Source organism: Pseudomonas sp. GV085 (assembly GCF_003050925.1).
Classification (GTDB): domain Bacteria; phylum Pseudomonadota; class Gammaproteobacteria; order Pseudomonadales; family Pseudomonadaceae; genus Aquipseudomonas.
This window is the reverse complement of sequence record NZ_QAOV01000010.1, coordinates 1-56,281: the sequence shown is the minus strand read 5'-3', so window position 1 is coordinate 56,281 and position 56,281 is coordinate 1. Positions and strand designations below refer to the sequence as shown.

The window sequence follows — 56,281 nt, the reverse complement described above, 5'->3', positions numbered from 1 at the left end:
CGGTGATCATCGACGAGATCCACGCCATGGCCGCCAGCAAACGCGGCAGTCATCTGACCCTGAGCCTCGAACGCCTGCAAGCACTCTGCCCTGAGCCGTTGCTGCGCATCGGTCTGTCGGCCACGCAAAAGCCCGTCGAAGCCGTCTCGCGCTTCCTGGTGGGTCGCGACCGCCCGTGCGAGATCGTCGACATCGGCCACGCCCGCCCCCGCGACCTGGACATCGAAGTGCCGCCCGTGCCGCTATCGGCGGTGATGGCCAACGATGTCTGGGAACTGGTCTACGACCGCCTCGCCGCCCTCGCCCGGGAACACCGGACCACGCTGATTTTCGTCAACACCCGGCGCCTGGCCGAACGCCTGAGCCGTCATCTGAGCGAACGCCTGGGCAAGGACGCCGTGGCCGCCCACCACGGCAGCCTGGCCAAGGAATTTCGCCTGGACGCCGAGCAGCGACTCAAGCGCGGCGACCTGCAGGTGCTGATCGCCACGGCGTCGCTGGAACTGGGGATCGATATCGGCGACGTCGACCTGGTGTGCCAGATCGCCTCGCCGCGTTCGATTGCCGGGTTTCTGCAACGGGTCGGCCGTTCCGGGCACCAGGTCGGCGGCACGTCCAAGGGCCGTTTGTTCGCCACCACCCGCGACGACCTGATCGAATGCGCCGCGCTGCTCGACTGCGTGCGCCGGGGCGAACTCGATACCTTGATGATCCCGCAGGCGCCGCTGGACGTGCTGGCGCAGCAGATCATCGCCGAGGTCAGTTGCCAGGAGTGGCCGGAGCAAGCGCTGCTGGAGATGCTGCGCCGTGCCTCGCCCTACGCCGCACTCGACGACAAACACTACCAGGCGCTGCTGCACATGCTCGCCGAGGGCTACAACGGGCGTCAGGGCATCCGCAGCGCCTACCTGCACCGCGACGCCGTGAGCCGCACCCTGCGCGGTCGCCGTGGCGCAAAACTGACAGCGGTGACCAGTGGCGGGACGATTCCGGACAACGCCGACTACAGCGTGCTGCTGGAGCCTCAAGGGCTGAACATCGGCAGCGTCAACGAAGACTTCGCGGTGGAAAGCATCGCCGGGGATGTCTTCCAGTTGGGCAATACGTCCTATCGGATCCTGCGCGTGGAAACCGGCAAAGTCCGGGTCGAGGATGCCCAGGGCCAACCGCCGACCATTCCGTTCTGGCTCGGGGAAGCGCCGGGGCGCAGCGCCGAACTGTCCGCGGCGGTTGCGCGCTTGCAGGCACAACTCGACGACCTGCTGGAGGCTGCGCCAGGCAACTTGCAGCCAGCGCTCGACTGGCTGACTGACACCTTGGGCCTGAACCTCGCCAGCGCCGGACAACTGGTGGACTACCTGGCCCGAGCGCGACAAACGCTGGGCGCCCTGCCATCGCAAGACACGCTGTTGATGGAGCGTTTTTTCGACGAGTCCGGCGGCACCCAACTGGTCATTCACACGCCGTTCGGCAGCCGTATCAACCGCGCCTGGGGTCTGGCCCTGCGCAAGCGTTTCTGTCGCACCTTCAACTTCGAATTGCAGGCCGCCGCCAGCGAAGACGCCATCGTGCTGTCGCTGTCCACCAGCCACAGTTTTGAACTGGACGATGTCTGGCGCTACCTGCACAGCAACAGCGCCGAGCATATCCTGATTCAAGCGGTGCTCGACGCGCCGCTGTTCGGTGTGCGCTGGCGCTGGAATGCCGGGGTGGCCCTGGCGCTGCCGCGCTACAGCGGCGGGCGCAAAGTCCCGCCGCAGATCCAGCGGATGAAAAGCGAAGACCTGATCGCCAGCGTGTTTCCCGATCAGATCGCCTGCGTGGAAAACCTCGCCGGCGAACGGGAGATTCCCGACCATCCGCTGGTGGAACAGACCCTCGACGATTGCCTGCACGACGCCATGGACACTGAAGGCTGGCTGGCCCTGTTGCGGCGTATGGAACGCGGCGACATTCGCCTGATCAGCCGCGATTTGCCGACGCCCTCGCCGCTGGCGGCGGAGATTCTCAGCGCCCGGCCCTATACCTTTCTCGACGATGCGCCACTGGAGGAACGTAGAACCCAGGCCGTGCTCAATCGCCGCTGGAGCGATCCGCAATCCACCGACGACCTCGGTGCGCTGGACGCCGAGGCGATTGCCGCCGTGCACGACGAAGCCTGGCCGGCGCCCTCCGGCGTCGATGAAATGCACGAAGCGTTGATGAGCCTGGCGGGCATCACCGATGCCGAGGCCGGTGCCAATCCGCAGTGGCTCGATTGGCTCACGACCCTGGCCGACAGTGGACGCGCGAGCCACTTGCAGATCAACGCCGGCCAATCGTTGTGGCTGGCGCTCGAGCGCCTGACCTGCCTGCGGACGATTTATCCACAGGCCGAATTGACGCCACCGCTACAAGCGCTGCCGGACTTCGACGAGGTTTGGGACCCCAATGACGCCATCCTCGAACTGATCCGCGCGCGACTCAGTGCCTTCGGACCTCTTGCGCTCGATCGCATTGCCGGACCGCTCGGCTTGCCCGCTACGCAAGTGAATCAAGCCCTGGCGCAGCTGGAGCGCGAAGGCTACGTGCTGCGCGGTCGCTTCACCCCGGGCACCACTGAGGAAGAATGGTGCGAGCGGCATTTGCTGGCGCGGATTCACCGCTATACGGTCAAGCGCCTGCGCCGGGAAATCGAACCGGTGGCGTTGCAGGATTTCATGCGGTTCCTGTTCGACTGGCAGCATGTGTCGGCCGCGAGCCAGGGCCAGGGCGCGGCGGTTTTGCCAGCCGTCGTCGCGCAATTCGAAGGCTACCCCGCCGCCGCTTCAGCCTGGGACAGAGACATCCTGCCGGCGCGGATCAAGGACTACTCGGCGACCTGGCTGGATGAGTTGTGCCGCAGCGGCAGACTGGTGTGGACGCGCCTGACCGCGTACAACAAAAGCGCCAGCACCGCGCTGCGCAGTACGCCGATTGTGTTGCTGCCGCGTAACCGGGTCGGCCTCTGGAGCGGCTTGACCGAACAGACGCCGGTCAGCGAACTGTCGCCGAAAACGCAAAAGGTCCACGCCGCCCTCAGCCAGCATGGCGCGCTGTTTTTCGACGAGCTGATCCATGAGGCCCATCTGCTGCGCTCGGAGCTGGAAATCGCCCTGCAGGAACTGGTGGGTGCGGGGTTGGTGAATGCCGACAGCTTCGCCGGATTGCGCGCACTGATCACCCCGGTCAGCAAGCGCCAGCCGCGCAACAGTCGGCGCGGGCGCGGGGCATTTATCGGTGGTATGGACGACGCCGGGCGCTGGGCTCTGTTGCGACGCGCACCTGCCGCGCCCGTGGTGGAAAACCAGCGTCCCGCGCCAACGCCAGCCGAAACCCTTGAACACATCGCCATGACCTTGCTACGCCGCTACGGCGTGGTGTTCTGGCGCTTACTGGAACGTGAGGCGGACTGGCTGCCGAGCTGGCGCGAACTGCTGCGCACTTTCCATCGCCTGGAGGCGCGGGGCGAGATTCGTGGCGGGCGGTTTGTCAGCGGCCTGGCGGGTGAGCAATTCGCCCTGCCCGAAGCGATTCCATTGCTGCGCGAGGTCCGGCGTCGGCCCCATGACGGCAGCCTGGTCGCAGTGTGCGGGGTCGATCCGTTGAACCTCGCCGGCACGCTGTTGCCCGGTGTAAAAGTCCCGGCGCTGGTGAGCAATCGGCTGGTGTATCGCGATGGATTGCCGGTTGCTGCCGAGATTGCTGGCAAGCAACAGTTTTGGGGGGAGCTGGATCAGCAGATGGGCGCTCAAATACATAAAAAACTGATTCAACACAGTTATCTGTAGGAGCTGGCTTGCCAGCGAAGAGGCCGTCAGGTTCAACATCGATGTTGCCTGACCATGCGTCTTCGCTGGCAAGCCAGCTCCTACAGGGGTGTTGCTATTGGGAGCGAGGCTGATCCGGCATCAACACCGCAGCATGCTCGGGCTCGATCTCCGGTGGCGCTTCGACCGGATGCCTCGGCACCAGCGCCTGCTGTGGATAAGTCTGCGCGAAATGCACCCACGGGCAGTTATCCACAAGCTTTTTCAATCGCTGATTGAAAGCCCGGCTCACCGCATACTGACCACCGGACACCGTGCGGAATTGCGCGGTCAGCACCACACCGTTGAGGTCCATCCTGTCGACGCCAAACACATCCAGCGGCCCTTGCAGGTTGTAGCGCAGGAACGGGTCGTTGCTGATGGAGTGCCCGGCTTCGCGGATCAATTCGATGGCCTTGTCGACATCGGTGTCGTAGGTCAATTGCACGGAAAAAAACGCATAGGCGAATTGCCGCGACTGGTTGGTCACGGCCTTGATCTGCCCGAACGGCACCGAGTGCACGAAGCCCTTGCCGTCGCGCAGGCGCAAGGTGCGGATGGTCAGGCCTTCGACCGTGCCGGCATGCCCGGAATCAAGCACCACCCAGTCGCCGATGGACAGGGTGTCTTCGATAATGATGAACAGCCCGGTAATCACGTCCTGCACCAGTTGCTGGGAACCGAAACCGATCGCCAGGCCGATCACCCCGGCACCGGCCAGGAAAGGCGCGACGTTGATTCCCAGGTTGGCCATGGTGGTGATCGCGCAAATCACCACCAGGATGATTTTGATCGCGTTGCGCAGCAGCGGCAGGATGGTTTTCACCCGCGTACTAGGCTGACGCGCCGAGCGTTTGTTGGTCGGTGGTTTCAGGGCCTCCTGAATCGCCGTGTCGAGCACCACCCAGACCATCCAGGTCACCAGCAGGATCAGGCCGATGTGGCTCAGGGAATCGCTGATCGCCCGGCCCACGGCATTGCTCACCGCGAATTCGAACAGCGACACACCCCAGATCCGCCCGAGGATATCGATGAACACGATGGCCATGCCAATGCGCAGCAAGGCATGGGACAAGTTGAGAAAACGCTCCTTGTAGGCCCCGCTGCGGCGCAGCTCCGCTTCGCTACGCGCCTTGAACAGATGGTGCAGCGTGGTGCTGAGGAACACCGTGGCAATCAGCAACACCGTAGTGAACAAGGCGCTGCGCAGCACTCTCTGGTTGTCGGCCCCGGCGCCGATCAGGTTGATGATCGAAACCAGTACCATCAACAGAATCGGCCAATACCAGAGCCCGGAAAATATCCGCAAGGTTTCACGCAACGCCGGCTGGCCGAGGCGCTGGGCCAGCGGCAGGATGCGGATCACATGGGCGACCGGGCGGCGCATGCGGATCACCAGCAAGCCGAAGGACATCGACGCTGCCAACCCGGTGAACACGGCGATGCTGCTGGTGAGATTGCTGCCCAGTTGATAGGCGATCTGCGGGCTGGTCAGGGCATCGCTCAAGGCCACCAGAAAACCGATACCGAATAACGGCCGGGGACTCTTCTCGCGAATGATCTGCACCGCCCGCCGTTTGTGGCCGGCATTGAACACTACCACCAACGACAGCACCAATGACGCGGAAAATATCCCCGCGCTAGCGGCATAAGCCAGACACAGCGCCAGCACCCGACCCGCCGATACCGGCAAAAACTGGCTGGCATAAATCGTCAGGGGCAGGCTGACCACCGCTGGAAGGGTATAGGGCAATAAATAACCGAGCAGGGCCTGGCCACGCTCGCGGCTGAGCAGCAGGCGATGCTCGCACAGGCGTTTGGCCAACAATCGCCCGAGCAGCCAAAGACAGGCAAACACGGCTGCCCACACGCAGGTCAACAGCAGAAAATCGCCGGCGACGCTCCAGGGCGAACGGACCGAGGGCTCATTGACCAACTGATCCACTTCATCGGCCGCGAGGTCGACACGCAGGCGCCAGACGTCGACGAGGTTTTGGTCCAGATCAAGCTTGGTCTGGACCTCGTCGATGCTTGAGCTGATGGCCCCCAGTAACCCGCCTTGCACCAGCGGTTCGGGGTGCGCCAGCGGTGTCGCGGTGGTCGGCAGCCCCGGTATCGCGGCGGCTTCCAGTTGTTCGCTGCCCAGCAACAGCAACGCGCCCAGCAGTATCGCGGTCTTGAGCCTGATCAAAGCACCCACTCCTTTGGCTGTGTCTGTAAGGAACTGATCGAGAAATGCCGGGCAAGTTCGGACATTGCCCGCAGAAAGCAGGACAGCGATGTTGCAGTAATTGCAGGTGCTCAAACAACCGCGCCTGTTGCTGATGTATGCCATGACAGCCGTCGGCTACGGCGGTTCGTTCATCGCCTTTACCTTTCTTGCGCCGATTCTTCAGGACCTCTCCGGCTTCAGCGCCAGCACCGCGAGCTGTGCCGAGGGGGCTTGTCGGAACGCCGCACCGCCCCGTTTGAGTGCGTAGCACTCACAAAATCTTTGGTACATCAGCGATTTTGGGGCCGCTTCGCGGCCCAACGGGGGCAAGCCCCCTCACCACAGGCTCGCTCCCACATTAAATCTGTTGTGGTGTGATAACTGTGTACCGCCCGTAGCCCCATCGAAACTTTCGCCGCCGCCCCAGAGTCATCCAAAGACAGTAGCCGTCAGGCGGGAGGCGACATGACAGCGAATCACACCGATATTCCCGCACACTCAAACGCAACCGACATGCGGGTACAAGGTTCGTCCGTCATTTGTCGTTTTACGGTACTGACGGTCAACACCCACAAGGGGTTCACTGCGCTCAACCGGCGTTTCATCCTGCCGGAACTGCGTGAAGCGGTGCGCAGTGTGTCTGCCGATGTGGTGTTTTTGCAGGAAGTCCACGGCACCCATGAACAGCACCCCAAGCGTTACACCAATTGGCCGGCGATGCCGCAATACGAATTCCTCGCCGATACCCTGTGGCCGCAGTTCGCCTATGGACGCAATGCGGTGTATCCGACGGGTGATCACGGCAATGCGCTGTTGTCGAAGTTCCAGATCATCCGCCACGACAACCTCGACGTGTCCATCAGCGGCCACGAGAACCGCGGGCTCTTGCACTGTGTGTTGCGCATGCCCGGAGACGGTCAGGAGGTACATGCAATTTGCGTGCACCTGGGGCTGCGCGAAACCCATCGTACCGCGCAACTGAAGCTGCTCACCCAAAGCCTGGACGCCCTGCCCGGCAATGCCCCGGTGATTGTCGCCGGGGACTTCAACGACTGGCGCCAGCGCGCCGATGCGTTTCTCAAGCCCAGCGGTCTGCATGAAGTCTTCGCCGCGCAGCATGGCAAACCGGCGCGCAGTTTCCCCGCGCGCTTGCCGGCATTGCGCCTGGACCGCATCTACGTGCGCAACCTCAAGGCCAGCCATCCGCAAGTGCTGTCCACCCGGCCCTGGTCGCACCTTTCCGACCACGCCCCGCTGTCGGTGGAGATCGAGCTATGAGCAGCCGGCCGATGGAAAAAACCACGCTGGAACACATCCCCGCTCCGCCCACCCACGAGCCGACAGCGGTCGATGTCGAATACGGCTGGCAAGGCAGCAATCGGGTCGAGTTGCTGGAAAATGGCGAGGCGTACTTTCCCCGGGTGTTTGCAGCCCTGCGCCGGGCGCAAAGTGAGATCCTGCTGGAAACCTTCATTCTGTTCGAGGACAAGGTCGGCAATGAGCTGCAGCAGATCCTGATCGAAGCCGCTCAACGTGGCGTGCGCACCATCGTCAGCCTCGACGGTTTTGGCTGCGGCGAGCTGAGTACCGGGTTCCTCACCGCGCTGACTGCGGCCGGCGTACACCTGCAAATATTCGACCCGGCACCGAAACGCCTGGGCATCCGCACCAACTGGTTCCGGCGCCTGCACCGCAAGATCGTGGTGGTGGATGGCAGCCTCGCGTTCGTCGGCGGGATCAACTTTTCCGCCGATCATCTGGCCGACTTCGGCCCCGGGGCCAAACAGGATTATTCCGTAGAGGTGCAAGGCCCGGCCGTGGCCGACATCCATCACTTCGCCCTGCTGCAATGCGGTCGCCCGATGCACGCCAAATACTGGTGGCAACGCCGACGGCAGCGGCGCTCGGAACTGGCCTTCAGCGATCACGATGGCCAGGTACGGCTGGTGTACCGCGACAACGGAGAACACCCGACCGACATCGAAGAGGTTTACCGCCAGGCGTTGCGCCAGGCACAGCGCCGAGCGGTGATCGCCAACGCCTACTTCTTTCCCGGTTTTCGCTTGCTGCGCGAGATCCGCAACGCGGCCCGCCGAGGCGTGGATGTGCGGCTGATCCTGCAGGGCCAGCCAGACATGCGGGTGGCCAGGCTCGCCGCGCGTATGACCTATGACTACCTGCTCAAGTCCGGCGTGAAGATCTTCGAATATTGCGACCGCCCGCTGCACGGCAAAGTCGCCCTGGTGGACGAAGACTGGAGCACCGTCGGCTCCAGCAACCTCGACCCATTGAGTCTGTCGTTGAATCTGGAAGCCAACGTGCTGATCCGCGACCAGGCCTTCAATCGTCATCTGTTCGATCGCCTGCAAGACCTCAGCGATAACCATTGCAAAGCCATGCCTCCCGACGTCGCGCCACGAGGGCGTGTCTGGCACATGACCATCGGTTTTCTGGTGTTTCACTTCCTGCGGCATTTTCCGGCGTGGGCCGGTTGGTTGCCGGCGCATAAACCTCGCCTGAAACCCTTCCCCCCGCCAACCGGGAGTGCTGACCATGAACCGCGCTGAGACCCATTCGGCCTCTCCCGGCAAAAGCTCCGGCAAGTTCCATTGGCGTCGCTGGAAACGACCGCTGACGATGCTGTTTTTCCTGATGCTGATCGTGCTGTTCACGACGCTCGCCCAGCGCATCGAGTGGAACGAAGTGTTCGATAACCTGGCCGATTTCAAGGTGCGCACGCTGATCATTGCCTCGGGGCTGACCCTGGTGAGTTTTCTGGTGTACGCCTGCTTCGACCTGATTGGTCGCACCTACATCCGCCAGAACCTGACGTGGAAACAGATCCTGCCCGTGGGAATCATCAGCTACGCCTTCAACCTGAGCCTGAGCGCCTGGGTCGGTGGCATCGCCATGCGTTACCGGTTGTATTCGCGGCTCGGGGTGAGCAAGGGCAACATCGCGAAAATTCTCGGCCTGAGCCTGGCGACCAACTGGTTCGGCTACATGATAATTGCCGGCGCGGTGTTCAGCAGCGGGCTGGTGCACATGCCACCGGGCTGGACACTCAGCAGTAGCGCGCTGCAAGGCGTGGGAGTTTTGTTGTTGTTGCTGAGCACCGGATACCTGGCGGCGTGTCGGTTTTCCAAACATCGGGAGTGGGCGACTCGCGGCGTGGAAATTGATCTGCCGTCGCTGCGCATGGCGGTGCTGCAACTGGTCCTGGGGGCATTGAACTGGTCGCTGATGGCGGCAGTGATTTTCACCTTGTTGCCAGGCAAACTGGACTATCCACTGGTGCTGGGCGTGCTGTTGATCAGCGCCATCGCCGGAGTCATCACCCACATCCCGGCCGGGCTTGGCGTACTCGAGGCGGTGTTCGTGGCACTGCTGCAACATGAGGTTTCGCGGGGCAGTCTGGTAGCGGGACTGCTAGCCTATCGGGCGATTTATTTCATTTTGCCGCTGTTGATTAGCGTGGTGATGTATTTGCTGGTGGAGGCCAAGGCCAAGGCGTTGCGGGTCGAGAAAAAAACCAAGTGATGGGGTGGTTGCGAGGCCGCCATCGCGAGCAGGCTCGCTCCCACAGGGTCTGTTGGTGGATGCAGATTCCATGTACACCCTCGATCCATGTGGGAGCGAGCCTGCTCGCGATGGCGGCCTTGGACGCGCCACAAATCTCAAGATGATTGAATAATGCTCAACCGCTCCCCCACCACCATCTCGGTAATCCAGTCCACCAGGATCGAGGTGTAGGCCTGCTGGGAAATCGGGTCACTCAAGGCATGGTCGGCTCCATCGATGATGCGGTGAGTCAGTGAGTGCGTCTGCTGGCAGGCTGCCCGATAGCTCATGATCGTCGCGTGGGGCACGTATTCGTCGGTCTCGGACTGCACCAGCAGGACATCCCCAGTGAATTGCGAACAGGCATGCAAGGCGCGGTTACTGTCGGCACGTATCAGGCTAGCTCGGTAATCACGCAGATCCAGCTTGTCCAATTCGCGTTTCGGCGCGTGCCATTGCTCATCGCGATACAACGCCGGTACCCGTAGCGCCAGCCAGCGAACCGGCCTGAGCGAGGTCAGAATCGAAGCCAGATACCCCCCGTAACTGGTGCCGACCACGGCAATTGCCGACGTATCGAGAGCCGGGTGCGCGAGCAATCGGTCATAGGCTGCCAGCAGGTCGCGCAGGTTGTCTTCGCGGGTCACCCGGGACAATGGAATGCCGGTGCCGCCGGTGTGTCCGCGCAGGTCGAACGTCAGGCAGACACAGCCCAACGCGGCGATGCCCTTGGCGCGTTCCAGATCCCGCTCCTGACTGCCGCCCCAACCGTGCACGAAGAGCACGCCGGGGACTTTCGATTTGGGGCTCAGAAAAGTCCCGCTCATCTGTTCGTTGTCGATGTCGATCTGAATGGATTCGCTTCTAGCCGTCATAGGATTTAACCGTCACGTACTTAAGGAGAAAGTCACTGGTCTGCGCCGGCCCGCGGTACACCTCGATAGCGTCTGCCGGCAACGGCTGATCGCTGTAGGTTTCCACCGAAGACACACGAATGGCGCACATCCCCGGATCGCTGACGAAACTCTGCAAGGCCGCTACCTCGGCGCTGCTGGCACCGCCCATGCGCCAGGACTGTTCCAGCACGCCACTGCGCTGTTTGCCGTCGCTATCGATGCCCTGAGCGATGTCGTAGTTGCGCCGTGACGCATAGAAACGCGGATAGGCTTCATCCGCGGCGCTGTCGAACACCTGCGCTTGCTTGATAGCCACCCGCACATCATCGGCCAGGTCCAGCTTCAGCAAATCGACGTAGCTGCCCTGCACCACCAACAGGTTCGAGCCGCCATACACCTCTTCGCCCCTTGCGTCCTTGGTCAAGTATTGTTCACCACAGTAACTCAGCACCTTGTCGCCGATGAAACTCTGACCAACGCTGTGGGTGATCACTTGATCCAGGTCCTGCTCCAAGACCACGCCTTGCGTGAACAGCGTCTTGGCTTCGGGCCGGGCAAGGATTTCGTCGAACCGGTCGAGGCTGTCGATCACTTCCTGACCCCGCCCGGCGCAGGCGTGAATCGGCTTGAGGCGGATCGGGCCGGTATAGAGCAGATGCTTCGCCGCTGGCCGTGCATCCTCCAGCGAGAACACGCTGAGACCGTCGAGCACGACACTGCGCACCCGTTCGGAAAACAACGGCGCCCAGCCTGGCGGTGCATGGGCATGGTGGTTGAGTAATCCATGACTGATGGCTTTGGTGCATATGAAGTCGTGGTCGACATAACCGCCCCACAAATCCTCCGGCCCCTTGACCCCCAGTTGCCGGGCAGCCGCAGCGCCCACCAGGGTCTGGGTCGGCAACAGGTAGAGGTCCCGCCCGTCGTGTAATTGCGGGTGGTAACTGCCGCCGTACTTGAGCCCCAAAATCTGCGCCAGCCAGCGGGCCAGCGCACGGTTGGTTTCAACTTCATGCGGTGGCGCATCGGCGAGCACCGAATGGGCGACCACCAGTTTCTTGCGGGTTGTTGGGGTCATGCATCCCCCTTCAATCGACGCTTGATGAATGTAGCTGAAGGGGTGCAGAGATCAGGCCAAGGCGCAGTGCAGGGAAACGTTTTTCAAATCAGCCTGTTACGCAGAAAGTGATGGCATGGGGCCTGTTTTATTCTGCACGACGCCCTTTGATTTTCCGGCATTTTGCACGACGCCCTGTGGGAGCGAGCCTGCTCCTACAGGTTATTGGCAGTACAGCGACTACCGCACAGCAGCACCCGGCGTCACCCCAAATCTCGACCGATAATCACTCGGCGCCAACCCGGTGATTTTCCTGAACGTCGCGCGAAACGCCCCGGGGTCCTGGTAACCCACGGTCCAGGCGATATGGTCGATGGTGCCGTTGGTGAACTCGAGCATTTCCCGGGCCTTGCCGACTCGCAGATGCTGGCAGTATTCGGTAGGTTTGAGCCCGGTAGCCGCGCGGAATCTTCGCAGGAAGGTGCGCTCCTCCAGGCCGGCCTTTTCGGCCATCGCCGCCAGCGATACATCGGTCGCCCCGGTACTTTGCAGCCAGTGTTGCACCTTGAGGATCGCCGCATCGCCATGGCTGAGAATCGGCGCAAAATTACTGCCGCACTCGCTGGCGCTGTCGCTGTGCTCCACCACCAGAAAACGTGCGGTATTGGTGGCAATGCTCGGTCCCAGCAACCGGTTGACCAGGCGCAAACCGAGTTCGGACCAGGCCATAAGCCCGGCGGTAGTAATCAGATCGCCGTCATCGACAATCGGTGTGTCGGCCTTGAGCCTGATCGCCGGGTAACGTTCGGCAAAGGTTTTGGCCGAGGTCCAGTGGGTGGTGGCGCTGCGACCGTCGAGCAGACCGCTTTCAGCCAACAGGATAGAGCCCACGCAAACCCCGCCCAGTGTCGCGCCGCTGGCATGTTGCTCGCGCAACCAGCGGATCAATCCCTGTGGCGCCTGGCCTTCGGAAAAACCGGCGATCGATGGCGGAATCAACACGGCCACCAGGGTACGCTCCGGGCCGGGATGGCTGTCGAAGACCCGAACTGGCGGCTGATCACCCTCGACTTGCCAATGGCTGACCCGCAGCAGCGGCAACTGCGCAGACTGATGCTTGGTGGCGATCCGGTTGGCCACCTCGAACAGGTCGGTCAAGCCATGCACCGCCGCCTTCTGCGCGCCGGGATAGATCAACACACCGAGCTCGGCGATTGCCCTTTCTGCATCCATTGTCAGTTTTCCCCCTCTTATTGTCGGTGCGGCCAATCCCCGGACCGCCTGCCAGCGCCAATACTTCATTCCACACCAACACACACTTCGAGGAATCAGTCATGGCCAAGCAAGCGCTCATCGTAGTCGATATCCAGAACGACTACTTCCCCCAAGGCAAGTGGCCGCTGGTCGGTGCCGACGCCGCCGCAGACAACGCCGTACGCCTGATCAAGGCCTTCCGCGACGCCGGTGATTCGGTGGTGCACATCCGCCACGAATTCACCTCCGAAGAGGCACCGTTTTTCACCCCGAACTCCGAAGGCGCCAAGCTGCACCCCAAAGTGCTCAACCGTGCCGACGAACCGGTGGTGCTCAAGCACTTCGTCAATTCATTCCGCGAAACCGAGCTGAAATCGATCCTCGACGAGCAAGGCATCAAGGAACTGGTGGTCGTGGGCAGCATGAGCCACATGTGCGTCGACGGCATCACCCGTGCGGCGGCGGACTTTGGCTATAAGGTGACCGTGATCCACGACGCCTGCGCCACCCGCGACCTGGAGTTCAATGGCGTAGCGGTTCCGGCGGCGCAGGTTCATGCGGCGTTCATGGCAGCCCTGGCGTTTGCGTATGCCAGCGTGGTGTCGACCAACGATTTCCTGATCGGAAGCCAGAAGGTGTAAACCTTATTCAGGACGAGACAGCAAAAATGAAAGAAGCCCATGGCCTCACATGCCATGGGCTTTTTATTGCCAGTGAGTCTGGACGATCTGCATCGAACGCAATACCGCCAGAACCCTGGAAAGGCACGCCAAAGCCAACAATGACGCTACTCCCAACGCATACGCGGGGGATGTTGCTTTCACCCATGCCACTTTCTGGATAACTCACTGGAAGCCTGAACAATGAACAGAATGAATATCAGCACTGACAGCCTGTCGAAAAAAACGTCCCTCGGACTCACCACCATGGCGATCGGGACCTACGGCATTTACTTCGCCCTCGCCGTTATCTACTTCTGGTTCGGCGGAATGAAATTTACCCACTATGAAGCAGAGGGGCTGGTGCCACTGGTGAGCAATAGCCCCTTGCTGGGATGGGTCTATGACCTTTTCAGTGTCGATCTGTTTTCCAGTTTGCTCGGTGTCCTGGAGATTTCCATCGGCGTTCTGATTGCGGGCCGCCTGCTGTCTCCAAAGCTTTCATTGATCGGAGGCTTCTTGTCTGCCGGGCTGTTTTTCACCACCTTGAGCTTTATGTTCTCGACACCCGGCGTGATTGAGCCCGGCCTTGGTTTCCCGGCCATTACGGTCGCGCCTGGCCAGTTCCTGCTTAAGGACATCGGCTTGCTTGCCGCCTCCCTGTTCGTGGCGGGCCATTCGCTGACCAGACTGGAAACCCCTTGAGCTGACGACTTCATCCGCCGATGGCCTGAATCAGCTCGATGCATTCAGGTCATCGTCATCATCAGCAAGTACGCGGCCCTCAACGGCCAGGGATTTCATCCAACCCCGTGGACTGCAGCCGGTCTTGCGGCGAAACGCACGGGCAAGCGCCGACGGACTTTCATAACCCACCTCATCGGCGATCAGCGTAATCGGCCGCCCTTCCCGCAGGCGCTTCTGCGCCAGACTGATGCGCCAGCTCAAAAGATAATCCAACGGTGTTTGCCCCAGGACCGCGCGAAAATGCACCGCATAAGCGGCACGGGACATGTTCGACTCATTCGCCAACTCGGCCACTGACCAGGCCCGCTGAGGTTGGTTTTGCATCTGTATCAGCGAGCGCGACAGCCGCACATCGGCCAACCCGGCCATCATGCCGGTGCTCAACTGTTGGTGGTCGAGCAAATGCCGGAACAGCAGAATGATCAACAGCTCAAACAAACGATCAAGCACCGCCTCCCTGCCACAATGCCCGGAGCCAGCTTCATCGAACATCCATCTCAGGGTGTCGGCCAGCAACGGCAGCTCATCCAGAGGCAATACCAGAAGATCGGGGAGCGAAGCAGATATCGGATTACTGGCGCCACCATCGAACAGCATCGACGCACATAACAGCTGAGCACCTTCAGTGTCACTGGCGATGAGCTGATGTCGGCTGGGGCGCGGCAGGAAAATCAGGCTGGGGCGAGAGAGCAACAACTCACTCCTCCCTGGGCCTTTCAACGTGACAGAGCCGGCCTGCAACAGGTGAATATGACCGCGCTGGTCGGCGCCATCGTAGGACGCCACGCCGCAAAGCATGCCGCTGTAAAACAGGTTCGCGCGCACGCCGAACTGTGACAACAACGTAGACAGACGATCCATAGGGCAACTCTGCACAAGGTCTGGACCAGTCGCAGAGTATCACCGCGCGCTGGCGGCTGGACGGTCCTCGATCCCAGCGAGGAATGCCCTGGTAAAAATGCAAAAAGCCCGGCATCCATAAGGAGGCCGGGCTTTTTTCAGGTTCTATTCTTTGATGAAAGAATCAGAACGGGATATCGTCATCAAAGCTGTCGAAATCCGGAGCCGGCTGAGGAGCAGCCTGCTGTGGAGCTGGGCGCGACTGCTGCGGTGCCGACTGCTGTGGACGCGGTGCCTGCTGGCGCGGAGCGGATTGCTGGTAGTTGTTACCGCCGCCCTGCCCCTGCTGATCGCCCTGTGGACGGCCGCCCAGCAGTTGCATGGTGCCTTGCATGTCGACCACGATTTCGGTGGTGTAACGCTTGATACCGTCTTTTTCCCACTCGCGGGTCTGCAGCTTGCCTTCGATGTACACCTGCGAACCTTTACGCAGGTATTCGCCAGCGATTTCCGCAACTTTGCCGAACATCGACACACGGTGCCATTCGGTTTTTTCGACTTTCTGACCGGTTTGCTTGTCGGTCCACTGTTCGCTGGTCGCCAGACTCAAGTTGGTCACGGCGTTACCATTCGGCAGGTAACGAACTTCAGGATCCTGGCCGCAAGTGCCGACCAATATGACTTTGTTAACCCCACGGGCCATTACGTTCTCCTAGGCTACGCACGCTGCCCCGTCCGGGTTGTTCACCAGGCTTTCAAGGGTGGTGCGATCCAATAGTTCGGTGTCCAATTTGATGTAAATGGCCGCTTCATCAGCGACTATCACTGCATCTGTTACCCCTACGACCGCCTTCAAGCGCTCGACCAGACCCGCTTCGCGGATCGCCTCGGGCGACAACGGCAAGCGCAGGCTTGTCACGTAGGGAGGTTCTCGCATGGTAACAGCAAAGGCCAGCCAGAGGGCAGCCAGACCGGCGCATCCGAGGAACACAACCGACAGACCGCCATGCTGGAACAGCCAGCCGCCAAGAATGCCACCCAATGCCGACCCGAGGAACTGGCTGGTGGAATAAACCCCCATCGCCGTGCCCTTGCCGCCCGCCGGTGAAACCTTGCTGATCAGCGATGGCAACGAAGCTTCCAGCAGATTGAACGCGGTGAAGAACACCACCGTACCGATCACCAGAGCCCGCAAGCTGTCGCCGAACTGCCAAAAGAATAGCTCAGTGAGCATCAGCGTCACGACGGCGCCGAGTAAAACTCGTTTCATTTTGCGTTTCTTCTCGCCGTAGATAATGAACGGGATCATGGCGAAGAAAGAAATCAGCAGCGCGGTCAGATACACCCACCAGTGCTGCTCTTTGGGCAGCCCGGCCTTTTCGACTAGCGCCAGTGGCAAGGCGACGAAGCTGGACATCAACATCGCGTGCAACACAAAAATGCCGAGGTCCAGGCGCAGCAGGTCCGGATGCTTGAGGGTCGGTATCAGCGCCTGGCGCGCGACACCGGATTCGCGATGCTGCAACGGGCCGGTGGTGCGCGGCACCATGAACATCACGATCACGATGCCGAACAACGCCATGCCGCCCGTGGCAAGGAACAGCCCGGACAACCCGAAGGCGCGGGTCAGCAGCGGGCCGACCACCATGGCCACCGCAAACGACAGGCCGATGGTCATGCCGATCATGGCCATGGCCTTGGTCCGGTGTTGCTCGCGGGTCAGGTCCGACAGTAAGGCCATGACCGCCGCGGAAATCGCCCCGGCGCCCTGCAGGATGCGCCCGGCAATCACACCCCAGATCGAATCGGCATTGGCTGCCAGCAGACTGCCGAGGGCAAAGACGATCAAGCCCAGGTAAATCACCGGGCGGCGACCGATGCGGTCGGAAATGAACCCGAACGGAATCTGGAAAATCGCCTGGGTCAGGCCATAGGCGCCGATCGCCAGGCCGATCAGGGCCGGCGTGGCTCCGGCCAGATCCATCCCATAGGTCGCCAGTACCGGCAACACCATGAACATGCCAAGCATACGGAAGGCGAACACCAGGGCCAGACCGCTTGCTGCGCGGGTCTCGCTGCCACTCATGCGCTCGCTGTGGGGATCGTGCATGGAAAAACCTCATGTGAACCGGCGGCGATTCTACCAGTCCCATCGATTGGCTGGGTATATCGCGACGCTTTGACGCGCATTGCTGACGCACTCTTCATGTAAGACAGTAGCCCATTCGCTTGATAGTGTGCATCCATCCAGTATTTGGCCGTATACTCCTACGTTTTCGACGCCCGCCGAGCGAGGCCACCTTGGACAAGATCCTGATTCGTGGGGCTCGAACCCACAACCTGAAGAACATCGACCTGACCCTGCCACGGGACAAACTGATCGTCATCACCGGCCTGTCCGGCTCCGGCAAGTCGTCCCTGGCTTTCGACACCCTGTACGCCGAAGGTCAGCGCCGCTACGTCGAATCGCTGTCGGCCTACGCCCGGCAGTTCCTGTCAATGATGGAAAAACCCGACGTCGACACCATCGAAGGCCTGTCGCCGGCGATCTCCATCGAGCAGAAGTCCACCTCGCACAACCCGCGCTCGACGGTCGGCACCATTACCGAAATCTACGACTACCTGCGCCTGCTTTATGCTCGCGTGGGTATTCCACGTTGCCCGGATCACGACATCCCGCTGGAAGCGCAGACCGTCAGCCAGATGGTCGACCTGGTCCTCGCCGAACCGGAGGGCAGTAAGCTGATGCTGTTGGCGCCAGTCATCCGCGAGCGCAAAGGCGAGCACCTGTCGGTTTTCGAAGAGCTGCGCGCCCAAGGCTTCGTCCGCGCCCGGATCAACGGCAAGCTCTATGAGCTGGACGAAGCACCCAAGCTCGACAAGCAGAAAAAACATACGATCGATGTCGTGGTCGACCGCTTCAAGGTCCGCGCCGACCTGCAACAGCGCCTGGCGGAATCCTTCGAAACCGCGCTGAAATTGGCAGATGGCATCGCCCTGGTGGCGCCGATGGACGACGAGCCCGGCGAAGAGATGATCTTCTCCGCACGCTTCGCCTGCCCGATTTGTGGCCACGCCATCAGCGAGCTTGAGCCAAAACTGTTCTCCTTCAACAACCCGGCCGGCGCTTGCCCGACCTGCGATGGTTTGGGGGTGAAGCAGTTCTTCGACATCAAGCGCCTGGTCAATGGCGAACTGACCCTGGCCGAAGGGGCGATTCGCGGTTGGGATCGGCGCAACGTCTATTACTTCCAGATGCTCGGCTCGCTGGCCTCGCACTACAAGTTCAGCCTGGAAGTACCGTTCAACGAACTGCCGGCCGATCAGCAGAAATTCATCCTGCACGGCAGCGGTTCGCAAAACGTCGACTTCAAATACCTGAACGACCGTGGCGACATCGTCAAACGCTCGCATCCGTTCGAAGGCATCGTGCCGAACCTGGAGCGACGCTACCGCGAGACTGAATCGGCATCGGTGCGCGAAGAGCTGGCCAAGTTCCTCAGCACCCAGTCATGCCCGGATTGCCGCGGCACCCGTCTGCGGCGTGAGGCGCGTCATGTGTGGGTTGGCGAGAAAACCCTGCCGGCGGTGACCAACCTGCCGATCGGCGATGCGTCCGATTATTTTGGCGGGCTCAAGCTCACCGGCCGGCGTGGCGAAATTGCCGACAAGATTCTCAAGGAAATCCGCGAACGCCTGCAGTTCCTGGTCAACGTCGGTCTCGACTATCTGTCGCTGGATCGCAGTGCGGACACCCTGTCCGGTGGCGAGGCCCAGCGTATTCGTCTGGCCAGCCAGATTGGCGCCGGCCTGGTGGGCGTCCTGTACATCCTCGACGAACCCTCCATCGGCCTGCATCAGCGCGATAACGACCGGCTGCTGGGCACCCTCAAGCACCTGCGCGATATCGGTAACACCGTGATCGTGGTCGAGCACGACGAAGACGCGATCCGTCTTGCCGACTACGTGGTGGACATCGGCCCGGGCGCCGGCGTGCACGGCGGGCATATCGTCGCCGAAGGCACACCGGCCGAGGTCATGGCGCACCCGGACTCGCTGACGGGCAAATACCTGTCAGGCCGGGTAAAGATCGAAGTCCCGACCAAGCGCACACCGCGCAACAAGAAGCTGACGCTGTCGCTCAAGGGTGCGCGCGGCAACAACCTGCGCGATGTCGACCTGGAGATTCCAATTGGCTTGCTGACCTGTGTGACCGGCGTATCCGGCTCAGGCAAGTCGACCCTGATCAACAACACGCTGTTCCCTTTGAGCGCTACGGCGCTGAATGGCGCCACTACCCTTGAAGCGGCCGCCCACGACAACATCAAAGGCCTCGAGCACCTGGACAAGGTCGTCGACATCGACCAGAGCCCGATTGGCCGTACACCGCGCTCCAACCCGGCGACCTACACCGGGCTGTTTACACCGATCCGCGAGTTGTTCGCCGGCGTACCGGAGTCCCGCTCCCGTGGCTACGGGCCGGGGCGCTTCTCCTTCAACGTGAAGGGCGGGCGTTGCGAAGCCTGCCAGGGCGATGGCCTGATCAAGGTGGAGATGCACTTCCTGCCGGACATCTATGTGCCCTGCGACGTGTGCAAGAGCAAGCGCTACAACCGTGAAACCCTTGAGATCAAGTACAAGGGCAAGAGCATCCACGAAACCCTCGAGATGACCATCGAGGAAGCGCGGGTGTTCTTCGATGCCGTACCGGCCCTGGCGCGCAAGCTGCAAACGTTGATGGACGTCGGCCTGTCATACATCAAGCTGGGGCAATCGGCGACCACGCTGTCCGGCGGTGAAGCCCAGCGGGTGAAACTGTCCCGCGAACTGTCCAAGCGCGATACCGGCAAGACCCTGTACATCCTCGACGAACCCACCACCGGGCTGCACTTTGCGGATATCCAGCAACTGCTGGACGTGCTGCATCGCCTGCGCGACCACGGCAACACAGTGGTAGTGATCGAACACAACCTGGACGTGATCAAGACCGCTGACTGGCTGGTTGACCTGGGTCCGGAGGGTGGTTCCAAGGGCGGGCAGATCATTGCCGTCGGCACACCAGAGGAAGTGTCCGAGATGAAGCAGTCTCATACTGGCTACTACCTCAAACCGCTGCTGGAGCGTGACCGGGCTTAACCTGGCCCCACGAAAAAGCCCCTGTCACTTCATCAATGACAGGGGCTTTTTTATATCTGTAGGAGCGAGCTTGCTCCGGGCGGCGTTCCGACGAAGGTCGCAAACGATAACGCAGCGCCTTCAGATTTTTCGCGAGCAAGCTCGCTCCTACAAAAGACGTTGGGGCTTCCCCTATGCAATCAGGCGTGGGATTGCAGGTAGTTCTCAAGCCCGATCAACTTGATCAGACCCAACTGCTTCTCGAGCCAGTAGGTGTGATCTTCTTCGGTGTCGTGCAATTGAACCCGCAGCATTTCGCGGCTGACATAGTCCTTGTGCTGCTCGCAGAGCGAGATGCCCTTGCACAGCGCAGCACGAACCTTGTATTCCAGGCGCAAATCCGCTTCGAGCATCTCTGTCACCGTGGTGCCGACATCGAGATCGTCCGGACGCATGCGCGGCGTGCCTTCGAGCATCAGAATCCGGCGCATCAGGGCATCAGCGTGCCCTGCTTCCTCTTCCATCTCGTGGTTGATTCGTTCGTAGAGCTTGGTGAAACCCCAGTCCTCATACATCCGCGAGTGGACGAAATATTGATCACGCGCGGCCAGTTCGCCGGTCAGCAACGTGTTGAGGTAATCGATCACATCCGGGTGGCCTTGCATCGCCCTACATCTCCCTGCTTGAAAGTTGTAGTTTGAACCAACATGCCCTTATCGTCACTCGCAAGACGCAATAAAAGCGAAGATATCCTGAGAAAATCAGCCGAAATAACGCAAAAAACCGCCCTAACAAGGGCGGTTCTGCTTCTCATTTAGACTTCGTTAAGCTGTACGTTGAGCAGCTTTGCGATTGCTTCTCCATACGCCGGGTCAGCCTTGTAGAAATGTTGCAGCTGGCGATCGACCACATCGCTCGACACACCCGCCATCGCACCGGCGATGTTGCTGACCAGCAGTGATTTCTGCTCTTCAGACATCAAGCGGAACAACGCGCCAGCGTGACTGTAGTAATCAGTATCTTCACGATGATCGTAACGATCGGCGGCACCACTGAGGGCCAACGCCGGTTCTGCATAACGAGGCGCCTGCTTCGGCGACTCGACGTAGCTGTTCGGCTCATAGTTCGGCGTCGCACCGCCATTGCTGCCAAAAGCCATCGAACCATCGCGCTGGTAAGTGTTGACCGGACTCCGTGGAGCGTTGACGGGCAACTGCTGGTGATTGGTGCCGACACGGTAGCGATGAGCGTCCGCGTAGGCGAAGACCCGACCTTGCAGCATACGATCCGGCGACAGACCAACGCCTGGAACCATATTGCTGGGACCAAACGCCGCTTGCTCGACTTCCGCGAAGTAATTCTGCGGATTGCGATTGAGCTCCAGCTCTCCGACTTCAATCAGTGGAAACTCTTTCTGCGACCAGGTTTTGGTGACATCAAACGGGTTGTCGTAGTGCGCTGCCGCCTGGGCCTCACTCATGATCTGAATGCATACGCGCCATTTCGGGAAATCACCCTGCTCGATGGCATTGAACAGGTCGCGCTGAGCGTAATCCGGATCAGTACCCGCCAGGCGCGTCGCCTCGGCAGGAGCAAGGTTCTTGATCCCCTGTTTAGTCTTGTAGTGCCACTTCACCCAGTGACGCTCACCTTGAGCGTTGATAAGGCTGTAAGTATGGCTACCAAAGCCGTGCATGTGGCGGTATCCATCCGGGATACCCCGGTCGGAGAACAGGATGGTGACCTGGTGCAGCGCCTCGGGCGAATGCGACCAGAAGTCCCACATCATCTGGGCACTTTTCAGGTTGCTTTGCGGCAAACGCTTCTGGGTGTGGATAAAGTCCGGAAACTTCAGTGGATCGCGAATGAAGAACACGGGGGTGTTATTGCCAACGATGTCCCAGTTGCCTTCCTCGGTGTAGAACTTCAAGGCAAAGCCGCGCGGATCACGCTCGGTATCGGCCGAACCACGCTCACCACCCACGGTGGAAAACCGCAGGAAAGTCGGGGTTTGCTTGCCGACTGCCTCAAACAGCCTCGCGCTGGTGTATTGAGTGATATCGCGCGTCACGGTAAACGTACCGTAGGCACCCGAGCCTTTGGCGTGTACTCGGCGCTCAGGGATATTTTCACGGTTGAAGTGGGCAAGCTTCTCAATCAGATGAAAATCGTCGAGCAGCAACGGGCCACGAGGGCCGGCGGAACGGGAATTCTGGTTATCGGCAACAGGAGCGCCACTGGCGGTGGTAAGCGTTGTGTTTTGGCTCATGCGATCTTCCTTCCTCTGTCGGTCTTGAACTGCCGGCTATCGGCTGAGAGGGAGTATTGATCATCAATATGACAGCTACAAATTCATTAACTTGCAGACATCGATAGAGAAAAACTAATGATCATCCCCATCACATGATGACGCTGTGGACGAGGGAGACGCTTGTACAAAGGGTGCATTTCTTACAGACACAAAAAACCGGGCACTAGGCCCGGTTCTTTGTTTCAGACTGACGTCTTACTCGGCAGATACAGCTTCGCCAGCAGTAGCACGATCAACCAACTCGACGTACGCCATAGGCGCGTTGTCGCCAGCGCGGAAACCGCACTTGAGGATGCGCAGGTAGCCACCCTCACGGGTAGCGTAACGCTTGCCCAGGTCGTTGAAGAGCTTACCAACGATAGCTTTCGAACGAGTACGGTCGAAAGCCAGACGGCGGTTAGCAACGCTATCTATCTTGGCCAAAGTGATCAGCGGCTCGGCAACGCGGCGCAGTTCTTTAGCTTTTGGCAGAGTAGTTTTGATCAGCTCGTGCTCGAACAGCGACACCGCCATGTTTTGGAACATGGCCTTGCGGTGCGAGCTGGTGCGGCTCAGGTGACGACCACTTTTACGATGACGCATGGTTCATTCCTTACCAAACACTACGTTCGGTGATTACGACGATCAGGCAGTCGCCTTGTCGTCCTTCTTAAGACTTGCAGGCGGCCAGTTGTCGAGGCGCATGCCGAGGGACAGACCGCGGGAGGCCAGAACGTCCTTGATTTCAGTCAAGGATTTCTTGCCCAGGTTCGGAGTCTTCAACAGCTCTACTTCGGTACGCTGAATCAGGTCGCCGATGTAGTAGATGTTTTCCGCCTTAAGGCAGTTAGCCGAACGTACAGTCAGTTCCAGATCGTCAACCGGGCGAAGCAGGATCGGATCGATCTCGTCTTCCTGCTCGACAACCACTGGCTCACTGTCACCCTTGAGGTCGACGAACGCAGCCAACTGCTGTTGCAGGATGGTTGCAGCGCGGCGAATTGCCTCTTCAGGATCCAGAGTACCGTTGGTTTCCAGATCAATAACCAGCTTGTCCAGGTTAGTACGCTGCTCGACACGGGCGTTTTCCACCACGTATGCGATACGGCGAACCGGGCTGAACGAAGAGTCAAGCTGCAAGCGACCGATGCTGCGGCTTTCGTCTTCATCGCTCTGACGCGAATCTGCCGGTTCATAACCACGACCACGAGCTACTACGAGCTTCATGTTCAGGGCGCCGTTAGACGCCAGGTTAGCGATTACGTGATCGGGATTAACGATCTCGACATCATGATCCAGCTGAATATCGGCAGCGGTAACCACCCCCGAACCCTTCTTCGACAAGGTCAGCGTAACTTCGTCACGACCGTGCAGCTTGATAGCCAGACCTTTAAGGTTCAACAGGATTTCAATGACGTCTTCCTGTACACCTTCGATGGCGCTGTACTCGTGGAGCACACCGTCAATCTCGGCCTCGACTACTGCACAGCCGGGCATTGAGGACAACAGGATGCGGCGCAGCGCGTTGCCCAGGGTATGGCCAAAGCCACGCTCGAGAGGCTCGAGAGTGATCTTGGCGCGGGTTGGACTGACAACCTGCACATCAATGTGGCGGGGTGTCAGGAACTCATTTACCGAAATCTGCATGGATGCACCTATTTTCTAGCCCTTACTTGGAGTAGAGCTCGACAATCAGGCTTTCGTTGATGTCGGCGGACAGATCACTGCGAGCTGGAACGTTCTTGAAAACGCCCGACTTCTTCTCAGTGTCTACTTCTACCCATTCTACGCGGCCACGTTGGGCACACAGATCGAGAGCTTGGACAATGCGAAGTTGATTTTTTGCTTTCTCGCGAACAGCGACCACGTCACCAGCACGAACCTGGTAGGACGGAACGTTAACGGTCTGACCGTTTACGCTGATCGACTTGTGCGATACCAGCTGACGGGATTCGGCACGAGTCGAACCAAAGCCCATACGGTATACAACGTTGTCCAGACGGCATTCGAGCAGTTGCAGCAGGTTTTCACCGGTTGCACCTTTCTTGCCAGCAGCTTCTTTGTAGTAGCCGCTGAATTGACGCTCGAGAACGCCGTAGATACGACGGACCTTCTGCTTTTCACGCAGTTGGGTGCCGTAGTCGGACTGGCGACCGCGGCGTTGGCCGTGGATACCAGGTGCTGCTTCAATGTTGCACTTCGATTCGATCGCGCGCACGCCGCTCTTCAGGAAGAGATCGGTGCCTTCGCGACGAGCGAGTTTGCATTTTGGACCAATGTAACGAGCCATTCTTTACAATCTCCTGGATTACACGCGGCGCTTCTTCGGCGGACGGCACCCGTTGTGCGGGATTGGCGTCACGTCGGTGATGCTGGCGATCTTATAGCCACAGCCGTTCAAAGCACGGACAGCAGACTCACGACCTGGACCTGGACCTTTGACGTTAACGTCGAGGTTTTTCAGGCCGTATTCCAGCGCAGCTTGACCAGCACGTTCAGCAGCTACTTGAGCAGCAAACGGGGTGGACTTGCGGGAACCGCGGAAACCCGAACCACCGGAGGTAGCCCAAGAAAGCGCGTTACCTTGACGGTCGGTGATGGTCACGATGGTGTTGTTAAAAGATGCATGGATGTGGGCGATGCCATCAACCACTGTCTTTTTAACTTTTTTACGAGGACGAGCAGCAGGTTTTGCCATGATAATTTTCCTGTCGATTCGCTGGGGCGATTACTTGCGGATCGGCTTACGCGGACCTTTACGGGTACGCGCGTTGGTCTTGGTACGCTGACCGCGTACTGGAAGACCGCGACGATGACGCAGACCGCGATAGCAACCGAGGTCCATCAAGCGCTTGATTTTCATGTTGATTTCGCGACGCAGGTCACCTTCAGTGGTGAACTTCGCCACTTCGCCACGCAGCTGTTCAATTTGCTCGTCGCTCAGATCTTTGATCTTTGCTGCTGGGTTTACCCCAGTCTCTGCACAAATTTTCTGTGCAGTAGTGCGACCAACACCATAGATGTAGGTCAGCGAGATAACAGTATGCTTGTTATCTGGAATGTTAACGCCTGCAATACGGGCCATTCAGTGGGACTCCAATTGACAGCTACCTACGCCCCGGAAGCCAAGAAATAGGGCGCGAGATAATATCGCTGTAATAACAAATAATCAACCCGGCAGCGCACTAGCTGCCGGGCTTGAAGCACAATCACACTCAGCCTTGGCGCTGTTTGTGACGCGGTTCCGCGCTGCAAATTACTCGAACAACACCTTCGCGGCGAATAATCTTGCAGTTACGGCACAGCTTTTTCACCGATGCACGAACTTTCATCACCAACTCCTCGAACCTTATGGGTCAGCGCAGCATGCCGCTGCCGTAACCCTTCAGGTTGGCTTTCTTCATCAGGGATTCGTACTGGTGCGAAACGAGGTGCGATTGTACTTGGGACATGAAGTCCATCACAACCACGACGACGATCAGCAACGAGGTCCCGCCAAGGTAGAACGGTACGTTGGCTGCAACCACCAGGAACTGGGGCAACAGGCAGACGGCCGTCATGTAAAGAGCACCGAACATGGTCAAGCGAGTCAGAACGCCATCAATGTAGCGCGCAGACTGCTCACCTGGACGGATGCCCGGAATAAAGGCACCGGACTTCTTCAGGTTTTCCGCTACGTCTTTCGGATTGAACATCAACGCCGTATAGAAGAAGCAGAAGAAAATAATCCCTGCACTAAACAGCAGAATATTCAACGGCTGACCAGGAGCGATCGACTGCGAGATGTCCTGCAACCAGCCCATACCTTCAGACTGACCGAACCAGGCACCCAACGAAGCCGGGAACAGCAAAATGCTGCTCGCGAAAATAGCCGGAATAACACCGGCCATGTTCACCTTCAGCGGCAAGTGGCTGGTCTGCGCGGCAAAGACCTTGCGGCCCTGCTGACGCTTGGCGTAGTGAACAGCGATACGACGCTGACCACGCTCAATGAACACCACGAAACCGATAATCGCTACTGCCAGCAAACCGATGGCAACCAGGGCGAAGATGTTGATATCACCCTGACGTGCAGACTCGAAAGACTGCCCGATCGCTCTCGGAAGACCGGCGACGATACCCGAAAAAATCAACATCGAGATACCGTTGCCAACACCACGCTCAGTAATCTGCTCACCCAGCCACATCATGAACATCGCACCAGCCACAAACGTGGATACCGCGACGAAATGGAAGCCAAAGTCACCAGTGAACGCAACGCCCTGCCCCGCCAGACCAATGGACATGCCAATGGCCTGGACGAGAGCGAGGACGACAGTGCCGTAGCGGGTGTACTGGCTGATCTTGCGACGGCCAGCTTCACCTTCCTTCTTCAACTGCTCCAGCTGCGGGCTGACGGCAGTCATCAGTTGCATGATGATCGATGCCGAGATGTACGGCATGATCCCCAGTGCAAAGATGCTCATCCGTTCCAGCGCGCCGCCGGAAAACATGTTGAACAAGCTAAGAATGGTCCCCTCATTCTGTCGAAACAGGTCCGCGAGTCGGTCCGGGTTGATACCTGGAACCGGGATGTGTGCGCCTATTCGGTAGACGATAATCGCCAGGAACAGAAAACGCAGACGAGCCCAGAGTTCAGACATACCGCCTTTGCCGAGCGCAGAGAGAGCACCTTGCTTAGCCATTTATTCCTCGAACTTGCCGCCAGCTGCTTCGATAGCCGCACGCGCACCTTTGGTGGCGCCGATTCCCTTGCCGATAGTGACAGCGCGAGTCACTTCACCGGACAGCATGATTTTCACACGCTGTACGTTGACGTTGATCACGTTGGCATCTTTCAGGGACTGCACGGTGACGATGTCGCCTTCCACTTTAGCCAGCTCGGACAGACGCACTTCTGCGCGGTCCATGGCTTTCAGGGAAACGAAACCGAACTTCGGCAGGCGACGATGCAGCGGCTGTTGACCGCCTTCAAAGCCTGGAGCAATGGTGCCACCGGAGCGGGAGGTCTGACCTTTGTGACCACGGCCACCAGTCTTACCCAAACCGCTACCGATACCACGGCCCGGACGATGCTTTTCGCGACGGGAACCCGGCGCTGGACTCAGATCATTGAGTTTCATCGATTAACCCTCGACACGCAGCATGTAGTAAGCCTTGTTGATCATCCCGCGATTCTCGGGAGTATCCAGGACTTCTACAGTGTGACCGATGCGACGCAGACCCAGACCCTTAACGCACAGTTTGTGGTTAGGGATGCGGCCGGTCATGCTTTTGATCAGCGTTACTTTTACGGTAGCCATGATCAGAAGATCTCCTTGACGCTTTTGCCACGCTTGGCGGCAATGGATTCAGGAGACTGCATTGCTTTCAAACCCTTGAAAGTGGCGTGAACCACGTTTACCGGGTTAGTCGAGCCGTAGCACTTGGCCAGAACGTTCTGAACGCCAGCAACTTCGAGGACAGCACGCATAGCGCCGCCAGCGATGATACCGGTACCTTCAGAAGCAGGCTGCATGTACACCTTCGAAGCGCCGTGAGCGGACTTCATTGCGTACTGCAGAGTGGTGCCGTTCAGATCAACCTGGATCATGTTGCGGCGAGCAGCTTCCATTGCCTTCTGGATCGCAGCAGGCACTTCACGCGACTTGCCACGGCCGAAGCCAACACGGCCCTTACCATCACCAACCACGGTCAACGCGGTGAAAGTGAAGATACGGCCGCCTTTAACGGTTTTGGCTACGCGGTTAACTTGAACCAGCTTCTCGATGTAGCCTTCGTCGCGCTTTTGGTCGTTATTTGACATAACTTAGAACTCCAGCCCAGCTTCACGAGCAGCATCAGCCAGCGCTTTAACGCGGCCGTGGTACTTGAAGCCAGAGCGGTCGAAAGCCACTTGCGAGACGCCAGCGGCCTTAGCACGCGTAGCGACCAGCTGGCCAACCTTAGTGGCCGCGTCGATGTTGCCGGTGGCACCATCACGCAGTTCTTTATCCAAAGTCGAGGCGCTTGCCAGGACTTTGTTGCCGTCGGCCGAAATGACCTGGGCGTAGATGTGCTGCGAAGAGCGGAACACGCAGAGACGCACGACTTCGAGTTCGTGCATTTTCAGGCGTGCTTTGCGAGCGCGACGCAGTCGAGTAACTTTTTTGTCGGTCATTTGCTATGCCCTACTTCTTCTTGGCTTCTTTACGACGGACGACTTCGTCCGCGTAGCGCACACCTTTGCCTTTGTACGGCTCTGGTGGACGGAAGTCGCGGATCTCGGCGGCCACTTGACCTACCAGCTGCTTGTCGATGCCCTTGATCAGGATATCGGTCTGGCTAGGAGTCTCAGCGGTGATGCCTTCCGGCAGTTCGTAATCCACTGGGTGCGAGAAGCCAAGAGCCAGGTTCAGCACTGTGCCTTTTGCTTGCGCTTTGTAACCAACACCGACCAGCTGGAGCTTGCGCTCGAAGCCTTGGCTTACGCCTTGGACCATGTTGTTTACCAACGCACGAGTGGTACCAGCCATTGCGCGAGTCTGTTGATCGCCATTGCGAGCAGCGAAACGCAGCTCACCAGCTTCTTCAACGATCTCAACGGACGAATGGATGTTCAGTTCAAGAGTACCCTTGGCACCCTTCACCGAAAGCTGTTGGCCTGCGAATTTTACTTCGACACCGGCTGGCAGCTTAACGGGGTTCTTAGCGACGCGTGACATGCTTATCCCCCCTTAGAACACAGTGCAAAGAACTTCGCCGCCGACACCGGCAGCGCGCGCAGCACGATCAGTCATCACACCCTTGTTGGTGGAGACGATAGACACACCGAGACCGCCACGAACTTTTGGCAGATCATCGACGGACTTGTACTGACGCAGGCCTGGACGGCTAACGCGCTTCACTTCTTCGATAACCGGACGGCCTTCGAAGTACTTCAGCTCGATGGACAGCAGAGGTTTGATTTCGCTGCTGATCTGATAACCCGCAATGTAACCTTCGTCCTTCAGGACTTTGGCAACAGCTACCTTCAACGTGGAAGATGGCATGCTTACGACGGACTTTTCAGCCATCTGGGCATTACGGATACGAGTTAGCATGTCCGCTAACGGGTCCTGCATACTCATGGGCTAGACGCTCCTAATACAAAAAAATTAGCCTTGCGGCTATTACGTGTCGCCGAGAATCTCCGAGCATGAAAAACACGGGCTCAGGCGAGCCGGGTATTCTAGACACACCCCAGAAATGAATCAAGCCCCAAAAGGGGCTTGATCCAGATTCAAGGCCACCGATGGTCAGGATCTTGCGATCCTGGACACCGAGACTTTGACAGTACTTACCAGCTGGCTTTAACCAGACCCGGTACGTCACCACGCATGGCAGCTTCACGCAGCTTGTTACGGCCGAGGCCGAACTTGCGGTAAACGCCGTGTGGACGACCGGTCAGGCGGCAGCGGTTACGCATGCGCGAAGCGCTTGCGTCACGTGGCTGCTTCTGCAGGGCTACTGTAGCTTCCCAACGCGCTTCTGGACTTGCGTTCAGATCAACGATGATAGCTTTCAGTGCTGCACGCTTCTTGGCGTACTTGGCAACCGTGAGCTGACGCTTCAGCTCGCGGTTTTTCATGCTCATCTTGGCCATGGTCCTACTCCAATCAGTTGCGGAACGGGAATTTGAACGCACGCAGCAGAGCGCGGCCTTCATCATCGTTCTTGGCAGTGGTGGTCAGGGTGATGTCCAGACCGCGGAGAGCATCGATCTTGTCGTAGTCGATTTCCGGGAAGATGATCTGCTCTTTCACGCCCATGCTGTAGTTGCCACGACCATCGAAGGACTTGGCATTCAGGCCGCGGAAGTCGCGAACCCGAGGCAGGGAGATCGACAGCAGACGATCCAGGAACTCGTACATACGCTCACGGCGCAGGGTCACTTTGACGCCGATCGGCCAACCTTCACGGACTTTAAAGCCAGCGATGGATTTGCGAGCGTAGGTCACAACGACTTTCTGGCCGGTGATCTTTTCCAGGTCAGCAACAGCGTGCTCGATGACTTTTTTGTCGCCGATCGCTTCGCCCAGACCCATGTTCAGGGTGATTTTGGTAACGCGCGGAACTTCCATCACGTTCGAAAGCTTAAGTTCTTCCTTAAGTTTCGGAGCGATTTCCTTCCGGTAAATCTCTTTTAGTCGTGCCATGGTCTCATCTACCTAGCAGTGTTCAAGCATCAACCGCTTTTTGGGTCGACTTGAAGACACGAATTTTCTTGCCGTCTTCTACTTTGAAACCAACGCGGTCAGCCTTGTTGGTTTCGCCGTTGAAAATGGCGACGTTAGAAGCATCCAGCGGAGCTTCTTTTTCGACGATACCGCCCTGTACGCCCGACATCGGGTTAGGCTTGGTATGACGCTTAACCAGGTTCAGACCGCCAATAACCAAACGGTTGTTAGCGAGAACCTTAAGCACCTTACCGCGCTTACCTTTGTCTTTGCCGGCGATCACGATGATCTCGTCGTCACGACGAATCTTTTGCATGTCGGATCTCCTTACAGCACTTCTGGGGCGAGCGAGACGATCTTCATGAACTTCTCAGTACGAAGTTCACGGGTCACTGGCCCAAAGATACGGGTGCCGATCGGCTCTTGCTTGTTGTTCAGAAGAACAGCAGCGTTGCCATCAAAGCGGATAATGGAGCCATCAGCACGACGTACGCCGTGACGAGTGCGGACTACAACAGCAGTCATCACTTGGCCTTTTTTCACTTTACCGCGAGGAATTGCTTCCTTCACGGTAACTTTGATGATGTCACCGATACCAGCGTAACGACGATGGGAGCCACCCAGCACCTTGATGCACATAACACGGCGAGCGCCGCTGTTATCGGCCACATCGAGCATGGATTGAGTCTGAATCATATAATTTCTCCGACCCCTAGTCCTTAGACTTCCACAGCGCGTTCGAGAACATCAACCAGCGCCCAAGACTTGGTCTTGGCCAAAGGACGAGTTTCACGAATAGTGACTTTGTCGCCGATGTGGCACTGATTGGTTTCGTCGTGCGCGTGCAGCTTAGTCGAACGCTTAACGTATTTACCGTAGATCGGGTGCTTAACGCGACGCTCGATCAGAACGGTGATGGTTTTGTCCATCTTGTCGCTGACAACACGGCCAGTCAGCGTACGGACAGTTTTTTCGGCTTCAGCCATGATTACTTACCTGCCTGCTGGTTGAGCACAGTCTTCACGCGAGCGATGTCACGCTTAACTTGCGAGAGCAGATGAGACTGCCCCAACTGGCCAGTTGCTTTCTGCATACGCAGATTGAACTGGTCGCGCAGCAAGCCGAGCAGTTGCTCGTTCAGCTGCTGTGCGGATTTTTCACGAAGTTCATTCGCTTTCATCACATCACCGTCCGTTTAACAAAGGAGGTGGCGAGCGGCAGCTTTGCAGCAGCCAGGGCGAAAGCCTCACGCGCCAGCTCTTCAGAAACACCCTCGATTTCATACAGGACTTTGCCTGGCTGAATCTGGGCAACCCAGTATTCGACGTTACCCTTACCTTTACCCATCCGAACTTCGAGTGGCTTCTTGGAAATAGGCTTGTCCGGGAATACACGGATCCAGATCTTGCCGCCACGTTTTACGTGACGGGTCAGAGCACGACGCGCTGACTCGATCTGACGAGCGGTGAGACGACCACGAGCAACAGACTTCAGCGCGAACTCGCCGAAGCTGACTTTGCTACCGCGCAATGCCAGGCCACGGTTGTGACCAGTCATTTGCTTGCGGAACTTCGTACGCTTTGGTTGCAACATTTGGCGTACCCCTTACTTAGCAGCTTTTTTACGAGGCGCTGGTGCTTGTGGTTTCAGTTCTTCTTGGCGACCACCAATTACTTCGCCTTTGAAGATCCAAACCTTTACACCGATCACACCGTAAGTGGTGTGAGCTTCGTAGTTGGCATAGTCGATGTCGGCACGCAGGGTGTGCAATGGCACACGACCTTCGCGATACCATTCAGTACGTGCGATTTCAGCACCGCCGAGACGACCGCTCACTTGGATTTTGATGCCTTTGGCACCAATGCGCATGGCGTTCTGCACGGCGCGCTTCATAGCGCGACGGAACATTACGCGACGCTCCAGCTGCTGAGCTACGCTCTGCGCAACCAGCATACCGTCGAGTTCCGGCTTGCGGATCTCTTCGATATTGATGTGCACAGGCACACCCATTTGCTTGGTCAGGTCCTGACGCAGTTTCTCAACATCTTCACCTTTCTTCCCGATAACGATACCTGGACGAGCGGTGTGGATGGTGATACGTGCAGTTTGGGCCGGACGATGGATATCGATACGGCTTACGGACGCGCTTTTTAGTTTGTCTTGGAGATACTCACGCACCTTCAGATCTGCGAGCAAATAGTCCGCATAAGTCCGACCGTCTGCGTACCAGACGGAGGTGTGCTCCTTGACGATTCCCAGGCGAATGCCAATGGGATGTACTTTCTGACCCATCTCTTCGACTCCGTTACTTGTCAGCAACCTTGACAGTGATATGGCAAGACCGCTTGACGATGCGATCAGCACGGCCTTTGGCACGTGGCATGATGCGCTTCAGCGAACGCCCTTCGTTGACGAAAACGGTGCTGACCTTCAGGTCATCAACGTCTGCGCCTTCGTTATGCTCGGCGTTGGCTACGGCCGACTCCAGCACTTTCTTCATGATCTCGGCGGCTTTCTTACTGCTGAAAGCCAACAGGTTGAGCGCTTCGCCCACCTTCTTCCCGCGAATCTGGTCGGCGACCAAGCGGGCTTTCTGGGCGGAGATTCGAGCGCCCGACAACTTAGCGGCTACTTCCATTTCCTAACCCCTTAACGCTTGGCTTTCTTGTCTGCCACGTGCCCGCGATAAGTGCGGGTACCGGCGAACTCGCCCAGTTTGTGGCCGACCATGTCTTCGTTCACGAGAACTGGGACGTGCTGACGACCGTTGTGTACTGCGATGGTCAGACCGACCATTTGTGGCAGGATCATCGAACGACGCGACCAGGTTTTCACCGGTTTGCGATCGTTCTTTTCCGCCGCCACTTCGATCTTCTTCAGTAGGTGAAGATCGATAAAAGGACCTTTTTTCAGAGAACGTGGCACTGTCGTATCCCTCTATTTACTTGCGACGACGGACGATCATTTTGTCGGTACGCTTATTACCACGAGTCTTCGCGCCCTTAGTCGGGAAGCCCCATGGCGATACCGGATGACGACCACCAGAGGTACGACCTTCACCACCACCATGTGGGTGGTCAACCGGGTTCATGGCAACACCACGAACGGTTGGGCGAACGCCACGCCAGCGTTTGGCACCAGCTTTACCCAGCGAACGCAGGCTGTGCTCGGAGTTCGAGACTTCGCCCAGGGTCGCACGGCATTCAGCCAGGACTTTACGCATTTCACCGGAACGCAGACGCAGGGTCACGTAAACGCCTTCACGAGCGATCAGCTGAGCCGAAGCACCAGCGGAACGAGCGATCTGTGCGCCTTTACCCGGCTTCAGTTCGATGCCGTGTACGGTGGAACCGACTGGAATGTTGCGCAGTTGCAGAGCGTTGCCTGGCTTGATTGGAGCCAGTGCGCCTGCGATCAGCTGGTCGCCAGCACTCACGCCTTTAGGGGCGATGATGTAGCGGCGCTCGCCGTCTGCGTAGCACAGCAGTGCGATGTGAGCAGTACGGTTTGGATCGTATTCGATACGCTCGACAGTGGCGACGATGCCATCTTTGTCGTTGCGACGGAAATCGACCATACGATAATGCTGCTTATGACCACCACCGATATGACGGGTAGTAATACGGCCATTGTTGTTACGACCACCAGTCTTCGATTTTTTCTCGAGCAGCGGTGCGTGAGGAGCGCCTTTATGCAGCTCCTGGTTGACCACCTTGACCACAAAACGGCGGCCAGGGGAAGTCGGTTTGCATTTAACGATTGCCATGATGCACCCCTTCCTTACTCAGCACTGCTGCTGAAATCGAGATCTTGGCCTGGCTGAAGGGAGATAACTGCCTTCTTCCAGTCATTACGCTTGCCCAGACCGCGAGCAGTGCGCTTGCTCTTACCCAGAACATTCAGGGTAGTAACACGCTCTACTTTCACGCTGAACAGGCTTTCGACGGCCTTCTTGATTTCCAGCTTGGTTGCATCAGTAGCAACCTTGAAAACGAACTGGCCTTTCTTGTCTGCCAGAACCGTAGCCTTCTCGGAAACGTGCGGGCCAAGCAGAACTTTAAATACGCGTTCCTGGTTCATCCCAGCAGCTCCTCGAATTTCTTCACGGCCGACACGGTGATCAACACCTTGTCGTATGCGATCAGACTAACTGGATCGGAACCTTGCACGTCACGCACATCAACGTGTGGCAGGTTACGAGCAGCCAGGTACAGGTTCTGATCAACAGCGTCCGACACGATCAGAACGTCGGTCAGGCTCATGTTGTTCAGCTTGCCCAGCAGGTCTTTGGTTTTCGGCGTTTCAACGGCGAAATCCTGAACCACGACCAGACGATCAGTACGCACCAGCTCAGCAAGGATGGAACGCATTGCTGCGCGATACATCTTCTTGTTCAGCTTCTGGGAGTGATCCTGTGGACGAGCTGCGAAAGTGGTACCGCCGCCGCGCCAGATAGGGCTACGGATAGTACCGGCACGAGCACGGCCAGTACCTTTCTGACGCCATGGGCGCTTACCGCCACCACGAACGTCGGAACGGGTCTTTTGCTGCTTGCTACCTTGACGGCCGCCGGCCATGTAGGCCACGACTGCTTGGTGAACCAGCGTCTCGTTGAACTCGCCGCCAAATGTCAGTTCGGAAACTTCGATCGCTTGAGCGTCATTTACATTTAATTGCATGTCAGCTTCCCCTTAACCGCGAGCCTTGGCTGCTGGACGTACAACCAAGTTGCCGCCAGTAGCGCCAGGAACAGCGCCCTTGACCAACAACAGATTGCGTTCAGCGTCCACGCGCACTACTTCGAGGGACTGCACGGTCACGCGCTCAGCGCCCATATGACCGGACATTTTTTTGCCCTTGAATACACGACCAGGAGTCTGGCACTGGCCGATAGAGCCTGGAACGCGGTGGGATACGGAGTTACCGTGGGTGTTATCTTGCCCGCGGAAATTCCAACGCTTGATCGTACCCTGGAAGCCTTTACCCTTGGACTGACCGGTTACATCAACCAGTTGACCAGCGGCGAAGATTTCAGCGTTGATCAGATCGCCGGCCTGGTACTCGCCTTCTTCAAGGCGGAATTCCATTACGGTACGACCAGCGGCAACGTTCGCTTTAGCGAAGTGGCCAGCCTGAGCTGCTGTTACACGCGAAGCACGACGCTCGCCGACAGTGACTTGCACTGCACGATAGCCATCGGTCTCTTCAGTTTTGAACTGGGTGACGCGATTCGGCTCGATCTCAATGACCGTGACCGGAATGGAGACACCTTCTTCGGTGAAAATACGGGTCATACCGCATTTACGACCGACTACACCAATAGTCATGTTGTAAACCTCATGAGTGTACGGGGCTTTCACCCGCTATGGCCGCCCATTTCAGAGCGTTACACGACTAAGACCGAGTCTTAGCCGAGGCTGATCTGTACTTCCACACCGGCCGCCAGATCAAGCTTCATAAGTGCATCAACGGTTTTATCCGTTGGCTGGACGATGTCCAGTACGCGCTTATGAGTACGGATCTCGTACTGGTCACGCGCGTCTTTGTTGACGTGCGGGGAGACCAGAACGGTGAACCGCTCTTTACGGGTAGGCAGTGGAATTGGACCACGCACTTGTGCACCAGTACGTTTCGCGGTTTCCACGATTTCCTGGGTGGATTGGTCGATCAGGCGATGGTCAAAAGCCTTCAACCTGATACGGATTTGCTGATTTTGCATTGGATTTCAGACTCCGGCTGCTATTCCCAGCGAGCGCAATACGCCCGTTAAAAGGAGGCGCAATTCTATAGACGCCCCAGATAGGTGTCAACCCAATAAAAAAGCCCCCGCTGAGCGGGGGCTTTTCAAAGCATCGAAGCTATCTCAAAAGAGATGCTTACTCGATGATTTTGGCTACGACGCCAGCGCCGACGGTACGACCGCCTTCACGGATAGCGAAACGCAGGCCGTCTTCCATTGCGATGGTCTTGATCAGGGTAACTTCCATCTGGATGTTATCACCTGGCATTACCATTTCAACGCCTTCTGGCAGCTGGCAGTTACCAGTCACGTCAGTAGTACGGAAGTAGAACTGTGGACGGTAGCCTTTGAAGAACGGAGTGTGACGACCGCCTTCTTCCTTGCTCAGAACGTAAACTTCTGCGGTGAACTTGGTGTGCGGCTTAACCGAACCCGGCTTAACCAGAACCTGGCCACGCTCAACGTCGTCACGCTTGGTACCACGCAGCAGAACGCCGCAGTTCTCGCCAGCACGACCTTCGTCGAGCAGCTTGCGGAACATTTCAACACCGGTGCAGGTGGTGGTGGTGGTGTCACGCAGACCAACGATTTCCAGTGCATCTTGAACGCGAACGATACCGCGCTCGATACGACCGGTCACAACAGTACCACGACCCGAGATCGAGAATACGTCTTCGATTGGCATCAGGAATGGCTTGTCGATAGCACGCTCTGGTTCTGGGATGTAGCTGTCCAGAGTCTCAACCAGTTTACGAACGGCAGTGGTGCCCATTTCGTTGTCGTCTTTGCCTTCCAGCGCCATACGAGCCGAACCGATGATGATTGGAGTGTCATCGCCCGGGAAGTCGTAGGTGGACAGCAGGTCGCGAACTTCCATCTCGACCAGTTCCAGCAGCTCAGCGTCGTCTACCAGGTCAGCCTTGTTCAGGAAAACCACGATGTACGGAACGCCTACCTGACGGGACAGCAGGATGTGTTCACGGGTTTGTGGCATCGGACCATCAGCGGCCGAGCAAACCAGGATCGCGCCGTCCATCTGGGCAGCACCGGTGATCATGTTCTTCACGTAGTCAGCGTGACCTGGGCAGTCAACGTGAGCGTAGTGACGGATCTTCGAGTTGTACTCGACGTGCGCGGTGTTGATGGTGATACCACGAGCTTTTTCTTCTGGAGCGCTGTCGATTTTATCGAAATCAACGATTGCAGAACCGAAAACTTCGGAGCAAACGCGAGTCAGAGCTGCGGTCAGAGTGGTTTTACCGTGGTCAACGTGACCGATGGTGCCAACGTTGACGTGCGGTAGGGAACGATCAAATTTTTCTTTAGCCACGACAATTAACTCCTTGCCTAAAGGACTGAATCAGCCTTGTTTTTTGGTTACAGTTTCGACGATGTGCGACGGAGCTGTATTGTATTTTTTGAATTCCATAGAGTAGCTTGCGCGACCCTGGGACATCGAACGAACGTCGGTCGCATAACCGAACATCTCGCCCAACGGAACTTCAGCACGGATCACCTTGCCGGAGACCGTGTCTTCCATACCCAGAATCATGCCGCGACGACGGTTAAGGTCGCCCATCACGTCACCCATATAGTCTTCAGGCGTAACAACCTCTACCGCCATGATCGGCTCGAGCAACTCACCACCACCCTTCTGGGCCAGTTGCTTGGTCGCCATGGAAGCAGCCACCTTAAACGCCATCTCGTTCGAGTCGACGTCGTGGTAAGAACCATCAAACACGGTAGCCTTCAGGCCGATCAGCGGATAGCCGGCAACAACGCCGTTCTTCATCTGCTCTTCGATACCCTTCTGGATAGCCGGGATGTATTCCTTAGGAACCACACCACCCACTACTTCGTTCACGAATTGCAGACCTTCCTGACCTTCGTCAGCAGGAGCAAAACGGATCCAGCAATGGCCGAACTGGCCACGACCGCCGGACTGACGAACGAACTTGCCTTCGATTTCGCAGTTCTTCGTGATGCGCTCACGATACGAAACCTGAGGCTTGCCGATGTTGGCTTCGACGTTGAACTCACGGCGCATCCGGTCAACCAGGATGTCCAGGTGCAACTCGCCCATGCCAGAGATGATCGTTTGACCAGTCTCTTCATCAGTCTTGACGCGGAAAGACGGGTCTTCCTGAGCAAGTTTACCCAGAGCGATACCCATTTTTTCCTGGTCATCCTTGGTCTTAGGCTCAACGGCAACCGAAATAACCGGCTCCGGGAAGTCCATGCGAACCAGGATGATTGGCTTGTCAGCGTTGCACAAGGTTTCACCAGTGGTGACGTCCTTCATGCCGATCAAGGCCGCGATGTCACCAGCGCGTACTTCCTTGATCTCTTCACGGGCGTTTGCGTGCATCTGCACCATACGGCCCACGCGCTCTTTCTTGCCTTTGACCGAGTTGATCACGCCGTCGCCGGAGGCCAACACGCCCGAGTAAACACGGACGAAAGTCAAGGTACCCACGAATGGGTCGGTAGCGATCTTGAACGCCAGAGCCGAGAACGGCTCGTTGTCGTCTGCATGACGCTCCATTTGCTTTTCCTCGTCATCCGGGTCGGTACCCTTGATGGCAGGAATGTCGGTTGGAGCCGGCAGGTAGTCGATAACGGCGTCGAGAACCAGGGGAACACCCTTGTTCTTGAAGGAAGAACCGCAAACAGCCAGAACGATCTCACCAGCGATAGTACGCTGACGCAGAGCACCCTTGATCTCCTCGATGGTGAGCTCTTCACCTTCAAGGTACTTGTTCATCAGCTCTTCGCTGGCTTCGGCCGCAGCCTCAACCATGTTGTTACGCCACTCTTCAGCCAGTTCCTGCAGTTCAGCAGGGATGGCTTCACGACGAGGAGTCATGCCCTTGTCGGCATCGTTCCAGTAAACCGCTTCCATGGTCATCAGATCGATCTGACCCTGGAAGTTGTCTTCGGAACCGATAGCCAACTGGATAGGCACCGGAGTGTGACCCAGACGCTGCTTGATCTGAGCGATCACGCGCAGGAAGTTCGCACCGGCACGGTCCATCTTGTTCACGTAAACGATACGTGGAACACCGTACTTGTTGGCTTGACGCCATACGGTTTCGGACTGAGGCTCAACGCCGGAAGTACCACAGAACACAACGACCGCGCCGTCGAGTACGCGCAGGGAACGCTCAACTTCAATAGTGAAGTCTACGTGGCCCGGGGTATCGATGACGTTGAAACGGTACTGATCCTTGTGCTGCTTCGCAGAACCCTGCCAGAAGGCGGTAATGGCAGCAGAAGTAATGGTAATACCACGCTCCTGCTCCTGCACCATCCAGTCTGTGGTCGCGGCGCCGTCATGCACCTCGCCCATCTTGTGACTTTTGCCAGTGTAAAAAAGGACGCGCTCAGTGGTGGTGGTTTTACCAGCATCCACGTGTGCAACGATACCAATGTTACGGTAGCGATTAATCGGTGTTGTACGAGCCATAAAGCCCTCGCAAAATGAGTGACGCCAAAATTAGAAGCGGTAGTGCGAGAAAGCCTTGTTGGCTTCAGCCATACGGTGAACGTCTTCACGCTTCTTAACTGCAGCACCTTTACCTTCGGCAGCGTCCAACAGTTCGCCAGCCAAACGCAGAGCCATAGACTTCTCGCCGCGCTTGCGGGCGTAGTCTACCAACCAGCGCATTGCCAGAGCGTTACGACGGGAAGGACGAACCTCGACCGGAACCTGGTAAGTAGCACCACCAACGCGGCGCGACTTCACTTCGACCAGCGGAGCGATGGCGTCGAGTGCTTTTTCGAAGAGTTCCAGGGGATCGGTGCCGGCCTTACGAGCCTTCACGGTATCCAGGGCACCATAAACGATACGCTCGGCAACGGCTTTCTTGCCGCTTTCCATTACGTGGTTCATGAATTTGGCGAGGATTTGGCTTCCGTATTTCGGATCGTCCAGAATCTCACGCTTGGCTGCTACGCGACGTCTTGGCATTGATAAGCCCTCAAACGGTCTTCAGGTTAGCCCGGGACAGCTCCTATGGATGCGTGCCCGACCTTACTCTTATCGACTCAATAAAATGAAAAACTGCAAAACGGCCGATTACTTCGGACGCTTGGTACCGTACTTCGAACGACCCTGGTTACGACCTTTAACACCGGAAGTATCCAACGAACCGCGAACGGTGTGGTAACGAACACCTGGCAAGTCTTTTACACGACCGCCGCGGATCAGTACCACGCTGTGTTCTTGCAGGTTGTGGCCTTCACCGCCGATGTACGAGGAAACCTCGAAACCGTTGGTCAGACGCACACGGCATACTTTACGCAGTGCCGAGTTAGGTTTTTTCGGCGTGGTGGTGTACACACGGGTGCACACGCCACGGCGTTGCGGGCAGTTCTGCAGCGCAGGCACGTCGGATTTCTCGACGATACGCTTACGCGGCTGACGTACCAGCTGGTTGATAGTTGCCATCTACTAGCTCCACTGTTGTCTTGCGACGCTATTGTCTTGCAAGAAAAGCAAAATGGCAGGAACGAGTTCCCGCCAAATTTAGGGGTACAAGAGTCTAAAGAGGATCTTGTCCCCAGTCAAGGCAAGGCCCCGCCCTCCCCGCTCATCCAATCTCGACAAATTGTCTCGATTCGATGAACGGAGCGACCAGGGCCTCACACTCATTTACCGCAGAACTCAGTTACCGCTCGAGTTCAGGGCTTCGGTCAGTGCAGCTTCCACTTCACTGGCGCTTACGCGCAACGGCTTGTCTGCATCACGGCGGCGCTTACGCTCGCTGTGATAAGCCAGGCCGGTACCGGCCGGGATCAGACGACCCACGACCACGTTCTCTTTCAGGCCGCGCAGGTAATCGCGCTTGCCGGTTACCGCCGCTTCGGTCAGTACGCGAGTGGTTTCCTGGAAGGAAGCCGCCGAGATGAACGATTCGGTGGACAACGACGCCTTGGTGATACCCAGCAGAACGCGAGTGAACTTGGAGACAAACTTGTCTTCGCCGCTCAAACGCTCGTTCTCTACCAGCACGTGAGTCAATTCCATCTGGTCGCCCTTGATGAAACTGGAATCGCCGGACTCAGCGATCTCAACTTTACGCAGCATCTGACGCAGAATGGTCTCGATGTGCTTGTCGTTGATCTTCACGCCTTGCAGACGGTAAACGTCCTGGATCTCGTTAACGATGTACTTGGCCAGCGCACTCACACCCAGCAGACGCAGGATGTCGTGTGGATCGCTCGGACCGTCGGAGATAACTTCGCCGCGGTTTACCTGTTCGCCTTCGAACACGTTCAGGTGACGCCACTTCGGAATCAGCTCTTCATACGGATCGGTACCGTCGTTCGGGGTGATAACCAGACGGCGCTTGCCTTTGGTTTCTTTACCGAACGCGATGGTGCCGCTGACTTCAGCCAGAATCGACGCTTCTTTCGGACGACGGGCTTCGAACAAGTCGGCAACACGCGGCAGACCACCGGTGATGTCGCGAGTTTTCGAAGTCTCTTGCGGGATACGAGCGATAACATCACCGATCGCGATCTTCGCACCATCCGCTACACCGACCAGGGCGTTGGCTGGCAGGAAGTACTGAGCGATAACGTCAGTGCCTGGCAGCAACAGATCCTTGCCGTTGTCATCAACCATCTTCACGGCAGGACGGATGTCCTTGCCAGCAGCTGGACGATCTTTGGCGTCGAGTACTTCAATGTTGGTCATACCGGTCAATTCGTCAGTCTGACGCTTGATCGTGATGCCTTCTTCCATGCCCACGTAGGTCACGGTACCTTTCATTTCGGTAACGATCGGGTGAGTGTGCGGATCCCACTTGGCCACGATGGCGCCAGCTTCGACCTTGTCACCTTCTTTAACCGAAATCACGGCACCGTACGGCAGCTTGTAACGCTCGCGCTCACGACCGAAGTCGTCAGCGATGGCCAGCTCACCGGAACGGGACACAGCAACCAGGCAACCATCCACTCGCTCAACGTGTTTCAGGTTATGCAGACGGACGGTACCGCCATTCTTCACCTGAACGCTGTCGGCTGCGGAGGTCCGGCTTGCCGCACCACCGATGTGGAACGTACGCATCGTCAGCTGGGTACCCGGCTCACCGATGGACTGGGCAGCGATAACGCCGACCGCCTCACCAATGTTCACCTGGTGACCACGAGCCAAGTCACGGCCGTAGCACTTGGCGCAAATACCGAAGCGGGTTTCGCAGCTGATCGGCGAACGCACGATCACTTCGTCGATGCTGTTGAGCTCGATGAACTCGACCCACTTCTCGTCTACCAAGGTGCCGGCAGGAACGATGACGTCCTCGGTACCCGGCTTGAATACGTCACGGGCGATAACTCGACCCAATACGCGCTCACCCAACGGCTCTACAACGTCACCGCCTTCGATGTGCGGAGTCATCAGCAGACCGTGTTCGGTCCCGCAGTCAACTTCGGTCACAACCAGATCCTGCGCAACGTCAACCAGACGACGCGTCAAGTAACCGGAGTTAGCGGTTTTCAACGCAGTATCCGCAAGACCCTTACGAGCACCGTGAGTGGAGATGAAGTACTGAAGTACGCTCAAACCTTCACGGAAGTTCGCCGTAATCGGCGTTTCGATGATGGAGCCGTCCGGCTTGGCCATCAGACCACGCATACCGGCCAGCTGACGGATCTGTGCTGCGGAACCCCGCGCACCCGAGTCAGCCATCATGTACATCGAGTTGAAAGACTCTTGGTCGACTTCGTTGCCGTGACGGTCGATAACCTTCTCTTTCGAGAGGTTCGACATCATTGCCTTGGAGACTTCGTCGTTCGCTTTCGACCAAAGGTCGATTACTTTGTTGTACTTCTCGCCCTGAGTTACCAGGCCCGAGGCGTACTGACTTTCGATCTCTTTCACTTCATCGGTTGCAGCCGCGATGATGCGGGCTTTCTCATCCGGGATAACGAAGTCGTTAACACCGATGGAAACGCCGGAAATGGTCGAGTAAGCAAAACCGGTGTACATCAACTGGTCAGCGAAAATAACGGTCTCTTTCAAACCAACCACGCGGTAGCACTGGTTGATCAGCTTGGAGATCGCCTTTTTCTTCATCGGCAGGTTGACGACGTCGTACGACAGACCTTTTGGCACAACCTGGAACAACAGCGCACGGCCGACAGTGGTATCGACGATACGGGTGTTGCTCACGCTGCCGCCATCACGGTCGTTGACGGTTTCGTTGATCCGGACTTTAACCTTGGCGTGCAATGCGGCTTCGCCGGCACGGAACACACGGTCAACTTCCTGCAGATCCGCGAACACACGACCTTCACCCTTGGCATTGATCGCTTCACGAGTCATGTAGTACAGACCCAATACAACGTCCTGCGACGGAACGATGATTGGCTCACCGTTGGCTGGCGACAGAATGTTGTTGGTCGACATCATCAACGCACGCGCTTCGAGCTGGGCTTCCAGCGTCAGCGGTACGTGCACGGCCATTTGGTCGCCGTCGAAGTCGGCGTTGTACGCAGCACAGACCAGAGGGTGCAGCTGGATAGCCTTACCTTCGATCAGTACCGGCTCAAACGCCTGGATACCCAGACGGTGAAGGGTCGGTGCACGGTTGAGAAGTACCGGGTGTTCGCGAATCACTTCAGCGAGAACGTCCCAAACTTCTGGCAGCTCGCGCTCGACCATCTTCTTGGCAGCCTTGATGGTGGTAGCGAGACCACGCATCTCAAGCTTGCCGAAAATGAACGGCTTGAACAGCTCGAGAGCCATTTTCTTCGGCAGACCGCACTGGTGCAGACGCAGGGTCGGACCTACGGTAATTACCGAACGACCGGAGTAGTCAACACGCTTACCGAGCAAGTTCTGACGGAAACGACCCTGCTTACCCTTGATCATGTCAGCCAGGGATTTCAGAGGACGCTTGTTGGAACCGGTGATAGCGCGACCACGACGACCGTTGTCGAGCAGTGCGTCGACGGCTTCCTGCAACATACGCTTTTCGTTGCGCACGATGATGTCCGGAGCGGACAGATCGAGCAGGCGCTTCAAGCGGTTGTTACGGTTGATCACTCGACGATACAGATCGTTGAGGTCGGAAGTCGCGAAGCGACCGCCATCCAGCGGGACCAGTGGACGCAGATCTGGCGGCAGAACCGGCAGAACGGTCAGCACCATCCACTCTGGCAGGTTGCCGGAACCCTGGAAGGCTTCCATCAACTTCAGACGCTTGGACAGCTTCTTGATCTTGGTTTCGGAGTTGGTTTGCGGAATCTCTTCGCGCAGACGACCAATCTCGTGCTCCAGGTCGATAGCGTGCAGCAGTTCGCGGACAGCTTCGGCACCCATACGGGCATCGAAATCGTCGCCGAACTCTTCCAGCGCTTCGAAGTACTGCTCGTCGTTGAGCAGCTGACCTTTTTCAAGGGTGGTCATGCCTGGATCGATAACGACATAGCTCTCGAAGTAGAGAACGCGTTCGATATCACGCAGGGTCATGTCCATCAGCAAGCCGATACGCGACGGCAGCGATTTCAGGAACCAGATGTGGGCAACTGGCGAGGCCAGTTCGATGTGCGCCATGCGCTCACGACGAACTTTTGCCAGCGCGACTTCAACGCCGCACTTCTCGCAGATCACACCGCGGTGCTTCAAGCGCTTGTACTTACCGCACAGGCACTCGTAATCCTTTACCGGGCCAAAGATCTTGGCGCAGAACAGGCCGTCACGCTCAGGTTTGAACGTACGGTAGTTGATGGTTTCCGGCTTTTTAACTTCACCGAACGACCACGAACGGATCATCTCAGGCGATGCCAATCCGATACGGATGGCGTCGAACTCTTCGACTTGACCCTGGTTTTTCAGCAAATTCAGTAGGTCTTTCAAGGCCTTTCCTCCTGGCGGAGCAGAGAGCGGGCAAAACAGCCCCGCTCTCGATTCGCGTCACGTGTTATTCGGTTTCCAGATCGATATCGATGCCGAGGGAACGAATTTCCTTGATCAACACGTTGAAGGACTCGGGCATGCCCGGCTCCATACGGTGATCGCCATCCACGATGTTTTTGTACATCTTGGTACGGCCGTTCACATCGTCCGACTTCACTGTGAGCATTTCTTGCAGAGTGTAAGCGGCACCGTATGCTTCCAGTGCCCAGACCTCCATCTCCCCGAAACGCTGACCACCGAACTGCGCCTTACCACCCAGCGGCTGCTGGGTAACCAGGCTGTACGAACCGGTAGAACGAGCGTGCATCTTGTCGTCTACCAAGTGGTTCAGCTTCAGCATGTACATGTAGCCAACGGTAACCGGGCGCTCGAACTTGTTGCCGGTACGGCCGTCGGTCAGCTGCATCTGGCCGCTTTCTGGCAGGTCCGCCAGTTTCAGCATGGCCTTGATTTCGCTTTCCTTGGCGCCGTCGAACACTGGAGTGGCCATTGGAACGCCGCCACGCAGGTTTTGAGCCAGGTCCAGGATTTCCTGGTCCGAGAAGTCATCGAGGCTTTCCTGACGTCCGCCGATCTCGTTATAGATCTCGTGCAGGAACTTGCGTAGCTCGGCGACTTTACGTTGCTCTTCAATCATGCGGTTGATCTTCTCGCCCAGACCCTTGGCCGCGAGGCCCAGGTGGGTTTCAAGGATCTGACCGACGTTCATACGCGAAGGTACGCCCAACGGGTTGAGGACGACGTCTACCGGGGTGCCATTGGCATCGTGCGGCATGTCTTCAACCGGCATGATCACGGAGACCACACCCTTGTTACCGTGACGACCGGCCATCTTGTCGCCCGGCTGGATGCGACGACGGATTGCCAGGTAAACCTTGACGATTTTCAGCACGCCTGGAGCCAGGTCATCGCCCTGCTGCAGTTTGCGCTTCTTGTCTTCGAACTTGTCGTCCAGCAGACGGCGACGATCAACGATGTAGGCCTGAGCCTTCTCGAGCTGCTCGTTCAGAGCATCTTCAGCCATGCGCAGTTTGAACCACTGGCCGTGCTCAAGACCGTCGAGAACTTCGTCGGTGATGTCCTGGCCTTTCTTCAGACCGGCGCCGCCTTCGGCTTTGTGGCCGACCAGAGCGGAGCGCAGACGTTCGAAAGTAGCACCTTCAACGATACGGAACTCTTCGTTCAGGTCCTTGCGGATCTCGTCCAGTTGGGACTTCTCGATCGACAGGGCACGAGCATCACGCTCAACGCCGTCGCGGGTGAAGACCTGTACGTCGATGACAGTACCCTTGGTACCGGTAGGTACACGCAGGGAGGTGTCTTTAACGTCGCTGGCTTTTTCACCGAAGATCGCACGCAGCAGTTTTTCTTCCGGAGTCAGCTGGGTCTCGCCTTTCGGAGTGACCTTACCGACCAGGATGTCGCCTGCACCAACTTCAGCACCTACGTAAACGATACCGGCTTCGTCCAGCTTGTTCAGAGCCGCTTCACCCACGTTCGGGATGTCGGCAGTGATTTCCTCTGGGCCAAGCTTGGTGTCACGGGCCACACAGGTCAGTTCCTGGATGTGGATCGTGGTGAAGCGGTCTTCCTGAACAACACGCTCGGACAGGCAGATGGAGTCTTCGAAGTTGAAGCCGTTCCATGCCATGAACGCGATGCGCATGTTCTGACCCAGCGCCAGTTCACCCATGTCGGTGGACGGGCCGTCGGCCATGATGTCGCTACGCTGAACCCGATCACCCTTACGGACCAGCGGACGCTGGTTGATGCAGGTGTTCTGGTTGGAGCGGGTGTACTTGGTCAGGTTGTAGATGTCGACACCGGCTTCACCGGTTTCAACTTCGTCATCGGCAACACGAACCACGATACGGCTGGCGTCGACGGAGTCGATCACGCCGCCACGACGAGCCACGACGCAAACGCCGGAGTCACGGGCTACGTTACGCTCCATGCCGGTACCTACCAGCGGCTTGTCAGCACGCAGGGTTGGTACAGCTTGACGCTGCATGTTCGAACCCATCAACGCACGGTTGGCGTCGTCGTGCTCGAGGAACGGAATCAGCGACGCAGCAACCGAAACTACCTGCTTCGGCGATACGTCCATCAAGGTGACGTCTTCCGGCGCCTTGACGGTGAATTCGTTCAAGTGACGAACAGCTACCAGCTCGTCGATCAGGACTTTCTTGTCGTTCATCGTGGCCGAAGCCTGAGCGATCACGTGATCAGCTTCTTCGATGGCGGACAGGAACACGATCTCGTCGGTGACCAGAGCGTCTTTCACCACGCGGTACGGGCTTTCCAGGAAGCCGTACTGGTTGGTGCGCGCGTAGGCCGCCAGGGAGTTGATCAGACCGATGTTCGGACCTTCCGGCGTTTCAATAGGGCATACACGACCGTAGTGAGTCGGGTGTACGTCACGCACTTCAAAGCCGGCACGCTCACGAGTCAGACCGCCAGGGCCGAGTGCAGAGACACGACGCTTGTGGGTGATCTCGGACAGCGGGTTGTTCTGGTCCATGAACTGCGACAGCTGGCTGGAACCGAAGAACTCTTTCACCGCCGCAGCCACTGGCTTGGCGTTGATCAGGTCTTGCGGCATCAGGCCTTCGCTTTCAGCCATCGACAGACGCTCTTTGACCGCACGCTCAACACGTACCAGGCCAACGCGGAACTGGTTCTCGGCCATTTCGCCCACGCAGCGAACACGACGGTTACCCAGGTGGTCGATGTCATCGACGATGCCTTTACCGTTACGGATGTCGACCAGGGTCTTCAGTACCGCGACGATGTCTTCCTTGCACAGCACGCCCGAACCTTCGATTTCGGTGCGACCGATACGACGGTTGAACTTCATCCGGCCGACCGCAGACAGGTCATAGCGCTCAGGGCTGAAGAACAGGTTGTTGAACAGGGTCTCGGCAGCGTCTTTGGTTGGTGGCTCGCCAGGACGCATCATGCGATAGATCTCGACCAGCGCTTCCAGTTGGTTGCTGGTGGAATCGATCTTCAGAGTGTCGGAGACGAACGGACCGCAGTCGATATCGTTGGTGTACAGAGTTTCGATGCGAACAACCTGAGCCTTGGCGATTTTGGCCAGGATCTCGGTGTTCAGCTCGGTGTTGCACTCTGCCAGGATTTCGCCGGTTGCCGGATGCACGATGACCTTGGCGGTTGTGCGACCCAGGACGTAGTCCAGAGGCACATCCAGCTCTTTGATCCCGGCTTTTTCCAGCTGGTTGATGTGGCGAGCGGTGATACGACGACCCTGCTCGACAATAACCTTGCCTTTGTCATCCAGAATATCGAGGACAGCGATTTCACCGCGCAGGCGCTGAGGCACCAGTTCCAGGCTCAGGGTCTCGCCCTTCACGTGGAATACGTTAGTGGTGTAGAACGCGTCCAGCACTTCTTCAGTGGTATAGCCCAGCGCGCGCAGCAGTACCGAGGCAGGCAGCTTGCGACGACGGTCGATACGCACGAACACGCAGTCTTTCGGGTCGAACTCGAAGTCCAGCCACGAACCGCGGTAAGGAATGATCCGCGCGGAGTACAGCAGTTTACCGGAGCTGTGCGTCTTGCCACGGTCGTGGTCGAAGAACACGCCCGGGGAACGGTGCAGCTGGGAAACGATTACACGCTCGGTACCGTTGATTACGAAGGTACCGTTTTCAGTCATCAGGGGGATTTCACCCATGTAGACTTCTTGCTCTTTGATGTCCTTGATCGCTTTGTTCGACGATTCTTTGTCGAAAATGATCAGGCGCACTTTTACCCGCAAAGGTACGGCGTAAGTTACACCGCGCAATACGCATTCTTTGACATCAAATGCCGGTTCGCCCAGGCGATAACCGACGTACTCCAGCGCAGCATTGCCGGAGTAGCTGATGATCGGGAAAACGGATTTGAAGGCCGCATGCAGGCCCACGTCGCGGAACTGATCTTTAGTCGCTCCCGCTTGCAAGAATTCACGATACGAATCCAGCTGGATGGCCAGGAGGTACGGCACATCCATGACGTCCGGCAACTTGCTAAAGTCCTTGCGGATACGTTTTTTCTCAGTATATGAGTAAGCCATCAGCGTTCCCCAGCTTGGTCACCTGCTTGTTTGGCCCCTCCCGACGGGAGCAGCCAGAAAATCGTGCAAACCCCATGGTTTGCGCCACCGCATCGGGTGGTTACAGCACGTTATCGGCACCGACCGAGTCGGCTGCCAGTAACGGAAAAAGGCCGGTGGCAAGAGCCACCAGCCATCAGCCTGTCGCTTAACGCTCGGGCTGGAGACGCAAAGTCGATGCTTACTTCAGCTCGACTTTAGCGCCTGCTTCTTCCAGAGTTGCTTTGGCTTTGTCGCCTGCATCTTTGGTCACTGCTTCCAGAACCATGGCAGGAGCGCCGTCAACTACAGCCTTGGCTTCTTTCAGGCCCAGACCGGTCAGTTCACGTACTGCCTTGATCACGTTAACTTTCTTCTCGCCAGCTTCCAGCAGCATGACGTTGAATTCAGTTTGCTCTTCAACAACAGCGGCAGCAGCAGCTGGACCAGCCGAAGCAGCAGCAGCGGTAACACCGAATTTTTCTTCGAAAGCTTTGATCAGCTCAACAACTTCCATTACGGACATGTTGCCAACTGCTTCAAGGATATCGTTCTGAGAGATAGACATGAATCTAATTCCTGATATTGGGGACGGCCTACGCGACCATCGAAAAAAACAAAAAACGCGAGAAGTTGACGAGCCTTAGGCTGCAGCAGCTTCTTTCTGGTCGCGAATTGCCGCCAGAGTACGAGCCAATTTGCTGGTAGCGCCTTGAATCACGCTCATCAGCTGAGAAATTGCTTCGTCACGGGTCGGCAGAGTTGCCAGTACGTCGATTTGGTTAGCTGCGAGGAACTTGCCCTCGAACGCAGCTGCCTTGATCTCGAACTTGTCCTGACCCTTTGCGAATTCCTTGAAGATCCGGGCAGCAGCGCCTGGATGTTCTTTGGAGAACGCAATCAGGGTAGGGCCAGTGAACACGTCGTTGAGGACACTGAATTCAGTGTCGGCAACAGCGCGCTTGAGCAGGGTGTTACGTACAACACGTACGTAAACGCCAGCTTCACGAGCCTCTTTACGGAGTCCGGTCATCGCGCCTACTGTTACGCCACGGGCATCAGCCACGACAGCGGACAGAGCGACTTTGGCAGCCTCGTTGACTTCAGCGACGATGGCCTTCTTGTCTTCGAGTTTAATTGCCACGGGTTTAACTCCTGCTTGTTACCGTTTCATCTGGTCGAAACCGGATGTCGTTTTGGTGTCTGATTCGGTAAGGAACCGGGAGCACCATCTGCGTAGGCTTGTGGTTTAAGACTTGCGTCGCCTACGGTCTTGGATAGCCCCCGCCAGGCAGGGACCCCAATTTTTCAATTGGCGCAATTACTTGCGCCAATCTGTGTCTTACGCGTCGAGCGAGCTTTGGTCGATGACCAGACCTGGGCCCATAGTGGTGCTCAGGGTAACGCGCTTGACGTAAATGCCTTTCGAGGAAGCTGGCTTGATACGCTTCAGATCAGCGATCAGGGCTTCAACGTTTTCCTTCAGCTTGACGGCGTCGAAGCCGATCTTGCCAACGGAAGTGTGGATGATGCCGTTTTTGTCGGTGCGATAACGAACCTGACCAGCCTTGGCGTTTTTAACCGCGGTAGCTACGTCTGGAGTTACGGTGCCGACTTTAGGGTTAGGCATCAGGCCACGTGGACCGAGGATCTGACCCAACTGACCTACAACGCGCATTGCATCCGGGGATGCGATCACTACGTCATAGTTCAGGTCGCCGCCTTTCATTTCGGCAGCCAGGTCGTCCATGCCTACGCGGTCAGCGCCGGCAGCCAGAGCGGCTTCAGCAGCTGGACCCTGGGTGAACACAGCAACGCGAACGGTCTTGCCAGTGCCGTGTGGCAGCACAGTAGCGCTACGAACGACCTGGTCGGATTTACGCGGGTCAACACCCAGGTTTACAGCTACGTCGAACGACTCGCTGAACTTGACAGTCGACAGCTCGGCCAGCAGGGCAGCAGCGTCTACAAAGTTGTAGGCCTTGCCTGCTTCGATTTTGCCGGCGATAGCCTTTTGACGCTTGGTCAGCTTAGCCATTACACACCCTCCACGTTAAGGCCCATGCTACGAGCAGAACCGGCGATAGTACGCACGGCTGCTTCCATATCAGCTGCAGTCAGATCCGCGTTTTTGGTTTTCGCGATTTCTTCCAGCTGAGCACGAGTCACGGTGCCAACCTTAACGGTGTTCGGACGAGCGGAGCCGCTGGTCAGACCGGCCGCCTTCTTCAGCAGAACCGAAGCAGGGGTGGATTTGGTTTCGAAAGTGAAGCTACGGTCGCTGTAGACAGTGATGATCACTGGAGTCGGCAGACCTGGCTCAAGACCCTGAGTACGGGCGTTGAAAGCCTTGCAGAACTCCATGATGTTCACGCCGTGCTGACCCAGAGCAGGACCAACAGGTGGGCTTGGGTTAGCCTGAGCGGCTTTCACTTGCAGCTTGATGTAAGCGGTAATCTTCTTGGCCATGAGGCACTCCAATTACGGGTTCGAACGCCTCGAAAGGCTCCCCGGTTACTTGCGCGTTTATCCCAGTGACGACAAAACCCCACAGCCTAGGGCTGCGGGGTTGGGATTTTTGTTCAACTAGACCTTTTCGACCTGGCTGAACTCGAGCTCCACCGGAGTAGAGCGACCGAAAATGAGCACTGCGACCTGGATCCGGCTCTTTTCGTAGTTAACTTCTTCAACAACACCAGTAAAGTCCGCAAACGGGCCGTCATTGACACGCACCGACTCGCCCGGCTCGAACAACGTCTTCGGCTTCGGCTTGTCGCTGCCATCGGCAACGCGGCGCAGAATCGCTTCTGCTTCTTTATCGGTGATTGGCGCAGGCTTATCGGCAGTACCGCCAATGAAACCCATCACCCGAGGAGTATCCTTGACCAAGTGCCAAGTACCCTCGTTCATATCCATCTGCACCAGCACATAGCCAGGAAAGAATTTGCGTTCGCTTTTGCGCTTCTGGCCATTGCGCATTTCAACCACTTCTTCAGTGGGAACCAGAATCTCGCCGAAGCCATCTTCCATACCGGCCAGCTTTACGCGCTCGACCAGCGAGCGCATTACATGCTTCTCGTAACCGGAGTAAGCATGCACAACATACCAACGCTTAGCCACGGGACACCCTTAGCCGACGATCAAGGAAACAAGCCAGCCGAGCAGGGAGTCAAGCCCCCACAACAGCAACGCCATAACCAGGACAACAGCCACAACGATCAACGTGGTCTGCGTGGTTTCTTGGCGAGTTGGCCAAACGACTTTACGAATCTCGGTGCGCGCTTCCTTAACCAGTACAAAGAAAGACTTGCCCTTGACTGTCTGCAGGCCTACAAAGGCAGCTACAGCAGCAATAGCAAGCAATGCGAGTACGCGGTACAGGATCGGCGAAGCAGAAAAGTACTGATTGCCAACAACGCCAACAACCACCAGAGCGACTACTACAAGCCACTTGAGGAGGTCGAAACGAGAGCCTTGAGCTTCAGCTTTAGGAGTCATCTATGAAGATCCTGTGAAAAGAAAGCCAGACACACCGAGTGAATCTGGCAGGTCAGGAGGGAATCGAACCCCCAACCTACGGTTTTGGAGACCGTCGCTCTGCCAATTGAGCTACTGACCTAAAACAAAATCAGGCCGACCATTATGCCGACCCGAAAAAGACTTTACAACACTTACCAGGCAATCCTGGTTGCAACACCGACATCCATGACACCGGCAACCTTCAGAAACACAATCAGGCGCAACCACTACCACCTAAAACAAAGGCAGATATTTTCATATCTGCCTTGTTATATGGAGCTCTTGAGCGGATTTGAACCGCTGACCTCACCCTTACCAAGGGTGTGCTCTACCAACTGAGCTACAAGAGCGTAACACTGTGCAAAACCCGTAAACTTGGAGCGGGTAGCGGGAATCGAACCCGCATCATCAGCTTGGAAGGCTGAGGTTCTACCACTAAACTATACCCGCGAGGCTTACAGCTCTCGCTAAAAATGGTGGAGGGGGAAGGATTCGAACCTTCGAAGTCGTAGACGTCAGATTTACAGTCTGATCCCTTTGGCCGCTCGGGAACCCCTCCTAAGCGAGCCGGCATTCTACATCATGCCAGCCTTCTGTCAAGCATTTTTCTCATTAAAAACCTGAGCTTAGCTGCGTTGACCTCGCTTCACACCGTTAACCGTTTCCGGTGTTCGCTGTGGAGCGGGCGCCATTCTATGCAAACTATTCGGTGGGTGCAACCCCCTCGCACGGCATTATTTTATGTTTTAACTCATTGAATTCTTTAGAAAGGTTTAGCAGCTGCAAATCGTCCAGCCAACGCCGGCTTTCCGGCGCGATACGCACCCAATACCCTGCACCCTCAGGCGCAGCTTTCGGCAGGGACTGATACTTGACTTCCATCCCGCTCAAGCGCCGCTCAACCGCCTGCGCGGCCTCCTGGCGCGTATAGCCCCCCAGATAAAGGCAGCCATTGTCTGTCGAGACAGCCTTAGCCTTGTCTTTGGAGACGTCACTCGCTTCGCTCAGCAAGCGGATATCTTGTTGAGACCCGCGATACAGACTCAAAGGCGTGACATCCTTCGCGCGCAGAGGAGCCTCTTGTTGATGCCAGATGTAGTAGAAGCCATTGAGGACAAGCAGCAGCAGAAACAACCAACGCATAAAAACCTCAGGACAAGGGACAGGCCATGGCCAATCCGACAAACACCAAGTCCGGAACAACCCTGGCCTGAGGCACGACCTCAGCAACCAGGCTCGCATCTCCCCCGGTGAGAAACACGACAAAGTCCTCACCCCAGTAGGTGCGCGCCAACTCGAGCTGAGTCAATACGAAGCCGCGCAACATCAACAAACAGCCACGCTCTACAGCCTCAACAGTCGCGCGACCTGGAACAAGATTCTCCAGAGCCCGCTCAGCCGCCAGGTCCCCATAACGAATCTTGCGAGTGTGGGTGCGCAATTGGTTGCGCATCAACGGCATCCCCGGACAGATGAAACCACCCAGGTGCTCTCCATCCGCAGCGATAAAATCAGCGGTCACGGCCGTACCGAAGTCGAGCACCAGGCACGCACCCGAAGCCAGATGAAAGCCTCCAAGCATTGCCAGCCACCGATCCAGACCCAGCCGCTCAAACTCCTCATACCCATTGCGCACGCCAGACATTTCGCGCGCGGGCGACGCGCACACAACTGGCACATCGAAGGCATCCCTCAGCAAAGACGTCAGCGCAGCGGTCTCCTCCGCGGTCCTGACGCTCACCAGCCGGCAAAACGTAAGGGCAAGCCCCTTGAGCCCCCCCAACCCCTCAAGCAATGCGAGATTGGAATCGACGACCCCCTCACCAAGCACCTGTCCGGCATTATCGGCAAGCACGCGCCACTTGATGAAACTATTCCCACAATCGAGCTCAAGAATCATCACGCAACCTCAGGCTCAATTCACCACCACTGAAGACTTTCTCCACACCATCCACCTTCAGGCGCAAGGCGCCCTGGCCATCAATACCAAGCACCTCACCATCAACTTTATTAACACCTGCAATCAACGACACGTTTCGCCCTTGCCACAGGTGATTCTGCTCCCACTCTGACTGGATGGCCAAAAATCCACCCGACTGGTGACGAGCCAGGTATCGCTGCAGCATCTCCCCCAGCATCGCAACCAATTGGTTGCGGTCAAACAATTTACCTGACTCGAGCCGCATGGATGTCCATTGCTGGTCCACCTCATCAGCGGACTGCATGTTCACATTGATTCCCACCCCCAGAACCACGTGGCACACATCAGCAGGATCACCAACCAACTCGAGCAGTATTCCCGCGATTTTTTTCTGGCCTACAAGAACATCGTTAGGCCATTTCAATCCAGCGGATGCAATACCGAGCTCGCGCAACGCCTGCAAGACAGCGAGTCCAACGACAAGACTCAAGCCCTCCAGCTGACGCATCCCACCATCAATACGTAGCACCAGGCTGTAATAGACGTTTTCTGCGAATGGACTGACCCACTTGCGACCACGTCGCCCGCGTCCGGCTGTCTGCCGCTCCGAAAGCACCACAAAGGGCGCCGCTTGCCCACGCTCAATGGCGCGCAGCGCTTCGGCATTAGTGGAGTCGATTGAGTCGTAAACCTGGACGGGCCAGGCGCAAGAGTGCGCCTGAGCGCTTATCTCGGCAGGATCGAGCAGCGCCAATGGCGCGGACAATTGATAGCCGCGCCCACGAACCTTATGAATAGACAAACCCAGCTCAGCTTCCAAATGCTGAAGCTGCTTCCACACAGCACTACGGCTGATGCCCAGGGCAGCACCCAATGCTTGCCCCGAATGGAATCGGCCATCTTTAAGAAGCTTTAACAACGTCAGCATGCAGGTCTCGCCTCACAATGAGGCCCGCATGATAGCCACGCACCGAGCTATTGCATAGAAATCCAGTAGCCGTGACTTTTCTGCGGACAAAAACAAAACCCCTACCTGCGTGCGCAGATAGGGGTTTTGGAATTTAATCTTGACGATGACCTACTCTCACATGGGGAAACCCCACACTACCATCGGCGATGCATCGTTTCACTGCTGAGTTCGGGATGGGATCAGGTGGTTCCAATGCTCTATGGTCGTCAAGAAATTCGGGTACTGAAGCGTTTTTCAACGTTTCAGCAAATTGGGTATGTGACAGCTTTCGGTGTTTTGTGAGCGTCGAACTTTCGGTTCATTGCGTCTTCACACACCGCAATCTGGTCTCTTTCGCCTTTTCAGCTAGGAGCATCAAATTGCTTGGGTGTTATATGGTCAAGCCTCACGGGCAATTAGTATTGGTTAGCTCAACGCCTCACAGCGCTTACACACCCAACCTATCAACGTCGT

General features: G+C 57.5%; 59 protein-coding genes, 4 tRNA genes, 2 rRNA genes and 1 pseudogene (1 of these 66 cut by a window edge). 8 read left to right on the top strand and 58 right to left on the bottom strand.

What is annotated here, in order from left to right; translation table 11 throughout:
• Positions 1-3,809, top strand: the 3' portion of a protein-coding gene (locus C8K63_RS20610) for a DEAD/DEAH box helicase (protein WP_108218357.1). Its footprint begins 517 nt before the window's first position; 3,809 of the gene's 4,326 nt are visible here — the last part of the coding sequence; its start codon lies beyond the left edge, outside the window; its stop codon occupies positions 3,807-3,809.
• 94 nt (positions 3,810-3,903) lie between these two features.
• Here C8K63_RS20610 and C8K63_RS20605 read toward each other — a convergent pair whose 3' ends face one another.
• A complete protein-coding gene (locus C8K63_RS20605) occupies positions 3,904-6,018 on the bottom strand; it encodes a mechanosensitive ion channel family protein (RefSeq protein WP_108218356.1) in 2,115 nt (704 codons plus the stop codon).
• 100 nt (positions 6,019-6,118) lie between these two features.
• On the opposite strand from C8K63_RS20605, the pseudogene C8K63_RS20600 reads away from it, so the two are divergent.
• The 4 genes and pseudogenes from C8K63_RS20600 to C8K63_RS20585 form a co-directional block, all read left to right on the top strand.
• Positions 6,119-6,256, top strand: a pseudogene (locus C8K63_RS20600) (MFS sugar transporter); the annotation flags it as partial.
• Between the two features lie 296 nt (positions 6,257-6,552).
• Positions 6,553-7,317 (top strand): endonuclease/exonuclease/phosphatase family protein, encoded by a 765-nt coding sequence (locus tag C8K63_RS20595; RefSeq protein WP_256594979.1) that lies wholly within the window; start codon positions 6,553-6,555, stop codon positions 7,315-7,317.
• Complete coding sequence (gene clsB, locus C8K63_RS20590) at positions 7,314-8,606, top strand: cardiolipin synthase ClsB (protein ID WP_108218354.1); 1,293 nt, start codon at positions 7,314-7,316, stop codon at positions 8,604-8,606. The genes C8K63_RS20595 and clsB overlap by 4 nt, the downstream gene beginning before the upstream one ends.
• Positions 8,593-9,579: a lysylphosphatidylglycerol synthase domain-containing protein gene (locus C8K63_RS20585; protein WP_108218353.1), complete on the top strand. Its 987-nt coding sequence runs from the start codon at positions 8,593-8,595 to the stop codon at positions 9,577-9,579. The genes clsB and C8K63_RS20585 overlap by 14 nt, the downstream gene beginning before the upstream one ends.
• Before the next feature lie 137 nt (positions 9,580-9,716).
• On the opposite strand, the gene C8K63_RS20580 is transcribed toward C8K63_RS20585, so the two are convergent.
• The 3 genes from C8K63_RS20580 to C8K63_RS20570 form a co-directional block, all read right to left on the bottom strand.
• Positions 9,717-10,475 (bottom strand): S9 family peptidase, encoded by a 759-nt coding sequence (locus C8K63_RS20580; RefSeq protein ID WP_108218352.1) that lies wholly within the window; start codon positions 10,473-10,475, stop codon positions 9,717-9,719.
• The gene (locus tag C8K63_RS20575; protein ID WP_108218351.1) at positions 10,465-11,574 is read right to left on the bottom strand and encodes a DUF3182 family protein; all 1,110 of its coding nucleotides are present in this window, start codon (positions 11,572-11,574) and stop codon (positions 10,465-10,467) included. The genes C8K63_RS20580 and C8K63_RS20575 overlap by 11 nt, the downstream gene beginning before the upstream one ends.
• Positions 11,575-11,793: 219 nt before the next feature.
• Positions 11,794-12,786: a GlxA family transcriptional regulator gene (locus tag C8K63_RS20570; protein WP_108218350.1), complete on the bottom strand. Its 993-nt coding sequence runs from the start codon at positions 12,784-12,786 to the stop codon at positions 11,794-11,796.
• A gap of 101 nt (positions 12,787-12,887) precedes the next feature.
• On the opposite strand from C8K63_RS20570, the gene C8K63_RS20565 reads away from it, so the two are divergent.
• Positions 12,888-13,448 carry a cysteine hydrolase family protein gene (locus C8K63_RS20565; RefSeq protein WP_108218349.1) on the top strand — a complete coding sequence of 187 codons (561 nt, stop codon included), beginning with the start codon at positions 12,888-12,890 and terminating at the stop codon, positions 13,446-13,448.
• 222 nt (positions 13,449-13,670) lie between these two features.
• The gene (locus C8K63_RS20560; RefSeq protein WP_108218348.1) at positions 13,671-14,171 is read left to right on the top strand and encodes a YkgB family protein; all 501 of its coding nucleotides are present in this window, start codon (positions 13,671-13,673) and stop codon (positions 14,169-14,171) included.
• A 30-nt stretch (positions 14,172-14,201) separates the two neighbouring features.
• Here the strand turns inward: C8K63_RS20560 and C8K63_RS20555 are convergent, their stop codons facing one another.
• The 3 genes from C8K63_RS20555 to C8K63_RS20545 all read right to left on the bottom strand — a co-directional run bounded on the left by C8K63_RS20555 (position 14,202) and on the right by C8K63_RS20545 (position 17,163).
• Complete coding sequence (locus C8K63_RS20555) at positions 14,202-15,074, bottom strand: AraC family transcriptional regulator (RefSeq protein WP_108218347.1); 873 nt, start codon at positions 15,072-15,074, stop codon at positions 14,202-14,204.
• A 163-nt stretch (positions 15,075-15,237) separates the two neighbouring features.
• A complete protein-coding gene (locus C8K63_RS20550) occupies positions 15,238-15,756 on the bottom strand; it encodes a single-stranded DNA-binding protein (protein ID WP_007984430.1) in 519 nt (172 codons plus the stop codon).
• A gap of 9 nt (positions 15,757-15,765) precedes the next feature.
• Positions 15,766-17,163, bottom strand: a complete 1,398-nt coding sequence (locus tag C8K63_RS20545) for an MFS transporter (protein ID WP_108218346.1) — start codon at positions 17,161-17,163, stop codon at positions 15,766-15,768.
• A gap of 191 nt (positions 17,164-17,354) precedes the next feature.
• Between C8K63_RS20545 and uvrA the strand changes: the two genes are divergently transcribed.
• Entirely contained in the window at positions 17,355-20,189 is a 2,835-nt protein-coding gene (gene uvrA / locus C8K63_RS20540) for an excinuclease ABC subunit UvrA (RefSeq protein ID WP_108218345.1), read from the top strand.
• Between the two features lie 179 nt (positions 20,190-20,368).
• Here uvrA and bfr read toward each other — a convergent pair whose 3' ends face one another.
• The 51 genes from bfr to C8K63_RS20285 form a co-directional block, all read right to left on the bottom strand.
• Positions 20,369-20,833, bottom strand: coding sequence for a bacterioferritin (gene bfr / locus C8K63_RS20535; protein ID WP_108218344.1), 465 nt, complete (start codon positions 20,831-20,833; stop codon positions 20,369-20,371).
• Positions 20,834-20,982: 149 nt separating this feature from the next.
• Positions 20,983-22,437, bottom strand: coding sequence for a catalase (locus C8K63_RS20530; protein ID WP_108218343.1), 1,455 nt, complete (start codon positions 22,435-22,437; stop codon positions 20,983-20,985).
• Between the two features lie 237 nt (positions 22,438-22,674).
• Positions 22,675-23,061, bottom strand: a complete 387-nt coding sequence (gene rplQ, locus C8K63_RS20525) for a 50S ribosomal protein L17 (RefSeq protein WP_046041617.1) — start codon at positions 23,059-23,061, stop codon at positions 22,675-22,677.
• A 42-nt stretch (positions 23,062-23,103) separates the two neighbouring features.
• On the bottom strand, positions 23,104-24,105 hold the full coding sequence (gene rpoA / locus C8K63_RS20520; protein WP_007970428.1) for a DNA-directed RNA polymerase subunit alpha: 1,002 nt from the start codon (positions 24,103-24,105) through the stop codon (positions 23,104-23,106).
• A gap of 22 nt (positions 24,106-24,127) precedes the next feature.
• Positions 24,128-24,748: a 30S ribosomal protein S4 gene (rpsD, locus tag C8K63_RS20515; protein WP_003176404.1), complete on the bottom strand. Its 621-nt coding sequence runs from the start codon at positions 24,746-24,748 to the stop codon at positions 24,128-24,130.
• 18 nt (positions 24,749-24,766) lie between these two features.
• Positions 24,767-25,156 carry a 30S ribosomal protein S11 gene (gene rpsK / locus C8K63_RS20510; RefSeq protein WP_002555466.1) on the bottom strand — a complete coding sequence of 130 codons (390 nt, stop codon included), beginning with the start codon at positions 25,154-25,156 and terminating at the stop codon, positions 24,767-24,769.
• Between the two features lie 30 nt (positions 25,157-25,186).
• Positions 25,187-25,543 carry a 30S ribosomal protein S13 gene (gene rpsM / locus C8K63_RS20505; RefSeq protein WP_009045849.1) on the bottom strand — a complete coding sequence of 119 codons (357 nt, stop codon included), beginning with the start codon at positions 25,541-25,543 and terminating at the stop codon, positions 25,187-25,189.
• Between the two features lie 130 nt (positions 25,544-25,673).
• A complete protein-coding gene (rpmJ, locus tag C8K63_RS20500; RefSeq protein WP_002555468.1) occupies positions 25,674-25,790 on the bottom strand; it encodes a 50S ribosomal protein L36 in 117 nt (38 codons plus the stop codon).
• Between the two features lie 24 nt (positions 25,791-25,814).
• Complete coding sequence (gene secY, locus C8K63_RS20495; protein WP_003228718.1) at positions 25,815-27,143, bottom strand: preprotein translocase subunit SecY; 1,329 nt, start codon at positions 27,141-27,143, stop codon at positions 25,815-25,817.
• On the bottom strand, positions 27,144-27,581 hold the full coding sequence (gene rplO, locus C8K63_RS20490) for a 50S ribosomal protein L15 (RefSeq protein ID WP_003228720.1): 438 nt from the start codon (positions 27,579-27,581) through the stop codon (positions 27,144-27,146).
• A 3-nt stretch (positions 27,582-27,584) separates the two neighbouring features.
• Complete coding sequence (gene rpmD, locus C8K63_RS20485) at positions 27,585-27,761, bottom strand: 50S ribosomal protein L30 (protein WP_003186033.1); 177 nt, start codon at positions 27,759-27,761, stop codon at positions 27,585-27,587.
• Between the two features lie 2 nt (positions 27,762-27,763).
• On the bottom strand, positions 27,764-28,264 hold the full coding sequence (gene rpsE, locus C8K63_RS20480) for a 30S ribosomal protein S5 (RefSeq protein ID WP_003186035.1): 501 nt from the start codon (positions 28,262-28,264) through the stop codon (positions 27,764-27,766).
• A 3-nt stretch (positions 28,265-28,267) separates the two neighbouring features.
• On the bottom strand, positions 28,268-28,618 hold the full coding sequence (gene rplR, locus C8K63_RS20475) for a 50S ribosomal protein L18 (RefSeq protein WP_003186037.1): 351 nt from the start codon (positions 28,616-28,618) through the stop codon (positions 28,268-28,270).
• Between the two features lie 10 nt (positions 28,619-28,628).
• Positions 28,629-29,162 carry a 50S ribosomal protein L6 gene (gene rplF, locus C8K63_RS20470; RefSeq protein ID WP_003176412.1) on the bottom strand — a complete coding sequence of 178 codons (534 nt, stop codon included), beginning with the start codon at positions 29,160-29,162 and terminating at the stop codon, positions 28,629-28,631.
• A gap of 12 nt (positions 29,163-29,174) precedes the next feature.
• Complete coding sequence (gene rpsH, locus C8K63_RS20465; RefSeq protein ID WP_003186040.1) at positions 29,175-29,567, bottom strand: 30S ribosomal protein S8; 393 nt, start codon at positions 29,565-29,567, stop codon at positions 29,175-29,177.
• 209 nt (positions 29,568-29,776) lie between these two features.
• Positions 29,777-30,082 (bottom strand): 30S ribosomal protein S14, encoded by a 306-nt coding sequence (gene rpsN / locus C8K63_RS20460; RefSeq protein ID WP_003176414.1) that lies wholly within the window; start codon positions 30,080-30,082, stop codon positions 29,777-29,779.
• 13 nt (positions 30,083-30,095) lie between these two features.
• A complete protein-coding gene (rplE, locus tag C8K63_RS20455; protein ID WP_003210069.1) occupies positions 30,096-30,635 on the bottom strand; it encodes a 50S ribosomal protein L5 in 540 nt (179 codons plus the stop codon).
• Positions 30,636-30,657: 22 nt separating this feature from the next.
• Positions 30,658-30,972 carry a 50S ribosomal protein L24 gene (rplX, locus tag C8K63_RS20450; protein ID WP_003176416.1) on the bottom strand — a complete coding sequence of 105 codons (315 nt, stop codon included), beginning with the start codon at positions 30,970-30,972 and terminating at the stop codon, positions 30,658-30,660.
• An 11-nt stretch (positions 30,973-30,983) separates the two neighbouring features.
• On the bottom strand, positions 30,984-31,352 hold the full coding sequence (gene rplN, locus C8K63_RS20445) for a 50S ribosomal protein L14 (RefSeq protein WP_002555479.1): 369 nt from the start codon (positions 31,350-31,352) through the stop codon (positions 30,984-30,986).
• A gap of 23 nt (positions 31,353-31,375) precedes the next feature.
• Positions 31,376-31,642: a 30S ribosomal protein S17 gene (rpsQ, locus tag C8K63_RS20440; RefSeq protein WP_003176419.1), complete on the bottom strand. Its 267-nt coding sequence runs from the start codon at positions 31,640-31,642 to the stop codon at positions 31,376-31,378.
• A 2-nt stretch (positions 31,643-31,644) separates the two neighbouring features.
• Positions 31,645-31,836 (bottom strand): 50S ribosomal protein L29, encoded by a 192-nt coding sequence (gene rpmC / locus C8K63_RS20435; protein WP_002555481.1) that lies wholly within the window; start codon positions 31,834-31,836, stop codon positions 31,645-31,647.
• Positions 31,836-32,249, bottom strand: a complete 414-nt coding sequence (gene rplP / locus C8K63_RS20430) for a 50S ribosomal protein L16 (RefSeq protein WP_003228729.1) — start codon at positions 32,247-32,249, stop codon at positions 31,836-31,838. The genes rpmC and rplP overlap by 1 nt, the downstream gene beginning before the upstream one ends.
• A gap of 12 nt (positions 32,250-32,261) precedes the next feature.
• A complete protein-coding gene (gene rpsC / locus C8K63_RS20425; protein ID WP_008065719.1) occupies positions 32,262-32,948 on the bottom strand; it encodes a 30S ribosomal protein S3 in 687 nt (228 codons plus the stop codon).
• 13 nt (positions 32,949-32,961) lie between these two features.
• A complete protein-coding gene (gene rplV, locus C8K63_RS20420) occupies positions 32,962-33,294 on the bottom strand; it encodes a 50S ribosomal protein L22 (RefSeq protein WP_003103908.1) in 333 nt (110 codons plus the stop codon).
• An 11-nt stretch (positions 33,295-33,305) separates the two neighbouring features.
• Positions 33,306-33,581 (bottom strand): 30S ribosomal protein S19, encoded by a 276-nt coding sequence (gene rpsS / locus C8K63_RS20415; RefSeq protein ID WP_002555486.1) that lies wholly within the window; start codon positions 33,579-33,581, stop codon positions 33,306-33,308.
• Positions 33,582-33,597: 16 nt separating this feature from the next.
• A complete protein-coding gene (gene rplB, locus C8K63_RS20410; protein WP_003228734.1) occupies positions 33,598-34,422 on the bottom strand; it encodes a 50S ribosomal protein L2 in 825 nt (274 codons plus the stop codon).
• A gap of 14 nt (positions 34,423-34,436) precedes the next feature.
• Positions 34,437-34,736 (bottom strand): 50S ribosomal protein L23, encoded by a 300-nt coding sequence (gene rplW, locus C8K63_RS20405; protein ID WP_002555488.1) that lies wholly within the window; start codon positions 34,734-34,736, stop codon positions 34,437-34,439.
• Positions 34,733-35,335, bottom strand: a complete 603-nt coding sequence (gene rplD / locus C8K63_RS20400; RefSeq protein WP_003228735.1) for a 50S ribosomal protein L4 — start codon at positions 35,333-35,335, stop codon at positions 34,733-34,735. The genes rplW and rplD overlap by 4 nt, the downstream gene beginning before the upstream one ends.
• Before the next feature lie 12 nt (positions 35,336-35,347).
• Positions 35,348-35,983: a 50S ribosomal protein L3 gene (gene rplC / locus C8K63_RS20395; protein WP_003186059.1), complete on the bottom strand. Its 636-nt coding sequence runs from the start codon at positions 35,981-35,983 to the stop codon at positions 35,348-35,350.
• An 80-nt stretch (positions 35,984-36,063) separates the two neighbouring features.
• Positions 36,064-36,375 carry a 30S ribosomal protein S10 gene (gene rpsJ, locus C8K63_RS20390; protein ID WP_003186070.1) on the bottom strand — a complete coding sequence of 104 codons (312 nt, stop codon included), beginning with the start codon at positions 36,373-36,375 and terminating at the stop codon, positions 36,064-36,066.
• 157 nt (positions 36,376-36,532) lie between these two features.
• The gene (gene tuf, locus C8K63_RS20385) at positions 36,533-37,726 is read right to left on the bottom strand and encodes an elongation factor Tu (protein WP_008053875.1); all 1,194 of its coding nucleotides are present in this window, start codon (positions 37,724-37,726) and stop codon (positions 36,533-36,535) included.
• A 30-nt stretch (positions 37,727-37,756) separates the two neighbouring features.
• Positions 37,757-39,862 carry an elongation factor G gene (gene fusA, locus C8K63_RS20380; protein ID WP_007994652.1) on the bottom strand — a complete coding sequence of 702 codons (2,106 nt, stop codon included), beginning with the start codon at positions 39,860-39,862 and terminating at the stop codon, positions 37,757-37,759.
• Between the two features lie 30 nt (positions 39,863-39,892).
• Positions 39,893-40,366 carry a 30S ribosomal protein S7 gene (gene rpsG / locus C8K63_RS20375; RefSeq protein WP_007994653.1) on the bottom strand — a complete coding sequence of 158 codons (474 nt, stop codon included), beginning with the start codon at positions 40,364-40,366 and terminating at the stop codon, positions 39,893-39,895.
• A 108-nt stretch (positions 40,367-40,474) separates the two neighbouring features.
• Complete coding sequence (gene rpsL / locus C8K63_RS20370; RefSeq protein ID WP_003186084.1) at positions 40,475-40,846, bottom strand: 30S ribosomal protein S12; 372 nt, start codon at positions 40,844-40,846, stop codon at positions 40,475-40,477.
• A 216-nt stretch (positions 40,847-41,062) separates the two neighbouring features.
• Complete coding sequence (rpoC, locus tag C8K63_RS20365; protein WP_108218342.1) at positions 41,063-45,262, bottom strand: DNA-directed RNA polymerase subunit beta'; 4,200 nt, start codon at positions 45,260-45,262, stop codon at positions 41,063-41,065.
• A gap of 64 nt (positions 45,263-45,326) precedes the next feature.
• On the bottom strand, positions 45,327-49,400 hold the full coding sequence (gene rpoB / locus C8K63_RS20360; RefSeq protein ID WP_108218341.1) for a DNA-directed RNA polymerase subunit beta: 4,074 nt from the start codon (positions 49,398-49,400) through the stop codon (positions 45,327-45,329).
• 220 nt (positions 49,401-49,620) lie between these two features.
• On the bottom strand, positions 49,621-49,986 hold the full coding sequence (rplL, locus tag C8K63_RS20355; RefSeq protein WP_108218340.1) for a 50S ribosomal protein L7/L12: 366 nt from the start codon (positions 49,984-49,986) through the stop codon (positions 49,621-49,623).
• 75 nt (positions 49,987-50,061) lie between these two features.
• On the bottom strand, positions 50,062-50,562 hold the full coding sequence (gene rplJ / locus C8K63_RS20350; protein ID WP_007970413.1) for a 50S ribosomal protein L10: 501 nt from the start codon (positions 50,560-50,562) through the stop codon (positions 50,062-50,064).
• Between the two features lie 198 nt (positions 50,563-50,760).
• Positions 50,761-51,456: a 50S ribosomal protein L1 gene (gene rplA, locus C8K63_RS20345; protein WP_003186095.1), complete on the bottom strand. Its 696-nt coding sequence runs from the start codon at positions 51,454-51,456 to the stop codon at positions 50,761-50,763.
• On the bottom strand, positions 51,456-51,887 hold the full coding sequence (gene rplK, locus C8K63_RS20340) for a 50S ribosomal protein L11 (RefSeq protein WP_007933726.1): 432 nt from the start codon (positions 51,885-51,887) through the stop codon (positions 51,456-51,458). Before rplK ends, rplA begins: the two co-directional genes overlap by 1 nt.
• A gap of 117 nt (positions 51,888-52,004) precedes the next feature.
• Complete coding sequence (gene nusG / locus C8K63_RS20335; RefSeq protein WP_046041611.1) at positions 52,005-52,538, bottom strand: transcription termination/antitermination protein NusG; 534 nt, start codon at positions 52,536-52,538, stop codon at positions 52,005-52,007.
• 9 nt (positions 52,539-52,547) lie between these two features.
• A complete protein-coding gene (gene secE / locus C8K63_RS20330; protein WP_007984402.1) occupies positions 52,548-52,916 on the bottom strand; it encodes a preprotein translocase subunit SecE in 369 nt (122 codons plus the stop codon).
• 45 nt (positions 52,917-52,961) lie between these two features.
• Positions 52,962-53,037, bottom strand: a tRNA-Trp gene (locus tag C8K63_RS20325).
• A 174-nt stretch (positions 53,038-53,211) separates the two neighbouring features.
• Positions 53,212-53,287, bottom strand: a tRNA-Thr gene (locus tag C8K63_RS20320).
• 26 nt (positions 53,288-53,313) lie between these two features.
• Positions 53,314-53,387, bottom strand: a tRNA-Gly gene (locus C8K63_RS20315).
• A 24-nt stretch (positions 53,388-53,411) separates the two neighbouring features.
• Positions 53,412-53,496, bottom strand: a tRNA-Tyr gene (locus tag C8K63_RS20310).
• A gap of 143 nt (positions 53,497-53,639) precedes the next feature.
• Positions 53,640-54,080 (bottom strand): hypothetical protein, encoded by a 441-nt coding sequence (locus C8K63_RS20305; RefSeq protein WP_108218339.1) that lies wholly within the window; start codon positions 54,078-54,080, stop codon positions 53,640-53,642.
• Positions 54,081-54,087: 7 nt separating this feature from the next.
• Complete coding sequence (locus tag C8K63_RS20300) at positions 54,088-54,837, bottom strand: pantothenate kinase (protein WP_108218338.1); 750 nt, start codon at positions 54,835-54,837, stop codon at positions 54,088-54,090.
• Complete coding sequence (birA, locus tag C8K63_RS20295) at positions 54,827-55,786, bottom strand: bifunctional biotin--[acetyl-CoA-carboxylase] ligase/biotin operon repressor BirA (protein WP_108218337.1); 960 nt, start codon at positions 55,784-55,786, stop codon at positions 54,827-54,829. The genes C8K63_RS20300 and birA overlap by 11 nt, the downstream gene beginning before the upstream one ends.
• A 137-nt stretch (positions 55,787-55,923) precedes the next feature.
• Positions 55,924-56,039 (bottom strand): 5S ribosomal RNA (gene rrf / locus C8K63_RS20290).
• Between the two features lie 163 nt (positions 56,040-56,202).
• A 23S ribosomal RNA gene (locus C8K63_RS20285) occupies positions 56,203-56,281 on the bottom strand; the annotation flags it as partial.

Bases quoted from the DNA above. Each gene is read 5' to 3' on its own strand.
- C8K63_RS20595 (WP_256594979.1), top strand. From the start codon at position 6,553: ATGCGGGTACAAGGTTCGTCCGTCATTTGTCGTTTTACGGTACTGACG.
- clsB (WP_108218354.1), top strand. From the start codon at position 7,314: ATGAGCAGCCGGCCGATGGAAAAAACCACGCTGGAACACATCCCCGCT.
- C8K63_RS20585 (WP_108218353.1), top strand. From the start codon at position 8,593: ATGAACCGCGCTGAGACCCATTCGGCCTCTCCCGGCAAAAGCTCCGGC.
- C8K63_RS20580 (WP_108218352.1), bottom strand. From the start codon at position 10,475: ATGACGGCTAGAAGCGAATCCATTCAGATCGACATCGACAACGAACAG.
- C8K63_RS20575 (WP_108218351.1), bottom strand. From the start codon at position 11,574: ATGACCCCAACAACCCGCAAGAAACTGGTGGTCGCCCATTCGGTGCTC.
- C8K63_RS20570 (WP_108218350.1), bottom strand. From the start codon at position 12,786: ATGGATGCAGAAAGGGCAATCGCCGAGCTCGGTGTGTTGATCTATCCC.
- C8K63_RS20565 (WP_108218349.1), top strand. From the start codon at position 12,888: ATGGCCAAGCAAGCGCTCATCGTAGTCGATATCCAGAACGACTACTTC.
- C8K63_RS20560 (WP_108218348.1), top strand. From the start codon at position 13,671: ATGAACAGAATGAATATCAGCACTGACAGCCTGTCGAAAAAAACGTCC.
- C8K63_RS20555 (WP_108218347.1), bottom strand. From the start codon at position 15,074: ATGGATCGTCTGTCTACGTTGTTGTCACAGTTCGGCGTGCGCGCGAAC.
- C8K63_RS20550 (WP_007984430.1), bottom strand. From the start codon at position 15,756: ATGGCCCGTGGGGTTAACAAAGTCATATTGGTCGGCACTTGCGGCCAG.
- C8K63_RS20545 (WP_108218346.1), bottom strand. From the start codon at position 17,163: ATGCACGATCCCCACAGCGAGCGCATGAGTGGCAGCGAGACCCGCGCA.
- bfr (WP_108218344.1), bottom strand. From the start codon at position 20,833: ATGCAAGGCCACCCGGATGTGATCGATTACCTCAACACGTTGCTGACC.
- C8K63_RS20530 (WP_108218343.1), bottom strand. From the start codon at position 22,437: ATGAGCCAAAACACAACGCTTACCACCGCCAGTGGCGCTCCTGTTGCC.
- rplQ (WP_046041617.1), bottom strand. From the start codon at position 23,061: ATGCGTCATCGTAAAAGTGGTCGTCACCTGAGCCGCACCAGCTCGCAC.
- rpoA (WP_007970428.1), bottom strand. From the start codon at position 24,105: ATGCAGATTTCGGTAAATGAGTTCCTGACACCCCGCCACATTGATGTG.
- rpsD (WP_003176404.1), bottom strand. From the start codon at position 24,748: ATGGCTCGTTACATTGGTCCAAAATGCAAACTCGCTCGTCGCGAAGGC.
- rpsK (WP_002555466.1), bottom strand. From the start codon at position 25,156: ATGGCAAAACCTGCTGCTCGTCCTCGTAAAAAAGTTAAAAAGACAGTG.
- rpsM (WP_009045849.1), bottom strand. From the start codon at position 25,543: ATGGCCCGTATTGCAGGCGTTAACATTCCAGATAACAAGCATACTGTT.
- rpmJ (WP_002555468.1), bottom strand. From the start codon at position 25,790: ATGAAAGTTCGTGCATCGGTGAAAAAGCTGTGCCGTAACTGCAAGATT.
- secY (WP_003228718.1), bottom strand. From the start codon at position 27,143: ATGGCTAAGCAAGGTGCTCTCTCTGCGCTCGGCAAAGGCGGTATGTCT.
- rplO (WP_003228720.1), bottom strand. From the start codon at position 27,581: ATGAAACTCAATGATCTGAGTCCAGCGCCGGGTTCCCGTCGCGAAAAG.
- rpmD (WP_003186033.1), bottom strand. From the start codon at position 27,761: ATGGCTACCGTAAAAGTAACGCTGATCAAAAGCATGACCGGCCGCATC.
- rpsE (WP_003186035.1), bottom strand. From the start codon at position 28,264: ATGTCAAATAACGACCAAAAGCGCGACGAAGGCTACATCGAGAAGCTG.
- rplR (WP_003186037.1), bottom strand. From the start codon at position 28,618: ATGACCGACAAAAAAGTTACTCGACTGCGTCGCGCTCGCAAAGCACGC.
- rplF (WP_003176412.1), bottom strand. From the start codon at position 29,162: ATGTCACGCGTCGCTAAGAACCCCGTTAAGCTGCCAGCCGGTGTCGAA.
- rpsH (WP_003186040.1), bottom strand. From the start codon at position 29,567: ATGAGTATGCAGGACCCGTTAGCGGACATGCTAACTCGTATCCGTAAT.
- rpsN (WP_003176414.1), bottom strand. From the start codon at position 30,082: ATGGCCAAGATGAGCATGAAAAACCGCGAGCTGAAGCGTCAGCTCACG.
- rplE (WP_003210069.1), bottom strand. From the start codon at position 30,635: ATGGCACGACTAAAAGAGATTTACCGGAAGGAAATCGCTCCGAAACTT.
- rplX (WP_003176416.1), bottom strand. From the start codon at position 30,972: ATGCAAAAGATTCGTCGTGACGACGAGATCATCGTGATCGCCGGCAAA.
- rplN (WP_002555479.1), bottom strand. From the start codon at position 31,352: ATGATTCAGACTCAATCCATGCTCGATGTGGCCGATAACAGCGGCGCT.
- rpsQ (WP_003176419.1), bottom strand. From the start codon at position 31,642: ATGGCTGAAGCCGAAAAAACTGTCCGTACGCTGACTGGCCGTGTTGTC.
- rpmC (WP_002555481.1), bottom strand. From the start codon at position 31,836: ATGAAAGCGAATGAACTTCGTGAAAAATCCGCACAGCAGCTGAACGAG.
- rplP (WP_003228729.1), bottom strand. From the start codon at position 32,249: ATGTTGCAACCAAAGCGTACGAAGTTCCGCAAGCAAATGACTGGTCAC.
- rpsC (WP_008065719.1), bottom strand. From the start codon at position 32,948: ATGGGTCAGAAAGTACATCCCATTGGCATTCGCCTGGGAATCGTCAAG.
- rplV (WP_003103908.1), bottom strand. From the start codon at position 33,294: ATGGAAGTAGCCGCTAAGTTGTCGGGCGCTCGAATCTCCGCCCAGAAA.
- rplB (WP_003228734.1), bottom strand. From the start codon at position 34,422: ATGGCAATCGTTAAATGCAAACCGACTTCCCCTGGCCGCCGTTTTGTG.
- rplW (WP_002555488.1), bottom strand. From the start codon at position 34,736: ATGAACCAGGAACGCGTATTTAAAGTTCTGCTTGGCCCGCACGTTTCC.
- rplD (WP_003228735.1), bottom strand. From the start codon at position 35,335: ATGCAATTAAATGTAAATGACGCTCAAGCGATCGAAGTTTCCGAACTG.
- rplC (WP_003186059.1), bottom strand. From the start codon at position 35,983: ATGACTATTGGTGTAGTCGGTCGTAAATGCGGTATGACCCGTATTTTC.
- rpsJ (WP_003186070.1), bottom strand. From the start codon at position 36,375: ATGCAAAATCAGCAAATCCGTATCAGGTTGAAGGCTTTTGACCATCGC.
- fusA (WP_007994652.1), bottom strand. From the start codon at position 39,862: ATGGCTCGTACAACACCGATTAATCGCTACCGTAACATTGGTATCGTT.
- rpsG (WP_007994653.1), bottom strand. From the start codon at position 40,366: ATGCCAAGACGTCGCGTAGCAGCCAAGCGTGAGATTCTGGACGATCCG.
- rpsL (WP_003186084.1), bottom strand. From the start codon at position 40,846: ATGGCAACTATCAACCAGCTGGTACGTCAGCCGCGTAAGCGTATCGTC.
- rpoB (WP_108218341.1), bottom strand. From the start codon at position 49,400: ATGGCTTACTCATATACTGAGAAAAAACGTATCCGCAAGGACTTTAGC.
- rplL (WP_108218340.1), bottom strand. From the start codon at position 49,986: ATGTCTATCTCTCAGAACGATATCCTTGAAGCAGTTGGCAACATGTCC.
- rplA (WP_003186095.1), bottom strand. From the start codon at position 51,456: ATGGCTAAGCTGACCAAGCGTCAAAAGGCTATCGCCGGCAAAATCGAA.
- rplK (WP_007933726.1), bottom strand. From the start codon at position 51,887: ATGGCCAAGAAGATTACCGCTTACATCAAGCTGCAAGTGAAAGCCGCT.
- secE (WP_007984402.1), bottom strand. From the start codon at position 52,916: ATGACTCCTAAAGCTGAAGCTCAAGGCTCTCGTTTCGACCTCCTCAAG.
- C8K63_RS20305 (WP_108218339.1), bottom strand. From the start codon at position 54,080: ATGCGTTGGTTGTTTCTGCTGCTGCTTGTCCTCAATGGCTTCTACTAC.
- C8K63_RS20300 (WP_108218338.1), bottom strand. From the start codon at position 54,837: ATGATTCTTGAGCTCGATTGTGGGAATAGTTTCATCAAGTGGCGCGTG.
- birA (WP_108218337.1), bottom strand. From the start codon at position 55,786: ATGCTGACGTTGTTAAAGCTTCTTAAAGATGGCCGATTCCATTCGGGG.